The organism is Vibrio sp. 2433-A1 (assembly GCF_056726085.1).
In genome coordinates this window covers 1-57,671 of sequence record NZ_JBRESC010000020.1, presented here as the reverse complement: position 1 = coordinate 57,671, position 57,671 = coordinate 1, and the positions used below count along the sequence as shown (strand labels likewise).

Sequence of the window (57,671 nt, the reverse complement as noted above, 5' to 3'; positions counted from 1 at the left end):
TTTCTAACAGCTCAGAGATTACTGTTACAGAGGCTTCAACCAACTCACGAACATTGGTTAGGTTCTGGTTCATCTCTTCTGCAACACTGCTTTGTTGACCCGCTGCAGTGGCAATTTGGAAGTTCATGTCATTGATCTGATTAACCTGACCAACAATACCGTCCAATTCACTGCCTGCATTGGTCACAAGCTCAACGCCCTCTGCAGCCTCAACCACACTCTTTTCCATCAGATCTACCGCTGAGTTTGCGCTAGTTTGCAGCTTAGTGATCATATCTTGAATCTCAACTGTTGCCTGCTGAGTACGTTGAGCTAGGTTACGTACTTCATCAGCAACCACGGCAAAACCACGCCCCGCCTCACCAGCACGTGCAGCTTCAATCGCCGCGTTCAATGCAAGCAAGTTAGTTTGCTCAGAAATACCTTGGATAGTGCCCACCACACTACCAATTGAACCAACACTGTCTTCTACTTCATTCACCGCTTGAGCTGATGCAGAAATGTCTTTCGATAATTCACTGATTTTTTGCACGGTATCTTGAACAAAACGTTGACCTGTCGATGCTTGCGTTGATGCCTGTTCTGTTAACGTTGAGGCATTTTGCGCATGGCCAGCGACCGTTTGCACCGTAGAGGTCATTTCACTCATTGCAGTCGCAAGCTGATCAATCTCATTGAACTCTTCTTGAGCTGACTCTTTTGTCTCTGACATGCTCAAGGTCATTATCTCTGTCAGACCAGAAAGCTCTTGAGAAGCGTCAACTTGTAGTTTAATCATCTCTTGCAGTTGAACACGGGTCTTTTCAAGCTCACGTGCAACGTCACCGTACTCATCCTTACAGGCCATTTCGATCGGCACAGAGAGATCTCTTTCCGCCATGGCCTTGATTGAGTCACTCAGGTATTGAGTTTGGCGAAGCATAATGCGTGCAGCAAACATCAGTAGTGCTACAAAAGTGACAATCATTAGCCCAGTTTGCCAAGCCACTTCCACTAGATAAGCCTTATGATGTTCTTGAGCAACTTCCACGCTTTGCGTCGCAGACAATAACGCATTGTAAAACGTGTTCGCATCCCACAACTGCTTTGAGATGATCAGTAGGGTACTGAACACCATTAGCATCACCATCTTTGGAACTAAGCGAATATCCGTGATCAATCGCTCCCATGGTTTAAATGCCAGTTTGGTCATTGTTACTTCTCCACTAAGTCTTATATATTGTGTGCCTAGAACCGTATCTGGCACATAAGCCCGAATACCTTTGATAACTAAGGTATACATGATTTATTTCGAGCCTCGTATGAAAAAGAATAATACCAAAGACGACACTAAGCCGATGAGCCTGCTGTCACTAATCTTGTCTTTTATGGCGCTATTTGTGATCTCAGGCTTGTTGTTTTTTCCATTGCACCCAGAAACTCGACAAGTCCTTATCGGCTTAGACTTTATTATCTGTAGCATATTTATTCTCCAGTTAAGTATAGATTTGATCCGCGCTACAGATCGGGTGCAATTTATGAAACATCACTGGATTGATGTTCTAGCGAGCTTGCCGATGATCGAGCCGCTGCGCTACGCACGTATATTTTCGATTTTGCGAGTGATCTTAGTTATTCGTTCAAGCCGCAATGTGATTAGGCAATTATTAAAGAATAAACACGAAACTACATTGGCTTCGATCTTACTGCTGATGGTGATCCTATTAACCGCAGGTTCGAGCATGATGCTATTTCTCGAAGGTCAATCACCGAATGCCAATATTCAAGATGGCGGTGATGCGATGTGGTGGGCGCTAGTCACTATTTCGACAGTCGGCTACGGTGATCACTATCCAGTAACAGACGCAGGGCGGATCCTTGCGGCGGGGCTTATCATCTGTGGTGTAGGCTTATTCGGTATGATCTCGGGATTGGTCACTTCAATGATTACTTCTCCATCGAAAGTACAAACCAACCGCTCAGAAAACAAAGAACGTCTGCTACAAGAGCTGGTTGAAAAACAAGACGAAATATTGAAGCGCCTTGATAGATTAGAAACTCAAAAAGAGACCAATACAAAACGGGAGTTCTAAGGCTCCCGTTTTAGTTCATTGACAGTTAATCTTGCCAATAAGGTTCAGCTTCAATACAGATCACTCGTGTTTGCTCCATCGCATGGAGAATCGAACTTTCTTGACGAGCAAGCCAACGTTCAAGCTGCTCACGCTCCTCACCTTCGAGCTTATCGACTAACTTAGCCAAGGTTCTTAGCTTCAATAGATCGTCAGTACCGTGGAGTAAATCACTCCAAGGTAAGCGGAAGCTATCACGTTCATCAAAGTCATACAGACTGGCGAAACTCACTCCTGTGTACAAGTTACGCATCAAACGATATTGCTGCTCAATATAATCTTGACTAGTTAAGTTACGCTCTGGAGGGAACGCTTCCATCAACTCTGCCCAAGTTCTATCAAGTTGCTGAACAGAAAAGTGTTCAACGCTTAACGCCATATTTTCACGTGATTTATCATCCAAAAAAGGTTGCCAACCACGAGTGAGAATCCAACGACTCAAGTCCAGTAATAGCCCAGTGTAACGAGACGAATTGAGTAGTTCTAGAATTTGTTCTCGATTCGGTAACTGCTCTTCAATCTGCTTAAGCTCACTGACAAGGAACTTACGTGCATCTAACTTGCGCAGTGCATGGCCTTTATCATCCAGCAGGTCTTCTAAATACTCGTAGTCATTAAGCCATTCAAGATCTTGCTCTAACCATTTCAGCTCCTGACGCAAAATCGCACTGGCACGACGCGGAACCACGCCACCATATACGGTTAAGATTTGGCGAATAAAGCTAATGGAGTGTTTTATCTCATGCACGGCTTCAATTGAGTCGCGCTCAGAATAGATTTGCTCATGGTAATGCCAATGAGAAAGGGCATGCTCTAAGGAATTAATAAAGCAAGACTCAACACTGTCTCTTCTATGAGTATCAACTAAAGCGAGCGGTTTCACTTTATCACCGGTATAACCCATCGCCAATCGATAGCCTTTTGCCGCTTTACTTAAATTGCCAAGGCGCATTCCGCCTTGCTCACAGAACAGGCGCGCTAAGGTAAACAGAGCATCGGTTTGACCTGATTTAAGCTCCAACTCCACTTCGCAAATCGGGTCTTCTTGGCCATTTGCTTCGACTTTACCTTGATCGAAGGCGACTTCAACTTGGCTACCATCAGGCATACCAATCAGCCATTGCTCACGAGTAAAGTTAGTAGAAAACAGTGGTTGCAGCTCCGATTGAAGAGTGGCTATATCTCTACCCTTTGGCCAGATATCTTCTGGGTGCAAAGTTAGGTTAGGTTCATTGCCGTCATGCTCTGCGTTATATTCCGGTCTTTGGTGCAAACCTGCAACAACGCGGCCTGCCGTCTTGACGGTTTGTACATATACATCATCACAACGGCGAATACGCATACCAATATCGTGTTGGCGAAGCCAGTTATCTGGCGTATCAAAGTAGGTGTTACCAAGCTCTCGACAGCTATGCTGAAGTACTTTGGTTTCAGAGATTTTTTGACGTAAAATCTCTGAAAAAGCGGGAGAAACAAAAAACTTCAGTTCTATCTCGGTTTCCATAGTTATACCTTTCAAAGCAGATAGAGACAGAATATTGCCTATTTTCTTACTCGGCAAGAAAGAAATATCGCCCCAATGATGATCTAAAACAGTTTTAATGAGTGATTTAATGGGTTAACATGCGCGCCTTTATAGCCATCGTTCAACATTTCGCCATGAAATGGTGTATGTTAGTTTTTAGGTTATATTAATTGGGTTTAAAGACCATGCCAGTAAATACAATTATGGGGTTATTTGCAAAGTCCCCTATTAAACCTTTGCAGCGCCACGTTGTGTGTGTAAACGAATGTTGCTCACACCTAGTTAACTTCTTTGAAGTCAGTTCAAAGGGTGACTGGGAGAAAGCGGCAGAGATCCGTTCACAGATTTCTCATCTAGAGAAAGAAGCCGACGTTCTTAAGCGCGAAATTCGTCTTAAACTTCCTCGAGGTTTGTTTATGCCTGTGGACCGTAGTGACATGTTGGAACTACTAACTCAGCAAGACAAACTCGCAAACCTTGCAAAAGACATTGCTGGTCGTGTTTATGGCCGTCAATTGACTATCCCTGCACCTCTTCAAGAAAATTTCATTGCGTATGTTAAACGTTGTTTAGACGCAGCTGAGCAAGCGCAAAAAGTTATCAATGAGCTTGATGAGTTATTGGAAACTGGATTTAAAGGCCGTGAAGTAACACTTGTGGCTGAAATGATCCATCAACTGGATGTGATTGAGGACGACACAGACGCGATGCAGATTCAACTTCGCCAGCAGTTAATGACTATCGAAGCGGATCTAAGTCCTATTGATGTGATGTTCCTTTACAAAATTCTAGAGTGGGTAGGCGGTATTGCTGATCAGGCGCAACGTGTAGGTGCGCGTCTGGAAGTAATGTTATCTCGCTCATAAAATAAGTTAACCAAATAACGAAGAGCATCTAAACTAGTTCACACCCCTTATAGGCGATAAATACTGACGCGCTGAAGGGGTTTTGTCGTGCTTGAATTTTGCTCCGCTTGTTATCAACAACTAGGTATTACGATGGATATCCTTGCGAACTACGGCACTGTCCTGATTCTTATTGCAGCAGCTTTCGGTTTTCTGATGGCGATTGGTATTGGCGCAAATGATGTAGCCAATGCGATGGGTACATCAGTCGGCTCAAAAGCACTAACCGTAAAACAAGCAATCATCATCGCGATGATCTTTGAATTTGCTGGTGCATATTTAGCAGGTGGTGAAGTAACCGACACTATCCGTAAAGGCGTAATTGAAACGTCCCTATTCGCTCATCAACCAGACGTTCTTGTCTTTGGCATGATGTCCGCTCTACTTGCAGCGGGTACATGGCTACTGCTTGCGTCTTACATGGGCTGGCCAGTATCAACGACTCACTCAATCATCGGTGCAATCATCGGCTTTGCGTGTGTGTCTGTAGGTACTGAAGCTGTGGACTGGGGCTCAGTTCAAGGTATCGTGGGCAGTTGGATTATTACTCCCGTTATCTCAGGCTTCTTTGCATACGTTATCTTTGTCAGCGCCCAGCGTCTTATCTTCGACACAGAGAAACCGTTATTTAATGCAAAGCGCTTTGTGCCTGTATACATGTTCATCACGACTATGGTTATCGCTCTGGTAACCATTAAGAAAGGCCTTAAGCACGTTGGTCTTCACCTATCTAATGGTGAAGCGTGGATGTGGGCAGCGGCCTTTTCTACTTTAGTAATGGTAGGTGGTTACCTATACATTCAGAAGAAATTCTCTAACCGAGAAGACGACCACGGTTTCGCTGGTGTTGAAGGTATCTTCAGTGTGTTAATGGTTATCACCGCATGTGCGATGGCATTTGCTCACGGTTCAAACGACGTAGCAAACGCGATTGGTCCACTGTCTGCGGTTGTTTCAACGGTAGAGCACATGGGCGAAATCACAGGTAAGAGCACTATCGCTTGGTGGATTCTACCACTAGGTGGTTTTGGTATCGTTGTTGGTCTTGCAACTCTAGGTCATAAAGTAATGGCGACCGTTGGTACTGGTATCACTGAACTGACTCCTAGCCGAGGCTTTGCCGCTCAGCTAGCAACAGCTTGTACGGTTGTATTGGCGTCAGGTACTGGTCTTCCAATCTCGACGACACAAACATTAGTTGGTGCAGTACTCGGTGTTGGTTTTGCTCGCGGTATTGCAGCACTAAACCTTGGCGTTGTGCGTAACATCGTGGCTTCATGGATTGTAACTCTACCAGCAGGTGCACTACTGGCAGTGGTATTCTTCTACGGAATCCAAGCAATGTTTGCTTAATCAATAATGACAGTGATATGTAAGCTCACTGTCATTATTGGCTCAAAACCGCAGAAAGGGAGGCTTAGCCTCCCTTCTTTGTTGCAGTCAGATAAGAAACTACTTACTATTTGGCCTTAGAAAAATTCAAGATTTGGGGCTGTGGCTTTCCCGCCCTTATAGACTGTTAAAGGATTTACCGTGAAAAAACTGGTTTGCTTAGTTTTAGCATCAATGCTAGCTGTGCCTGCAGCATTCGCTCAAGACCGTTATATCTCAGATAAGCTATTCACTTACATGCACTCTGGCCCAAGTAATCAGTTCCGTATTATCGGCAGTGTTGATGCTGGCGATAAAGTGAGGCTGCTGACAAGTAATAAAGATACTGGCTATACCCAAGTTCAAGACATGAAAGGCCGCAAGGGCTGGGTAGAAAGTCGTTTTGTTACTAATCAAGAAAGCATGGCACTACGCCTGCCGAAGCTTGAGAAAGAGCTATCTGAAGTAAAAGCGAAGCTAGCTAATGCTCGCTCAAGTGCAGACCAGGAAAAAGCGGGGCTTGTTGACTCTCTAGAAACGCGTAACCGCCAAATCAGTGAGCTAGAGCAAGGTTACAGTGATATGAGCCAACAGCTATCAGCATCACAAGAAGAAGTTCGTAAACTGCGTGCTAAGCTAGATACACAGAAAGACGACCTTCTACTCAAGTACTTCATGTACGGTGGCGGTGTTGCTGGTATCGGTCTTCTACTTGGCTTGATTCTTCCACACATCATGCCACGCAGAAAACGTTCGCCATCAGGCTGGTCATAAGCAACACGCACTATTTAGAACCTAAAAAGGTCACCATTCAGTGACCTTTTTTATCTCTTCACCATTCCCTAGCCCTGCCAATCATACAAAGCTGGGATCTCGATTTCCTCACCTTGAAAACGCACTAAACAAGACTGCTGTTCAATCGCGACCAATTGCAGGTCATCTTTAATCCAATCACCTTGCCCATACTCCGTGCCATTTATTTTCACCCAACGTTTACCCTCCTTACTTGAGTAAACATGAGTTTGAAAATTCAATGCTGGCAACTTACCATGCCACTTCAGGGCATCTTGGGCTAAATTACTTACGTCACTTTTTGGCTCATTAGTCATGCGCGGCTGGCTCGATAAAGCCGACTCAAAACGCTGCGCCAACTCTGGTGATAGCGCTGATAGATCGAGCCCCTTGAGTAAGTCATCGCTCGGCATCTCATCACTGTTGGTACTTGTGACATTAGCGACTTCTGAACTCGTTGGCCGCTCACTGTATTGGTACTCAGAATCACTCACAACCACAGGCGCCTTATAAGTGCTTTTCAGCTCATCAAACGCTGGGGCTGCTGCAAGGGTAAACTCAGACGGTACATTGACCACCGTCGTTTGAGCAACATTGCTCGCCAACCATTGTGATTTGTAATTGTCATAGGTTTGATATGCTACTCCCCCAGCAACAAACAGTGGCGGCAGCGCTATCGCCAGCATATACGCTAGCTTGTTTGTCGAACGTAGCGGCTGAGACGAAACTTGCTGGCCATACTGTTGGTTCGAATCGAAGGCTTTATGGCGGCGTTCGGAGTGCTTTAGCGCTTGCATCACTTTAGACATTTGATTTCTCCTCTAGACGCTCTAAGGTTGGCGCATCTTGCTGGGATAGCTCCTCAAGTAAACGCAGGGTCTTCTTACCTGCTATCCCATCTACCGATAGCCCTTGCCAGCGTTGGAATAGCTCGACCTTACGTTTAACCTCTGAGTCAAAACGCGCACTTGCTGATTCGGGTTCACCTAGCACTTGCGACAAAGCTTTGTCCAACTGCGCTACCCCTTCACCGCTCATACCTTGCTTTAACGTCTCACTCCAGTAGCTTTGCCAGATATGACGATACTTTCCTTGCCAAATAGAAGTAAGCCATTGGCGGTCAAAAGTAACCAGTTGGTCTTTAACCAATAGCTCAACTTGATTACCGGATACTGAATAGAGAGTCGCAAAGCGTGGTTGTCCATCGATCTTTAGGCTTAATACCACTGGGCGATTGGCTTGAACTAATTCATCAAAGCTCGCTTGTTCAAGCTGACAACGAAACAGCCCATCATCGTTATTGAGGCATAGCTGATCGAGCACCGAAGCTCGGTAGCCCCATAACTTGTATAAATCTGCCACCGCCGCTTCTTGGTCTATCCCTCGATTGAGAATTGCCTTTAACTCGCCACTGAAAGTTAGCTTGTGCTGTTCGATATTTTCAACCTTAGGGTATTGCTGCTTGATAGATTGCTCTACCCAAGGCGTCACCAATGTGGGCGTATACCAATAAGCGCCGCCAGAGAGTAAGGCCCCAATAAGTAGTGAAACAACCAGTGGGGTGTGGCTAGAAATCTTTGTCGACGCTCTATCTGTCGTAAATGGTACCGAGCCAGTTTGAAAGCTCATCACATCATCGCAGGTCGTTTGTACCATCGCAGTAGAAGGCTGAACTTCACCCAAACTGTAGGCTTGTTTTAAGCTAGCATCACAAACTAGGTTGATCAGGCGAGGAATCCCATGGGTTTGACGCGCAATATACTTAATCGACTGAGCATTAAATAATTCCGGAGATCCACCCGCTAAAGTGAGGCGAAACTTAATATAGTCACGCGTCTCATCCTGATTGAGCGGTAATAGATGATAACGCCCAGTCATGCGTTGAGCTAACTGCCTTAACTGGGGCATTTTGAGCTTTTGTTGCAGCTCTGGCTGACCAATCAAGAGGACTTTGAGGAGTTTATGACTATCGGTTTCTAAGTTGGTCAGCAAGCGAAGTTGCTCTAATACATCCGCAGAGAGATGCTGAGCTTCATCAATCACCAATAAGGTTTGGATGCCATTGGCATGATTGTCCAAAAGAAACTGATGTATATATTGATTAAGCTGCTTTAACGATGAATTCGGCTCATAAGCTAAATCAAACTCATCACAAATCGCTTCAAGCAACTCAATGTTGGAGAAGGTCGGATTAAGAATAAGCCCAGCGCGCGTCGTCTCTGCTAAAGTTTTCAATATAGATTTAGCAATGGTGGTTTTTCCGGTGCCTACCTCGCCAGTCAACATAGCGAAACCACCGCCTTCGCCTAAACCAGCCTGGATTTGGAAGATGGCTTCTTTATGGCGGCGGCTCTGATAAAGGAAACGAGAGTTAGGCACAATCGAAAATGGCAACTCTGTTAGTGCAAAATGTTGTTGATACATACTTCTCGTCTCTGGGAATTTGCTGCTAAGAAAAGTACCATTGCTGGCACTATTAGCCAATGGCATTATCAAGAAAAGGGATCACTCGGTGCAAAGATACCTTGTCGGTGGCGCAGTCCGCGATCAACTGCTAAATATTAACGTCTACGACAGAGACTGGGTAGTGGTCGGTTCCACGCCTGAAGAACTTTTAGAAAAAGACTACACCGCTGTAGGAAAAGATTTTCCGGTCTTCCTTCACCCTAAGACAAAAGAAGAACATGCACTTGCACGAACAGAGCGAAAAGCCGGCCAAGGTTATACAGGCTTTGAATGTTACTTCGCTACTGACGTCACGTTAGAAGAAGACCTGCTGCGCCGCGATCTAACTATCAATGCTATGGCGCAAGATCCGCAAGGCAATATCATCGATCCCTTTAACGGCCAACAAGATCTATGCGATCGAGTATTGCGCCACGTATCAGATGCATTTACTGAAGATCCTCTACGTGTTCTACGTGTTGCTCGCTTTGCCGCTAAGCTCGATCATTTAGGTTTTACCGTTGCACCTGAAACCTTGAATCTGATGCGAGAAATCACCGATTCTGGCGAGTTAACTTATCTCACTCCTGAGCGTGTGTGGCAGGAATGGCATAAATCTCTATCCACCCAAAGCCCGCAAGTATTTTTAAAAGTACTGCGAGACTGTGGTGCCTTGAAGGTTGTCCTGCCAGAGCTTGATGCGCTGTTTGGTGTACCTCAACCAGAAAAGTGGCATCCTGAAATTGATACGGGAGTTCATACCCTACTGGTAGCTGAACAAGCGGCTAAGTTAAGTGATTCTCTAGCCGTGCGTTTTGCTGCTCAAGTGCATGATTTAGGTAAAGGTATTACCCCAAAGTCTGAGTGGCCAAGCCATAAGATGCACTGCCACACAGGTGTTAAGCTGATCAAAGTGCTGTGTGAACGTGTGCGTATTCCCAACGAGTTTCGCGATTTAGCTTTGATGGTGTGTGAGCAGCACTCCAATATCCACCGAGCCGCTGAGCTTCGCCCAGAGACCAAGCTCAAAGTGCTCAATAAGTTCGATGTATGGCGCAAGCCAGAACGCTTACAAGACATTCTGCTGTGCTGTATGGCCGACAGCCGCGGTCGAACAGGTCATGAAGAGATTGATTACCCACAACGAGAAATCTTTACTAACGCTTATCAGGCGGCTTTAGCGGTGAATGTGCAAGACATTATCAAAGATGGCTTTAAGGGTGCAGATATTCGCACTGAGATGGAAAAGCGTAGAGTTGAGGCTATTCGAGAGGCTTAACCGACAGCCATCATCCTCAAGAATGAGGAACGAATGAATTGGGGATCTCTTGAAGCGAGCCAAATGTTTGAGGAGATTCCCTACTCTCTCCTACGTCGCTCTATGGAATGACACAAACAAAAACGCCTCCGAAATCGGAGGCGTTTTTTAAAGCTTTAAGCTAATAATTCAAACTATGAATTACTGACCTTTAACTTCTTTAAGACCGTTGAAAGGAGCTTTAGCACCTAGAGCTTCTTCGATACGGATAAGTTGGTTGTACTTAGCAACACGGTCAGAACGGCTCATAGAACCAGTCTTGATTTGACCTGCAGCTGTACCTACCGCTAGGTCAGCGATAGTTGCATCTTCAGTTTCGCCAGAACGGTGAGAGATTACTGCTGTGTAACCTGCGTCTTTAGCCATCTTGATTGCAGCTAGAGTCTCAGTTAGAGAACCGATTTGGTTGAACTTGATAAGGATAGAGTTAGCTACGCCTTTCTCGATACCTTCAGCAAGGATCTTAGTGTTAGTAACGAATAGATCGTCACCTACTAGTTGAAGCTTGTCACCTAGTAGTTCAGTTTGGTGCTTGAAGCCATCCCAGTCAGACTCGTCTAGACCATCTTCGATAGAAACGATTGGGAACTGGTTAGCTAGCTCAGCTAGGTAGTGGTTAAACTCTTCAGAAGTGAAAGTTTTACCTTCGCCTTTCATGTTGTAGATGCCAGCTTCTTTGTCGAAGAACTCAGATGCAGCACAGTCCATAGCTAGAGTAACGTCTTTACCTAGTTCGTAACCTGCAGCAGCAACAGCTTCTGCGATAACTTCTAGAGCTTCAGCGTTAGACTTAAGGTTAGGAGCGAAACCACCTTCATCACCAACTGCAGTGCTGTAGCCTTTAGACTTAAGAACTTTAGCTAGGTTGTGGAATACTTCAGCACCGATACGTAGACCTTCTTTAAGAGTCTTAGCACCAACTGGTTGGATCATGAACTCTTGGATGTCAACGTTGTTGTCTGCGTGCTCACCACCGTTGATGATGTTCATCATTGGTAGAGGCATAGAGAACTGGCCAGCAGTACCGTTTAGTTCAGCAATGTGCTCGTATAGAGGCATGCCTTTAGCCGCTGCAGCAGCTTTAGCGTTTGCTAGAGATACAGCTAGGATTGCGTTAGCACCGAACTTAGATTTGTTTTCAGTACCATCTAGCTCGATCATTACTGCGTCGATTGCAGCTTGGTCTTTAGCGTCTTTACCAACTAGAGCTTCAGCGATTTCGCCGTTTACAGCTTCAACAGCTTTAAGAACACCTTTACCTAGGAAACGAGCTTTGTCGCCGTCACGTAGCTCAAGAGCTTCACGTGAACCAGTTGATGCGCCAGATGGAGCAGCAGCCATACCTACGAAACCGCCTTCTAGGTGTACTTCAGCTTCTACAGTTGGGTTACCACGTGAATCGATGATTTCACGACCTAGAACTTTAACGATCTTAGACATTGAATGTTTCCTTCTCGTTGAATATATAATGTCAAAATTAAGGGCAGCAGCACTACTAACGCTACTGCCCGTATCCTTTACTTCTCTAATTCGCCGCGTTGGTATTCACCAGCCGCTTTAACGAAACCTGCAAATAGTGGGTGACCATCGCGAGGTGTTGAAGTGAACTCAGGGTGGAATTGAGCCGCTACAAACCATGGGTGAGCTGGGTTCTCAATCACTTCTACCAGTTTCTTGTCTGCAGATAGACCTGAAACTTTCAGACCTGCTTTTTCAATCTGTGGACGAAGAACATTGTTCACTTCATAACGGTGACGGTGACGTTCGTGGATCGTCGCACTACCGTATAGTTCACGAGCCTTAGTGCCTTTTTCTAGGTGACATAGCTGTGAACCAAGACGCATAGTACCACCTAGGTCAGAGGTTTCAGTACGTTCTTCTACTTTACCTTCACCATCAACCCACTCAGTGATTAGACCAACAACTGGGTACTTCGTCTCTTTGTTAAATTCTGTTGAGTGTGCACCTTCCATACCCGCTACGTTACGCGCGTATTCAATCAGTGCTACTTGCATACCTAGACAGATACCTAAGTAAGGTACTTTGTTTTCACGAGCGTATTTTGCAGCAAGGATCTTACCTTCTACACCACGGTCGCCAAAACCACCAGGAACAAGGATTGCGTCAAGGTCAGCAAGTGCTTCATCACCTTTTGACTCAACGTCTTGTGAATCTACGTATTTGATTTTCACGCTTAGACGGTTCTTAAGACCTGCGTGCTTCAGTGCTTCGTTCACTGATTTGTAAGCGTCTGGTAGTTCAATGTACTTACCAACCATACCGATAGTTACTTCACCAGTTGGGTTCGCTTCTTCGTAGATTACTTGTTCCCACTCAGACAGGTTAGCTTCAGGCGCTGTAATGCCAAAGCGTGAACATACTAGGTCATCTAGACCTTGGGCTTTAATTAGCTGAGGGATCTTGTAGATTGAATCTACATCCTTCATTGAGATTACTGCTTTCTCTTGAACGTTACAGAATAGAGCAATCTTCTTACGCTCGTTCGCAGGGATCATTCGATCACTACGACAAACTAGGATGTCTGGTTGGATACCGATAGATAGCAGCTCTTTAACTGAGTGCTGAGTCGGCTTAGTTTTCACTTCACCTGCTGCTGCTAGGTAAGGAACTAGAGTGAGGTGCATGAACATTGCGCGTTCACGACCCAGTTCTACAGCAAGCTGACGAATCGCTTCCATAAATGGTAGAGATTCGATATCACCAACCGTACCACCAACTTCAACGATCGCAACATCATGGCCTTCAGCGCCAGAGATTACACGATCTTTGATTGCGTTAGTGATGTGAGGGATAACCTGAATTGTTGCACCTAGGTAATCACCACGACGCTCTTTAGCTAGAACGTCTGAGTAAACACGACCTGCAGTGAAGTTGTTGCGCTTAGACATCTTGGTGCGAATGAAACGCTCATAGTGACCAAGGTCAAGGTCAGTTTCAGCGCCATCTTCCGTGACGAACACCTCACCGTGTTGAGTTGGGCTCATAGTGCCTGGGTCAACGTTAATGTAAGGGTCAAGCTTCATCATAGTCACTTTAAGACCACGAGCTTCTAGAATAGCCGCAAGAGATGCTGCTGCAATACCTTTACCTAGAGAGGATACAACCCCGCCAGTCACAAAAATGTAATTTGTCGTCATGTTTAACCTGAAATTGGTTGAATGAGGGAAAATGGATTTCTTCTGGACGGGATATAAATATACCAGAAGCCCTTTTCCGCTACAACGTGAAATCTATCACACTGCAATTTTTTATTTTTTGCTTCAAATCAAATTCGAGTAGCGAGTTATTCGACTCTCTTCTCTAACGCTTCTTTCGCTTTCACTTCATCCCAGAAGCTATCTAACTGTTCTAGATTAAAATCCGTCAGTTGTTTGCCTTGCTCTGCCACTATCGCCTCAACCCCCTTAAAACGTCTTGCAAATTTTAAGTTGGCCTTTGCCAGTGCCACTTCTGGGTCTTTACCCAAATGTCTCGCTAAATTTACGGTAGCAAAGAGTAAATCGCCAAGTTCCAATTCGACTTTATTCTCATCGACTGAGACTTGCAGTGCCTCTTCCATCACTTCTTCGATTTCTTCTTGAACCTTATCGACCACAGGGCCTAGCGAGTCCCAATCAAAGCCAAACTTGGCACACTTTTTCTGTATTTTTGTAGCACGTGATAGCGCCGGCAATGAAGCTGGTACTGAGTCTAGAATACTTTGTTCAGATTTGCCTACTTTGGCCTTCTCTTTGGCTTTTTCCGCTTCCCAATTGGCATTTATTTGCTCGTCATTCTCAAATTTGGTATTGGAAAACACATGCGGATGGCGGCGAGTTAATTTTTCATTGACGGTCTCGACCACTTCAGAAAACTCAAACAGTCCTTGCTCTTTGGCCATCTGGCTATAAAAGATGACTTGGAAGAGTAGATCGCCCAACTCTTCTTTGAGATTCGACCAGTCGCGGTTTTGAATCGCATCCACCACCTCATAGGTTTCTTCGATGGTATATGGCACGATAGTGTCAAAGCTCTGTTTGATATCCCACGGGCAACCGCTTTCTGGGTCACGCAGCTTAGCCATGATCTGTTCTAACTGTTCGATTGGGTGACTCATTTTCTCTGTTCCTTTAAACCTTTCTATCTAAAGAAAAAGGTGAGCGGCCAAAACCACTCACCTTTAATTGTTATCTGTCATCTTTCAGCGTAAGCCTGAACGACTTAGAGATCTCGAATTACTTTAAGAGGTTCCCTATCACGTTCGTCCCTCACTGTAGGGAATGACCTTATTCGTTTTTACTAAGTAGTTGGTTCTTCTAGCAAGACAGTAAACTTATGAGACTCCTGAGCATAGCTTGCCTATGTGATGGAGCGATATAAGTGCAACTAACGCCGCTAGAAAGCCAAATACGACGAAAAAACTAGCCGAGGCGTTTTACCGACATCACATCCTTGATCTGCTCAACACGCTTAGACACTCGGGTCAAGATCTCAACGTTAGTCACTTCTAAATCAAAATCCATAATCGACAACTGTCTGCGGTAATCGAGACGGTTTTTCATACTGGTCACTTTGATCTTCTCGTTGGCGAACAAGGTAGTGATGTCTTTAAGTAGCCCGCCACGCTCCATCGCTTCAACACGTACAGTTAAGATATAAGAGCCAACAAATCCGCGGCCCCATACAGTATCTATGATTCGCTCTGGCGCATGGTGACGAAGTTCTTCAAGCTGCTCACAGTCACTACGGTGTACTGAAATACCTCGACCTTGGGTGATATAACCGGCAATGTCATCACCTGGAATTGGCTGACAGCAACGCGCTAGGTGAGTCATCAGGTTATCAACCCCTTCAACGACCACGGCATCTTTCTTCGGTCGGCTTTGAGCTGGCGCTTTATTGCCAGCCTCTTTGAGCTTCTCTAACGCTTGCTGGTCTTCTTCTTCCGCAGTTGGCTTGTTCACCAAAGCATTGATGTGGTTAATCACTTGGTTGATACGCAGGTCGCCACTACCAATTCCCACATAAAGCTCATCTGTGCTGTTGACGTTGAAACGCTTCAATGCATAGTGCTCGGCATCTTTAAGTGTCGCACCAATTTTCTGCAGTTCGACTTCTAGGATTTCACGTCCTGCCTCGATGTTTTTCTCACGACTTTGTTTACGGAACCAAGCATTGATCTTAGCGCGCGCACGCCCAGAGGTGACAAAGCCCATTGATGGGTTTAACCAGTCGCGAGATGGATTCGGCTCTTTTGAGGTAATGATTTCAACTTGGTCACCCATCGACAATTTATGGGTAAATGGTACGATACGCCCTGCCACCTTGGCGCCGATGCAGCGGTGACCCACTTCAGAGTGAATGTGATAGGCAAAATCAAGCGGCGTCGCGCCCATTGGTAGATCGACTACATCGCCACGCGGAGTAAAGGCGTAGACGCGGTCATCAAACACCTGACTGCGTAGCTCATCAAGCATTTCGCCTGAATCGGACATCTCTTCTTGCCAATCAAGCAGCTTACGTAACCAAGTAATTTTCTCATCATAGCCACTGCGACCACCGCCACCTTCTTTGTACTTCCAGTGAGCGGCGACACCGAGTTCCGAATCTTCATGCATATCTTTAGTACGAATTTGGATCTCGATGGTTTTGCCTTCTGGGCCTAAAATGACAGTGTGTATTGACTGGTAGCCATTAGGTTTTGGGTTAGCCACATAGTCATCAAACTCACTTGGTAAGTGCTTGTATTTAGTATGCACGGTACCTAGTGCAGCGTAACAATCTTGCAATTTGTCAGCAATGATACGTACCGCACGCACATCAAATAGCTCATCAAAGGCTAAGCCTTTCTTCTGCATTTTGCGCCAGATGCTGTAGATGTGCTTTGGACGACCACTCACTTCTGCATTGATAGAGGAAGCCTTCATTTCTGACGTTAAGTCATCAACAAAATCTTGGATGTACTGCTCGCGGACAATACGGCGTTCAGAAAGCTGCTTAGCAATTTGCTTGTAGGTATCTGGCTGTTGGTAACGGAAAGCGTAATCTTCCATTTCCCACTTTAATTGACCAATACCGAGGCGGTTTGCTAACGGCGCATAAATGTTGGCACACTCTTTTGCTGCCGCTTCACGCACTTCTTCTGGCGCTTTTTTCACTTCAACTAGGTTGGCAATACGTTCCGCTAGTTTAATAACCACGCAGCGGAAATCATCGACCATCGCCAGTAGCATGCGACGGACATTATCGACTTGGGCAGAGGCTGCACCGCCTTCCATTGTGACGTTCAATTGGCCAAGTGCAGCCATCTCTTCAACACCATCAATCAGCTTGATAGTCTCTTTGCCAAAGTCTTCTTCAAACTGTTCTCTGTCATAAGCACCGCTTGTTACCAATGGGAACAACAACGCCGCCACCAACGTCGCTTTATCCATTGAAAGCGTAATCAGGATTTCGATCATTTCTCGGCCACGCCAGAGTAGCAGTGGGCCTTGATCGTTGCCTTCTAAAATAGCCTCGCCACGCAAGTAGACTTCTTTGAGACGTTTAGCCACTTTAGGTTCTTGTTCTAGACTCGCAATCCACTTATCTAGCTCAAACTGTTCGTCTTGATTTAAATGTGCGCTTCTTACCGCAACCATTATTCTCGTCCTGTTATTCTTTTTATATTCGACCAGCTCCGCACTAGGGTTTCCATGTCCAAAGCAAGTTCGTTTAATCCTTTACAAATAGTGCCATTGATTCTAAATGACTGGTATGCGGAAACATATCGAGCATACCTAATTTTTGTAACTTGTAGCCTTGATTGAGCAAGTTTTGTGAGTCCCTTGCTAGGGTAGCAGGATTACATGATACATACACAACTCTGGATGCCCCCAACTGAGAAATGTGCTCGATGATGCCACTTGCTCCAGCTCGTGCTGGGTCGAGGAGAATTTTATCAAATTTTTTCTGTGCCCAACGCTGACCAGAGAAATCTTGCTCTAGGTTGGCCTGATGGAAAGCAGCATTACTGATACTATTTACTTCAGCGTTGTCTTTGGCTTTTTCGACCATTGCATCGACACCCTCGACGCCGATCACCTGCTTCACTTTCTTCGCCATTGGTAAGCTAAAGTTACCTAGGCCACAAAACAGGTCAAGCACACAGTCTTGCTCATCAAGCTCTAACCAATCCAGTGCTTGTGCCACCATTGATTGGTTGACCTTCTGATTGACCTGAATAAAGTTATTTGGTTCAAACGGAATCGTCACGCCAGCTTCGGTATAGTTCGCAGACTCACCCACGACACGGTTAAGTTGGTCACTTTCCGGCATTAAGTAGAGCGTTGCACCATGCTCTTTAGCTAAGGCCTCCAAGCACTGCTGATCACTCTCTTTTAACGCTCTCAAGTGGCGTAGAACAATCACATTGGTGTTGTCGCCTTTGACTAACTCCACATGACCTAGGCTTTCTTGATTAGAAAAACCGCTCAACAGTTGATACAGTGGAGCCAGCAAAACGTCAAGATCGCTATCCAGCACTGGACAATGCGTCACTGTCACAATGTCTTTGCTCTGTTTTTTACGAAAGCCAAACTCTAACTGGCGAGTTTTCTTATTCCACTTTAAGCTCACTCGCGCACGGCGACGATAGCCTTTAGCCTCACCAATGACTGGCGCTTCTAATTCTATACGCTGGCCTGCAAATTTACTCATTAGCTGACCCAACGTTTGTTGTTTGTATTCTTGTTGAGGCTCTATGGCTAAATGCTGCATATTACAGCCACCACACTCTTGGTAATGTGGACAAAATGGTTCTATACGTTGCTGACTTGGCTTTTGAATCTTGATGAGATTCGCTCGGCCAAATTTACTTTTGCTTTCCGTCAATTGAGCTAGTACTTGCTCACCAGGCAACGCGCCTTCAATGAAGATCGGCTTGTTATTTTGGTAAGCGATACCTGCACCATGGTGATCCAACTTATCAATCGTCAAAGATTGATGCTTAGTATTGAGTTGAGTTTTCTTCTTTGGTTGGAAAAAACGCGCCATGCTATGTGCCTATTTTAATTGCTCGAATTACCGTTCAGGTTCCACCTTTTGAACCTGAATCATTGTCTGAGCCGACTGAGTTGATTATGCTTAGTATTTCGACGGCTTCTTTTATTTTGGAAGTTATTTTCCCATATCCACACCACGATGTTTAGACAATAATGACAAGATATGGCTTACGTGCCCGCGTTATTACACTTACCTTAGCGCCAACACTAATTATCGGACTGCTCCTGAGTGCTTTTTTCTCTTTCAATCGCTATCACGATCTTGAAAAGCAGGTAATCAATTCAGGACTCAGTATCATTGAGCCGTTGGCCATTGCCAGCGAAGAAGGCCTTAAAAATAATAGCCGAGAATCGGTTCGCCGTATCATCAGTTATGCACATCGTAAGAACTCCAAGTTTGTTCGAAGTATTGCCGTCTTCGACTATAACCACGAGTTGTTCGTCACCTCGAACTTCCACCCGAACTTTGAGCTGTTAACTTTACCAAGAGATGAGCCGATTCCGCTGTTGGTAAGCTCAGTGCTGAAAGAAAACACACTGATCTTACGCGCACCAGTCATCGCCGAGTCAGGGTTCGTGGCCACCATCAAAGGCCAAAGCAACAATCCAGCCTTAGGTTATGTTGCTGTCGAGCTCGACCTGTCGTCATTGCGACTGCAGCAATACCAAGAGATATTCTCCGCCTTCCTTGTACTTTTGATCGGTCTAGGACTGTCAGCCGTATTTGCCCATCGCCTAATGCATGATGTAACACGGCCAATTTCTCACATGAAGAACATGGTTGACCGAATTCGCCGCGGCCATCTGGATGTGCGTATCGAAGGTAAGATGCATGGTGAACTCGACTCGTTGAAAAATGGTATCAACTCAATGGCAGTCTCTTTGTCGGAGTACCACGTTGAGATGCAACACAGTATCGACCAAGCCACTTCTGATTTGCGTGAAACCCTTGAACAGCTAGAGATTCAAAACGTTGAGTTAGACATCGCTAAAAAACGCGCTCAAGAAGCGGCGCGTGTTAAATCTGAGTTCTTAGCTAACATGTCCCATGAGCTACGTACGCCACTCAATGGTGTGATTGGCTTTACCCGTCAGATGCTTAAGACCACACTGACCAACAACCAAACTGATTACCTGCAAACGATTGAAAACTCGGCGAATAATTTACTCAATATCATCAATGATATTCTCGACTTCTCCAAGCTAGAGGCCGGTAAGCTAGCACTAGAAAACATTCCGTTTGATTTCCAAGCCTCTCTTGATGAGGTTGTCAATCTACAAGCCACCAGCGCCCATGAGAAAGGCCTTGAACTAACGCTTAAGATAGATCCGAAGATCCCAGCGGGATTAGTAGGTGACCCATTGCGCATTCAGCAAGTTTTAACCAACCTTGTCGGTAACTCAATTAAATTTACTGAGCGCGGAAATATCGATATCAGTGTTGAACTGCGTTCGCAAAAAGAAGATTCGGTCGAGCTCCAATTCATGGTGAGAGACACGGGTATCGGCATTTCCGAGCGCCAGCAATCTCAGCTATTCCAAGCCTTCAGTCAGGCGGATGCGAGTATCTCACGTCGCTACGGCGGTACCGGCCTTGGTCTGGTTATCACTCAGAAACTTGTCAGCCAAATGGGCGGCGAAATCAGTCTAACCAGTCGCCTCCACCAAGGTTCGACCTTCTGGTTTACCCTGCGCTTATCTTCTACCGATATGCCAGTTAGCGACTTAATCGAGACCCAAGTATTGCAGCAACGTTCTCTACTTCTGGTAGAGCCAAACATGCAAGCAGCATCGGTTATTCAGCAAACCTTGGTACAAGAAGGCTTGATCGTTACCTATCGCTCATCTCTGCCTGATGAATCTGAAAGTTACGATTATGTTCTTCTCAACCTATCACCAAATATAGAAAACGACGTTGAAACCGTTCAGTTGTGGGTTGAACAGGCGATGAGATGTGCTTCTCACGTGGTCGTCGGCACGCCAAGTACGGTGTTAGCGCTTTCTGATCACTTGATTCAGAAATATCATATTCACTGCATTACGAAACCACTGTCGCGCAGAAAACTGCTGCAAACCCTTGCTGCAAATCAAGAGAGTGTTCCGCTGCTAGAGAGTCCTTCGCAAAATAACGAAACTCTACCGTTGACGGTTATGGCCGTAGATGACAACCCTGCGAACTTAAAATTGATTAGCGCCCTGCTGCACGAAAGGGTGGATTGCGTTGTTACGAGTACCAATGGCCTTGATGCAGTCAAACAAGCTGAAGTGCGGCATTTCGATATCATATTGATGGATATTCAGATGCCGCATATGGATGGTGTTACCGCTTGTAGCCAGATTAAACAGACGGAGTTAAACAGCGATACCCCTGTTATTGCCGTGACCGCCCATGCGATGAGTGGAGAACGTGACCGCCTATTGTCAGCCGGGATGGACGATTACCTCACTAAGCCAATTGAGGAACATGTGCTGCAACAAGTATTGATGCACTGGAATCCGCATACAACTGCGCAAGATTTAGAAAAGCTGGATCTATCAGTGAGCTCTGCTGTGATTGAGCACCGTGAAGAGACGGCTGCTCAAGAGAACCACAGCAATATGATCATTGACTGGCAAGCGGCACTGAAACAATCAGCCAATAAGGAAGATCTCGCTCAAGATATGCTGCAAATGTTGGTTGACTATATTCCAGACGTCAGCGCTATTGTAGAAGGAGCGCTAGAAGATGATCATTTTGATACCGAGCAACTGATTCACCATGTGCATAAACTGCACGGTAGTAGCTCTTACTGTGGAGTCCCAAGACTTAAAAACGTCTGCGCCACGATTGAAAAAGAGTTACGCTCTGGATCAAGCATCGAAGATATCGAACCTGAGCTGTTCGAGTTACAAGATGAAATGGAAAAAGTGGTGGCGAGTGCAAGACCCTACTTAGAAAAATAGACGTTATCGGAGCGTATCAGGCTGGTAAAAACGAACTAGTGAGGGAATATGCAGACAATAAAAAAGCGACCTGAAGTCGCTTTAATTTAGTTGATTAGTTTTCGAATATGACCGTCGCCATTGCGTAATGGCGCTCATCGGAAATAGAAAGATGAATATTGGTCACCCCTCTCTGCTCGGCCAGCTCAAGTGCTTTGTTAGACAAGCTCAACTTAGGTGCACCAAGCTCATCATTTACAATGGTAAAATCGTGGAAGGTAACACCAAGTGCAATGCCTGTGCCTAAAGCCTTAGAAGCCGCCTCTTTCGCAGCGAAGCGTTTAGCTAGGAAACGACCTTGCTGCTTCAAACCGGAAAAGATGTCAAATTCGACCTCTGTCAAAATACGCTTTGCAAATGCTTCACCAGATCGAGCGAGTGCCTTTTCGACTCGCTCAATCTCGGCAATATCTGTCCCTAAACCAACAATCGCCATACCGCTTACTTACGTGCTTCAACCATAATAGCTTTCATATCAGCCACTGCTTTATGCAAGCCGTCAAACACCGCGCGTCCCATGATCGAGTGGCCAATGTTTAACTCAAAAATTTCTGGAATTGCCGCGATAGGAGCAACGTTGTGGTAAGTCAGGCCGTGACCCGCATTAACTGTAATACCAAGGTCCGCAGCGTAACTTGCGCCAGCGGCGATCTTTTTCAGTTCATCTTGCTGATCTTCTTCAGTTTCAGCGTCGGCATAGTGACCAGTGTGAAGCTCAATAAATGGCGCACCACAAGCTTTTGCAGCATCAATTTGCTCGCGGTCAGCATCAATGAATAGCGATACTTTAATGCCCGCTTCTGACAGAGTTTGAGTCGCCGCTTTAACTTTTTCTAGGTGACCAGCAACATCAAGGCCGCCTTCTGTGGTCAGTTCTTCACGTTTTTCAGGCACCAGACATACGTACTCTGGTTTAGTCTTCAGTGCAATCTCAACCATTTCATCGGTAACAGCCATTTCTAGGTTCATACGCGTTTGTAGCGTCTCACGTAGAATGCGAACATCACGATCAACAATATGACGACGATCTTCACGCAGGTGAATTGTAATACCATCAGCCCCCGCTCGCTCAGCAATTTCTGCTGCATGTACAGGATCAGGATACTTAGTACCACGCGCGTTACGTAGCGTTGCAATGTGGTCGATATTTACACCTAGGTAGATTGAGCTCATTTTCCAATACTCCGTGCTCGGGGAATCATCGACATAAACAATTCCCTGCTTTTTAATGGTTTGCCGCCAAGATACGGCTTTAAGGCTATACGTGTAAAGCGTTTTGCCGCTTTGAGTTGTTCTTTTGTGGCAAATCGACGTTCGCTGATAGCGATCAGCTCGTCACCTCTAAAGGTCAGGTTGTCATGACGTACTGAAGCGATAAAACCTTTCTGCTCTCGGTAACGGTAAGTCATTCCGGGATCAATAGGTTCGCCACTACCGGCACAATGAAGAAAATCGACCCCATAACCCATTGCCGATAGCAATGCTAACTCAAAACGCCTCAGCGCAGGTTCCGGATTATCGGCCTGAGCAAGCTCTGTGAGTGCGTGCAAATAGTCATGAAACAGAGCAGGCATCGCCACCTCCGCCATCAACACTCGGCCAATTAACTCATTAACGTACATACCTGAGTAGAGGTTAATGCCCGTTAACGGTAAACCTAAGCTAATGGGTTCAGCTTGGCGCAAGGTCTTCATCGAACCATTTCCCGACCACTTAAGTAGCAATGGGGTAAAAGGCTGAAGTGCACCTTTAAGATTCGAACGTTTACTGCGAGCACCTTTCGACATTAAGGTGACACGGCCATACTCCTCACTAAACACATCGAGAATTAAGCTCGATTCGCTATAAGGGCGGCGGTGTAACACAAAGCAGCGCTGTAAACCTTCAGAGGACATAGAATTTGCCAGACAAATATGAAACCAATATTAACGAGAGATGACTTACTCGCATCCTAAATAATTACTAAATAATCAGCATGATACAAATAAGGAGCCGAGCGGCTCCTTATTTCGTATAACTTGGAGCGAAGCCTCTAGCCTCGCAAACCTTATAGATCGTCGATATAGCCAAGAGAGCGCAGTGCACGCTCATCATCTGCCCAGCCCGACTTCACTTTAACCCAAGTTTCTAAGTAAACCTTACGGCCAAACAGCTCTTCCATGTCTAGGCGCGCTTCACGACCAATCGTCTTGATCTTGTCACCGCCTTTACCAATCACCATTTTCTTTTGACCATTACGTTCAACAAGAATCAGGGCATTGATGTGGAAACCATCTGTGTCTGGGTTGTAGTCGAAGCGCTCGATCTCAACCGTTACTGAGTAAGGTAGCTCTTCGCCGGTGAAACGCATTAGCTTTTCACGCACGATCTCTGACGCCATAAAGCGTTGAGAACGGTCTGTCACATACTCTTCTGGGAAGTGGTGCGTCGCTTTAGGTAAGTGTTCGCGTACATGCTTACGCAGCACATCGATGTTTTTGCCGTGTTTCGCTGAGATTGGCACAACATCAACAAAGTCCATTTTGCTCGACATCTCTTGCATGTGCATCATAACGTCGTTGCGGTCTTGGACAACATCAACCTTGTTCACACAAAGTACAACTGGGAAGTTCGACTTTTGAAGCTTAGTCAGAACCATTTCATCATCAGCCGTCCAGTGCGTACCATCCACCAAGAAGAACACAAGGTTCACATCACTCAGTGATGAGTTTGCTGCACGGTTCATCAGGCGGTTAATCGCACGCTTCTCTTCGATGTGAAGACCAGGAGTATCGACAAAAATCGCTTGGTAATCGCCTTCAGTATCAACACCCATAATGCGGTGACGAGTCGTCTGAGGCTTACGTGAGGTGATCGAAATCTTCTGACCCAAAATACGGTTTAGAAGGGTCGATTTACCTACGTTAGGGCGACCAACGATCGCGACAAAACCACAATGCTGATTTTCTGGTGAGGTAGCTTGCTCGCCGCCTGATGAGAAAAACGCATCAATATCAAATTCGTTGTTATCCGTTGAATCAGTCATTGGTTAATTGCTCTAGTGCTAATTCAGCAGCCGCTTGTTCTGCCTTGCGGCGGCTGGTGCCTTTACCAATAACAGGCTGTCCAATACCTGCCACTTCGCACGAAACCGTAAATTCTTGGTTGTGTGCTTCACCTTTAATATTAGTCACTGTGTAAGCAGGTAGCGGCTTTCTTCGACCTTGAAGGAACTCTTGTAGGCGAGTCTTCGGATCTTTTTGTGATACACCCGGCTTGATTGCATCAAGGCGCGTCTTGTACCAGCTAAGAATAATGCCACGAACCACTTCAATGTCGCTGTCTAGATAGATAGCGCCAATGATGGCTTCCACAGCGTCGGCAAGAATTGAATCACGGCGGAAACCGCCACTTTTTAATTCACCTGGACCTAATTTTAAGTGATCTCCTAGTTCGAATTCACGACCTAGTTCAGCAAGCGTATTACCACGAACAAGTGTCGCGCGCATACGGCTCATGTCCCCTTCGTTAACCTTAGGGAAACGGTGATAAAGATCATCAGCAATGACAAAACTTAAAATTGAATCGCCCAGAAACTCAAGACGCTCGTTATGTTTTCCATTAGCGCTGCGGTGTGTCAGCGCTAAACTGATTAGCTCAGCATCATTAAACTGATAGCCGAGCTTCTTCTCTAGTTTTGGTGTAGGAGAATTCATGCTCTCTCAATAATTTGTGTTCATTCTCAAAATAGTTGAAGTTGTAGTTAGGCGACAAGTAAATTCAGCCCTATGAGCATAGGTATTCTATGTGATTAGGGCGGCCGGCGAACCGGTGAATTTACGCAGTCAACAACGCTACAGCTTCAAATATGAAAAGAATTTAGTTAATACCACCGATGCGGTTAAAACGCACACCAGTTGGAATCCATGAAGGTAATACGCTATCTTCGCTGCGCTCAAACTCGAAGCTAATCCAGATAGCCACAGCCTTACCTACAAGGTTTGCCTCTGGAACAAAGCCCCAGTAGCGACTGTCAGCGCTGTTGTCACGGTTATCACCCATCATAAAGTACTGACCCTCTGGGACAACCCACTCATTCACGCCATTACGCGGTTGATACAATTCAACGCGATCACGACGTAGCGGGTTCACCAAGATTTGATGTCCAGTTTCATTTAATTGCTCATCCAACTGAATCAACGGGATACCATTTTGGATAAACTGGCTTTCTTCTACATTCGATAGTTTTACTGGCTGACAAACGCTTTCACCAGGAGACTGAATGCAGATTTCTTTTTTACTGTTGTAGCGAATCGTATCACCTGGCAGACCAACTACACGTTTGATGTAATCAATACTAGGCTGAGGAGGGTATTTAAATACCACGATATCACCACGTTCAGGTTTACCTGTTTCAACTAGCTGTGTACGCCACACTGGGTCTTTCAGACCATAAGCGTACTTCTCTACCAAGATAAAATCACCCACCAGCAGTGTTGGCATCATAGAGCCAGATGGAATTTGAAACGGTTCGTAGATAAAAGAGCGCAATACGAGTACAGCCGCGATTACTGGGAAAATAGACACACTATTTTCAATCCACCACGGTTGAGTCTTCACTTTTTCAAGAACAGCGGCATCTAAACCATTGGTTTGCGCTTCGATTTCCGCCACTTTCGCTTGACGTTTCTTTGCAAAGACCAGCTTTTCAAGCACCCAGACAATACCCGTTACCAAAGTAACAATCACAAGAATGAGTGAAAATGTGTTCGCCATTGACTTCCCTTATCTCAAAAATACGAAAGTGAAAGAGCCGAAACCCTTCCACTTAATCATTGAATTTAATTCTAATAATCCCATAAATAGTTGGCGTACAGCTAGGCGACTAGCAAACTCAGCCCTATGAGCATAGAAGCTCTATGTTATTAGGGTGAGTTTGCGCTGGCAACAACGCTGTAGCGTCAAATATGACTGGGATTAGTCTTTGCCTACGTGAAGAATTGCTAAGAACGCTTCTTGAGGCAGCTCTACGTTACCGATCTGCTTCATACGTTTCTTACCTTCTTTCTGCTTCTTCAGTAGCTTCTTCTTACGACTCACGTCACCACCGTAACACTTGGCGATTACGTTCTTGCGCAGCTGTTTCACTGTTGAACGCGCGATGATGTGGTTACCGATTGCTGCCTGAATTGCAATATCAAACATCTGACGTGGGATGAACTCTTTCATCTTCTCTACTAGCTGACGACCACGAGTTTGCGACTGATCTTTGTGAGTGATCATCGCTAGGGCATCAACCGTGTCACCGTTAAGAAGTACATCAACACGAACCATGCTCGACGCTTCAAAACGTTGGAAGTTGTAATCAAGCGATGCATAACCACGCGACGTTGACTTCAAACGGTCAAAGAAGTCGAGTACGACTTCTGCCATAGGAATATCGTAAGTCACTGCTACTTGGTTACCGTGGTAAACCATATCAACCTGAGTACCACGTTTCTCAACACATAGTGTGATTACGTTACCTAGGTAATCAGATGGTACTAGGATGTTACAGCGAGCAATTGGCTCACGGATTTCTTCAATATCATTCACCGCTGGTAACTTCGCCGGACTATCGACGTATAGAGTGTTACCGTTAGTTTCTTCAACTTCGTAAACTACCGTTGGCGCTGTAGTGATCAGGTCTAAATCGTACTCACGCTCTAGACGCTCTTGGATGATCTCCATGTGTAGCATACCAAGGAAGCCACAGCGGAAACCAAAACCAAGCGCTGCTGAGTTTTCTGGCTCATAAAATAGCGATGCGTCATTCAGGCTTAGTTTACCTAGTGCATCACGGAAGCTTTCGTAATCGTCAGAAGATACAGGGAATAGACCCGCATATACCTGAGGTTTTACTTTCTTAAAGCCTGGTAGCGCTTTATCACTGCCGTTTTTAGCCAGTGTTAGCGTATCACCTACTGGCGCGCCTAGGATGTCTTTAATACCACAAACAACCCAACCTACTTCACCAGTACGTAGCACATCAGTATCGACTTGCTTAGGCGTGAAGATACCAAGACGGTCTACGCCCCAAACCTGACCCGTGCTCATTACTTTGATCTTGTCATTCTTCTTAAGAGCGCCGTTCTTAATTCGAACCAGAGAAACAACACCTAAGTAGTTATCGAACCATGAGTCAATGATTAATGCTTGTAGCGGCGCTTCTGGATCACCTTCTGGTGCTGGAATTGCAGAAACAATGTTTTCTAGAACGTCATCAACACCGATACCTGTTTTCGCACTACAACGAGTGGCTTCCATCGCATCGATACCAACGATTTCTTCAATTTCTTCTGATACACGCTCAGGATCGGCAGCAGGAAGGTCAATCTTGTTTAGGATTGGCACAACCTCTAGGTCCATTTCAATCGCTGTGTAACAGTTAGCAAGAGTTTGAGCCTCTACACCTTGACCAGCATCAACTACCAGCAGAGCACCTTCACACGCCGCTAGAGAACGAGAAACTTCATAGGCGAAGTCAACGTGCCCTGGGGTATCGATGAAGTTAAGTTGGTATGTTTCACCATCTTTTGCTGTGTAGTTAAGAGTCACACTCTGTGATTTGATTGTGATACCACGTTCACGCTCTAGATCCATGGAGTCTAAAACCTGTGCGGCCATTTCACGGTCGCTCAATCCACCACATACTTGGATTAAACGGTCTGATAGGGTCGACTTACCATGGTCGATGTGGGCGATAATCGAAAAGTTACGAATGTGCTTCATGATTTGGTGTGACTAAACTCTTTTAAATAGGGACAAGAAAGCCGTTAGTTCGCTCTGATTTCTTACATTGAGCGACGGCATTTCAATCAAGTTGGCAGATTCTACCCAATTTCTAGCCGCTTCGCACTAGCTAATTGGTTCGCCTAATATCCTTAATAATATGACTTGCTGAGAAGATTGCTGCTCTAATCGCGCAGATAATCTTTTGGCGAGATAAATCCCCGCAACCGTAGCAAGGGCAGAAGATAGAATCACGATGCCTTCTCCTGCAGCTAAAAGTGGAGCAATCCACCATTGTGCAATGAAAGCACCAAGGATCATGGCAAAGAGCGGGACAAGATACACAATCGCCGCAGATTGCAATATGCTCTTCTCTGGCAGGCCGATTTCGACCATCTGACCCGGCTTAACTAACTTGTCAGTGGTTAAATGCCAACTGAGAGATTTATTCCCTACCGCTTTGGAGACAATGCCAGTTCCGCAACTTTTTTGCGAAGAACAACTGCTGCAACTGGTTTGTTGTTCGCACGCTAACTCTACGTCAAACCCCTTTGAAAGAGGTTTAACGTGAGCAACCGTTGCCAGTGCGGTCATCATTGTGAATCACTCACAGGATTGGCAAATTTGACTGATTGAGCAATACGTTTTGCTGTCGCAGGAGGAACATCACCAATCACTGAGATTTCATGCTCGCCACGGACAAAGCTGTGCAGCGTACGACGACCTTGACGAACCAGTTGGCCTTTCAGCGACAAGTTATCACTCTGAGAAATGTAGACCGAGAAGCTAAACAAGCCGTCACTGTACATCTGGCTTTCGACCATACGATCAGTGTCATTCATGCGGTAGCGATTCAGCTCTTTCGGTTCAAAGCCATTTGGCACCCAAGCAACTGTCCAGTGTGCATTTTCAACTTGCCCTTTTGGCAGTGACAACACTTCTGGCAACTTCACTTGGTTTAAACCACTGAGCGCTTGTTCAATTTTCTCATTTACGTTGTAAGAAATGGTTCGATATTGCTCTAACACCTCACCATCGCGATCAACCAGATCGGCACGCAAAGGTAATTTGCTACCTTCATCGACCCATAAAACGTACGAATAGCGTTGGCCATCTTTGGGCACCACTCTTAGCACCTGACATGCCACGCCAGCTTCACGAGCACGTCCGACTTGAACGAAGTCGTAAAAGTTTTTTAACTGGCTAACATCTGAATTTAACAATGGCATCGTTGGTGCAACCATGTTACCCGACTCAATGGTGAAAGGGTCAACGCCAGGCTCAAGATAGCTCACCTCATCTCCGCGACGAATCACTTCACGAACAGGACCGCTCAAATAGATAAGATGTGCGAGTTGCTTATCTTCAGATACCGCGTGTCGATACAGCAATGGCTCAATGCTGTTTTTCTTTATCAGTATGTAAGACAGTTCATAGTTAAGATGCTGACTTGCCTCGTTCATTTGATACAACAAAGCCTCTGCAGCGTTATCTTCTGCAAAGGCTAATGGTGTGTTCAAACTGAACAGTGTCAGCGCACTGATCAGAAATTTCTTCATTCAACTACCGTTTTAGGATTATCACTACTTTCAATAGTATTTTCACTATTTAAGCGTAGTTGTAATTCGTAGTCTCGTAGCATCGCATTTATGCGACGACGTTGTTCTTGTACGTTCACTTCGCTAGAACTTTGCTGTTTAACCGAAGAACGTGTCAGGCTAACAGGCTCTGCGCTACCAGAAAATGGGATAGTCTGAAGAACAGGTAATGTCTCTGCCCCAGGCGTACTTGGATCGCTGCCACCATATTGCTGCACACCTAAGATCACCGCCAATGAGACACACGCCGCCATCGCAACTTGGCCAAATTGGTTCAACCAAGCAGGTAATTGCTTACGCGCTTGTGCAGGTGTCGGCTGTGCTTCAACACGACGATGTTGTTCTAACTGAGTTATTGTGGAGTACGTAGGCTCATCATCGAGCGCTAACGCCACGCTTTCAGCAATATTCCACTCCGGTTTCTCCGGAGCCTCACCACGCATTACATCACCAATTAAATGGTAGTTTTGCCATGATTGTAGGCTTTCTTGGTCTTGCTCTAATTCAGTAATCAGAGCCTTATCAACCAACTCTCCATCCATGAGTGCTGAAAGTTTCTCTTTGTCAGCCATTATTTTCACCATTAATGTTACTGGTCTAGCGTTGCAAAAGGGGTTGAATCTTTTTTTCAACCGATTCACGAGCACGGAAGATACGCGAACGCACCGTTCCTACAGGGCAATCCATAACCGCTGCTATTTCCTCGTAGCTTAAGCCGTCAAGCTCACGCAACGTCATTGCGGTTTTTAAATCATCAGGCAGTGCTTCAATCGCACTGAAAACGACACGTTTCAATTCGTTGGACAACGTTAAGTTCTCAGGGTTCGATATTTCTTTTAATGCACTACCCGTTTCGTAATATTCAGCATCTTCAGTATCTACATCTTGAGCGGGCGGCCTGCGCCCTTGAGCTACAAGGTGGTTTTTTGCAGTATTAACGGCAATCCGATATAACCAAGTATAGAAGGCACTTTCACCACGAAAGCTTGGTATCGCACGGTACGCCTTAATAAATGCTTCTTGCGCTACATCGGGAACATCACCAGGATTATTCACATAGCGAGAAATAAGGTTGCAGACTTTGTTTTGGTACTTTGTCACCAACAAGTTGAATGCTTGCTTATCCCCATTCTGAACTCGCTCAATTAATACTTGATCGGTCAGCTGCTCGTTCATTCGAGCGGGTACTCCTATTGTTATTAGCCCCGGCCTTATCAGACATGAGCATTAATTATGCAAAATGTAGTATTGACACCACTGCTTACTTGAGCACTATTGTGACCTAGTAAATAAATATAAGTTCAAAAATTCTTCAAACTAATTTTACACAGTGATGCATTGTGCTACCTCTGCTCCCGATTGTGGGGATCAGAACCAAGAAATGCAATGCTCTTTACAGAAGAATTGCACTCAATGCAAAGCTATTCGCGCAGTGTTACTATAGCGAATTGACTCTCGCATTTTCAGAGTCGCATTGGCAAATCTATGACAGGTTTATGAGCGGGAACGCTCTGTGACCACGGCGCTAGTTTTTAAGCGAAAGGCGTCAGTGGTACAAATTAACTCGGGAATTTAAAAGTTTTATGAACGCAAACCGTGAACATCAATGTGATGTGTTAGTGGTAGGTAGTGGCGCAGCAGGTCTATCGTTAGCGTTACGTGTCGCAGAACATGGTAAAGTCATCGTACTCAGCAAGGGACCACGTAGTGAAGGAGCGACCTACTACGCGCAAGGTGGTATTGCTGCGGTATTTGATGAGTCAGACAGTATCGAATCTCACGTTGAAGATACACTGATTGCCGGTGCGGGTCTGTGTGAACAAGATACGGTCGAATTTATCGCTAAGAATGCCAAGGAGTGTGTCCAGTGGCTAATCGATGGCGGCGTCCCTTTTGATCGTGAAGAGAACGATAGTGATGAAGCGCCTCGCTACCACCTTACGCGTGAAGGTGGTCATAGCCACCGCCGTATTCTTCACGCTGCAGATGCCACTGGTATGGCGATGCAAACCTCTTTGCAAGATAATGTTCACAACCACCCAAATATCACGGTCTTGGAACGACATAACGCCCTCGACCTGATTACCGAAGATAAAGTCGGCGGTGACAGCAATAAGATCATCGGCGCCTATATTTGGAACCGTAACCAAGAACACGTTGAAACAGTCCGTACCAAATTTGTCGTGTTGGCCACTGGCGGCGCTTCTAAAGTGTATCAATACACTTCTAACCCAGATGTTTCTTCTGGTGATGGTATTGCCATGGCATGGCGCGCTGGCTGTCGTGTTGCCAACTTAGAGTTCAACCAATTCCACCCTACTTGCCTCTACCACCCTGAGGCACGAAACTTCCTTCTGACAGAAGCTCTGCGTGGTGAAGGCGCTTATTTACGCCGTCCTGATGGTACGCGCTTTATGCCCGATTTTGACGAGCGTGAAGAGCTCGCGCCTCGTGATGTCGTTGCTCGCGCTATCGACTTCGAGATGAAGCGCCTCGGTGCAGATTGCATGTACTTAGATATCAGCCATAAACCCGCTGATTTTATCGAAAAGCATTTCCCAACCATCAATACTCGTCTACTCGATCTTGGTATTGATATGACTAAAGAGCCGATTCCTGTCGTCCCTGCAGCGCACTACACCTGTGGCGGCGTGATGGTAGATAAAACAGGTCAAACCGATTTATCACAACTGTATGCAATCGGTGAAGTGAGCTATACCGGCTTACACGGCGCTAACCGTATGGCGTCCAACTCGCTACTTGAATGTGTGGTTTACGCGTGGGCAGCGGCCAATGACATCATTGCCAACCTTGAAAACGCCTCGTTACCACCAACTCTTCCCGCTTGGGATGAGAGCCAAGTAAGCTGCTCAGATGAGGAAGTCGTTATTCAACACAACTGGCATGAACTACGCCTGTTTATGTGGGATTACATGGGCATTGTCCGTACCGATAAGCGATTAGAACGCGCGCTGCGTCGTATTCAGTTATTGCAGCAAGAAACACACGAGTACTACAGTAACTTCAAGGTATCAAACAACCTGCTAGAGCTGCGCAACCTACTTCAAGTTGCTGAGCTGATGGTTCGCTGTGCTATGGAAAGAAAAGAGAGTCGTGGCCTGCACTATACTCTCGACTATCCAGAGCTTGCAAAAGAGAGTCGCCCGACAATTCTTGTTCCAGACAACCGAGGCTAACACTCAAGTAATATAACCAAAAGGGAGCCTAGTGCTCCCTTTTTAGCATGACGATCAAGTCTCGGTACTGTTTTTCGCTCAAGCTATCTCGCCACAACAAGGCGCGGCTGTTGTCATCATGAACAATCAATAAAGCTATCGGAGAAAGTGCAAGAACGACGCGCTTGATAGGGATCTGCACGCGATCTAATTGGTACTCTTGCGCCGACAAAAAGGTCACATCACCACGCAAGGCTGAAGCAAAGAAGCCAGATTTGACCGTCACGGTCATAAGTAGGTAAAGACTGGGGAATACAGCCACAAGCGGCAAGTTAGACAGGATGACGAATGAACTGGCCAATACCAGAATAAAGTAATTGGCCAGTAGAGAAAGGTAAGAGCGCGTTAGGCGAAACCTAGCGCACTTTACTGAGGTTATGAGCGACAATCTTATCGACCATAGCTGCATGACCTAAGTTTTCACTGCGGCCATGACCCATTATCCAAGTGAACAAATCTGGATCATCGCACTCTAGCAGTGACACAAAGTCTTGTTGCTCATTTTCTTTAAGGCTTTCAAAACACTCTTCAAAAAACGGCATGATAACCACATCGAGTTCTAGCATTCCACGACGACACGCCCATTTGATACGCGCTTTTTGTTCTGCGGTATACATTGTAATTCCTCACCTAATCGGTTGATTTGCGCCGAGTGTAACAAGCAAATAGCTTTGCAACTAGTACGTCAGTCACACTCCCGAGCAAGGTCAACATTTTCCCTCATTTTGGAGGATTTAATGCCACACTACGCTAAAGGTTGTTTATCAATAGGATTAGGCGATAACATACGTCTATTCAGATTCTATTAGGTAACGATCATGGATTGGCAAAAAGACTTTGCTCCTTTACAGCTAGCATCAACGGATTCAATGCCAGAGCTAGCAATTGCACCTCTAACGACTTGGGGAGCGATCACCCTCATTGGCGACGATAAGAAATCATATCTCCAAGGGCAAGTGACTTGTGATGTTGTGACTCTTGATGAACAATCATCAACGTTTGGCGCTCATTGTGATGCGAAGGGTAAGGTTTGGAGTGTATTCCGCTTATTCCACCATAATGGTGGCTACGCAATGTTCCAGCCAAAGTCATTGATCGACAAAGAGCTGGCTGAACTTAAGAAATACGCCATTTTCTCTAAAGTTGAGTTTACCCATAGTGATGAAGTCGCACTTGGCGTCATGGGTGCTAACGCCTCCGCTTTAATTAACTCACTGTCAGAAGAGACAGGCGATGTTCGTCGCGTAGAGGGTGGCAGCGCGGTTAAGATTGATGACCAACGCTGGTTACTACTCGTCACAGAAGCATCCGCACAGCAGATTGTCGCGCAAAGTAACGCAAGCAAAGTATCCGAAGACTTGTGGACACTACACGATATTCAATCTGGCACTCCATTACTTAACGCAGAGCAGCAAAATGAGCACATTCCGCAAGCGATTAATGTTCAAGCTGTAGACGGAATTAGCTTCAAAAAGGGCTGTTACACTGGCCAGGAAACTGTTGCTCGTGCCAAGTATCGCGGTATGAACAAGCGTGCTCTATTTGTTGTCCAAGGTAGCGCTGACAGCAATATTGATGACAATGCTGAGTTAGAACGTGCCGTAGGTGAAAACTGGCGTAGTGCGGGTAAACTACTTGCGAGCTACCGTTTTACGGATAACACTGCACTCGCATTAGTGGTATTGCCTAATAACCTCGACGATAACGTCCAATTACGCTTAAAAGATCAACCAGAAAGCTCATGGACGATTGCTCAGCTACCATACTCGTTACAAGACGATGAGTAATTCATTTTCCACCCATATCACTCAATACTTAGAGGCACAGCAGGTGGCATTTCGCCTGCTTCCGCATCAAACACCAGCAACAACTATTGAAGATGCTGCCGCACAGCGCGGCATTCGTCCTGAGCAAATGGTCAAATGTATTGTGCTTAGAGATATGAGTAATCGCTATGCCATTGCTTGCGCGCCCGGCAATCAATCGGTTGATCCCAAAAAGGTGCGAGCATTGCTTAACTGGCGACGAATGACCTGTGTCTCCATCGAGCAAGTAGCCAGTTTGACCGGCTATCAAATAGGCACTGTGGTTCCGTTGCTGCTTCGCACTCCAATGGAGATCATTTTTGATCAGCAAATCTTAAATGAACCAGAAGTCACCATCAGTAGTGGCTCTAATATGGCAGGGGTTGCCTTGAACTGTGCTGACTTAATTAACTTATGCCAACCTAAGATCTCAGCAATCTGTCGCGATTAAACTATCAGGCTAGCCTATTTATGTTAGCCTCATTAGTAAAATTACAGAATATTACATAAAACATTGATCATTTTCGCATCATATAAGATATTTAATTAAATTATTATTCATCTTGAAAGCATACATAGTCAAAAGGTGTTTTTTGCAGTATTCTAATCTCGTTGGTTAAAGTTCAAGCAAAATTAGTTCATTCTGTTTGGCACTCGCTTGAAAGTAGGTATGTAACTCTTAAGCGACGTGTAACCTTCTCCAACAAAAAAGTGAATCCACTGATTGTTTCAGGACATCCACTTTTTGTGTAATGCATCTGTGACTATTCGCCCGCGTAGCTATGCGGGCTTTTTTTTAAATAAATTTACCGAAAAACCACATCTAATAAAAAAGTTAAACTATTCTTTAAAGTAAATGTCACAAAGATAAGGCTTAATAGTGCTCGTTCTCCCCAATGAGTTCAATAAGTAGAATATAAATGGGGTAACTATCACAATAAAATGGATATTTATCCGTAGATTTGTCTACAGCAACACAAATATCCAAAAACTCAGTTTCTACTGCATATTCCACCACCATAATCACATAAATCCAGGTGGATAATTCGTATAATTTGCAGTGCTTGCTAAACATAAGGACAAATGTATGAGACTGTTTAAGCGCTATACACCAGGTATGATTGCTAAACACATTAGTCGGCTATTCAAGGGAAGAATTTACATCTATGGCGTAGGTAAATTTGAGTTCGATAACGGCAAACTAATCTTGCCAGAAAGAGCTGAAACACGTCACTTCAAAGCGGTTAAGGAAATCAACAAAGAAGTCATGAGACTCCGCTGCGCTTACGCATAAAGAATTAGAAAGGGTTGGCATTTGCCAACCCTTTTAGTATCTGTGAATCAAGTTGCTACAACTTAATCACCGTTCGCTGAGCAAGCTTGGGTAAGTTCCCCGAAAGCCCAAGCGCACGTTTCATTATTTCATCTTTTGCACCTGGCAATTGACCCACCAGCTTCATGCCAATCCCACGAATCAGTTTCTTAGCCGGATTGCTCCCTTCAAACAAATCTTTAAAGCCTTGCATTGCTGCGATCATTTTCGCAGCCTCAGCTTTACGCCAACGTTCATAGCCTCTGAGATTACGCTTGCTGCCGAAGTCTTCACCCTTTTGCCAAAGTTCGATCACTTCTTGTGCCAAGCTTGCTGCATCCAACAAGCCTAAGTTAACGCCCTGCCCTGCAAGTGGGTGAATGGTATGAGCTGCATCGCCAACCAAAGCGACACGTTCAGCCACAAAGTCACGGGCGTAACGCATTTTAAGTGGGAAGGCAAAGCGGTCCCCCTCAACTTCACACAGACCTAGACGATTATCAAATTCCGTCGTGAGCATTTTATTAAACTCACGGTTTGACATCTCAACCAAGCGCTCAGCTCGGTTTGGTTCTGTTGACCACACAATCGAGCTTAAGTTGCCTTCACCTAAGGGTAAGAAGGCTAATGGACCCTGTGGTGTAAAGATTTGACGAGCGATACGCTCATGCGCCTCTTTGGTGCGAACATTAGCCACTATCGCACTATGGCCATAATCCCAATGAGTTAACGGGATATCTTGCTGTTTTCTCACCCAAGAATTTGCGCCATCAGCACCAACAACTAATTTCGCTGTTAATGACTGGCCGTTATCAAGCGTCAACCAAGCTTCGCTTTCGCCCATTGCCATAGAGGCACATCGCGCAGGCATAAATAGCGACACATTGGCTTGCTGTTTCACTTGATCAAGCAGTGCCAATTGAATCACGCGGTTTTCAACAATATGACCGAGATCTGGCTGAGCAAGCTTCTGAGCTTCAAACTCTATGCGTGCGAAGCTATCTTGCTCCCACACTTCCATAGCGCGATAAGGGGCCGCTCTACGCTGCATAATCCCTTGCCATGCACCTAAATTGCGTAACACGGATTCACTTGAACGACTCAATGCAGAAACACGAACGTCTGGCAACGCGCTTAGCTCGCTGTCAGGCTCGTGACTTTCAATCACGGCAATACGTAAATCAGTATCTTTAAAGGCAGCCGCTAAGGCTAAACCGACCATTCCACCGCCAACAATCGCGATATCTACACTTTGCATCATATGTTTGTTGTCCTTGTTGCTGGCTTATCGAGCCACCAAGCCTAAAGTTCTTCTTAGTAGTGGGGCTTTTAACGGGGCAAAGTTATCCATAGCGAATAGCCCCAAGTTACGACCGACACGCATCGTCAAATAGTCATTAGAAAAGATATGCACGAGAGATGATGTCATTGAAATAGTCGCGTTGCGATCTTGTGCTCGCGCCTGCTTAAATTGTTTTAGAACGTTATATTCACCTGGGTCTTGTGGCTGTTGGGCAATAGACTCCGCTAACGTCGCCACATCACGAATCCCCAAGTTAAACCCTTGCCCTGCAATTGGGTGAAGAGTCTGTGCTGCGTTGCCAACAATAGCAAAACGGTGTGAGACATTTTGCTCACGGTAACGCAGTAATAATGGGTAATTGGCTCGCTGTCCGGTTTTGTCTAATCGACCCAGACGCCAACCAAAGCTCTCTTGCAACTTAGCCAAGAAAGCTTCATCACTATAGTTCATCACTTTGGCTGCTTCATCTGGTCTCAGACACCATACCAAAGACATACGGCCTTCAGACATTGGCAGCAGTGCTATGGGGCCAGACTCGGTAAAGCGCTCAAAGGCACGGCCCTGATGCTGTTGTTGAGTGGTGATATTCGCAATCACGGCGACTTGATCAAAATCGTGTTCAGATAGCGTCAATCCAACCTGCTGACAACAAGTAGAAACCGCGCCATCTGCCGCCACCAAAAGCTTACCTTCAACCTTTTGATGACCACTTAACGTCAGCTGTACTTTTTCTTGCTGTCGAACAACTTGCTCTACCGAGGCATGAATAAGCTCAATGTGTTCATCTTGCTCAATTTGATGATGATAAATCCGTCCTACATCGGCAAGCTCAACCACATAACCAAGCGCATCAACAGCCAACTCTTCACAGATTATATCTGTCATACCTGCATGAGTACGGTCAGAGACATGAATGTGCGTTATCGGTGTTGCGACGCTCTCAATCTGTTGCCATAAGCCAACCTGCTTAAGAATATTGACCGTGCCATAAGAGAGCGCAATCGAGCGAGAATCAAACCCAGGGTGCGCTTGATGATCAACCGGAAATGGCTCAATCACCGCAATAGAAAGCGGCTGTGATGAGAGCTTATTTATCGCCAGTGCTAATGTCATTCCAGCCATTGCACCACCAGCAATGACCACATCAAACTGCTTCATTAACCTACCTACTTAGTGAATAGTTGGGGCAGCTCGCTGAGTTGGTCGTTGACCAAATTCCGAGTGAATCGTCAGTACGCATGCTTTAACATGCTCAATTACCTGCTCAAGAAGTTGTGCCTGCTCTTCGAGATCGTCATCTTCATCAATGCCTAACTTAGAAATTTCTTCAAGATCAGCCAGTGCTTCTTTGACATCCTTAGAGGCTTTTTTAAGTTCAGCATTCACCAGACCTAAACCGGAAATAAAGTGGTTTACCCACTCTGCCAAACCATCAGCAACATCAAACAGCGACGCGCTCGCTTCTTCATCAGGAAGCAAGATCTCAAGATCCATACCTGAGCCCGTAAGATCACTGATAGTGGCATCTAACGCCGTTTGTGCTAGCTGTAAGGATTTTGTTGGCCATCCCATACCTTCACTGACATAGTCATAAACCATTGGCTGCCAGCTTTTATCCGTCAAACTAAGACCGCCGCTGAGCATCCCAGTCAATAGACCGTGTAATTCAGCTGGATTGACCGCTAAACCGGCTGACTGTAAATCGCTGGCAAATGTCAGATAATCTGGTAGTTGTTTGTCGCTCATTAGAATGACCCAATTGAAATAAATAAGCTCAATCGTACCACTTACCAAAGCAGCCGAAAACGAACGATTACTCAATTGTGGGCACCTTTTACTCAATTTGCCCAATTACTGTGTTATTGTGCGCTGAATTGCACCTAGGGTTCTGGAAAAGCTTGAATCTTAATGGGCGTTTTTCTATAGTTTCCTCCTCGGTGATTGTTTGCTTTATCACCTTAGGCAACAGATATTAGAGTCGATATGAGTAATCAAGCGGTAGAAGTTGAAATCTTAGGTAAGTTAATGCGGGTAAATTGCCCTGCTGGACAAGAAGAGTCTTTGATTAACGCAGCCCAACGTCTAGAAAGCCGCCTGACTGAAATGGCAGAAAAGACTAAAATTAGTAATGAAGTCCAATTACTGACCTTTGTTGCCTTAAACTGTTGTCATGAGCTTGAAACTCGTGATAGCGATTCAAAGCAAGAACAAAATGCACTGTTTGAGCGCATGGAACAGCTCTCAGCCTCTTTAGATAGTGCTATGAGTAAAGTGAAGCCAGGACAGCAATAGCCTTTACAGTACCAATAAGAATTTACCCTAGAGTGTGCGTTAGGGGATTACGTCCCTGAGCCGATAAGCAATACTAAAGGGTTAGTACTTGGTTGCTATTGAGCAAGCTCGGCATGCACCGAGAAGCCTACGGTAACCATTGCTGATCCGCCCTGAACCAGCTGGTTCATGGGTCAAACATCTCCGACGGCACTCTGGGGTATCCTCCTTTGAATACCCACAAACATGGGTAGTATCATGACACTCTCTCGACAAGACTTTCGCCAATCCATTCGTCATCAACGTAATCAGTTAAGCGATAGCTTCCAGCAGCAAGCGGGCCTAGACCTTTGCCAGCAATTTTTCTCGCTTGCTGAAATCAAACCTGCGCAAAATATTGCTTTATACTTATCGGCAGACGGTGAAGTCGACACCATGCCACTGATAAAAAAACTGTGGCAAAGTGGCAAACGGGTTTACCTACCAGTAATCCATCCTTTCTCGAAGGGGCATTTACTGTTTCTTCACTACACGCCGGACTCTCCAATGATGCTCAACAAATACCACATTGCAGAGCCAAAACTCGACCAAACCCAGATCATTCCAGCCCAATCGCTCGATATAATCTGTACGCCTTTAGTTGGTTTTGATTCAACGGGTCATCGCTTAGGCATGGGCGGTGGCTATTACGATCGCACCTTAGCCCCTTGGTTTAACACTGGTCATGGGCCTAAACCAATCGGTCTTGCTCACGATTGCCAGCATGTTGATGCTCTGCCGATCGAATCATGGGATGTGCCACTACCCAAAATTGTGACTCCAACCAAGGTTTGGCAATGGTAACTTTCTTCGCTCACTCATCGCTTCAAGTATGCCACGGTTAAGGCTATAATCGCCGCGCAAACGTTAATACAACCTCTTTTAGGAGATGAGCATGACTCAAGATGAAATGAAGAAAGAAGCTGGCTGGGCTGCACTTAAGTATGTCGAAAAAGGCAGTATTGTTGGTGTAGGCACAGGTTCTACAGTGAATCACTTCATCGATGCATTAGGCACTATGAAAGAGGAAATCAAAGGTGCGGTATCAAGTTCAGTGGCTTCAACCGAGCGACTAAAAGAACTAGAAATTGAAGTATTTGATTGTAATGAAGTTGCGGGGTTGGATATCTACGTTGATGGAGCTGATGAAATCAATGCTGACCGTGAGATGATTAAAGGTGGCGGCGCAGCACTAACACGTGAAAAGATTGTTGCAGCAATCTCTGACAAGTTCATCTGTATCGTTGACAACACCAAAGCGGTTGACGTACTTGGTGAGTTCCCACTACCTGTTGAAGTCATTCCAATGGCGCGTTCATATGTGGCACGCGAGCTAGTCAAGCTAGGCGGTGATCCGGCTTACCGTGAAGGTGTAGTGACAGATAACGGTAACGTAATCCTAGACGTTTACGGCCTAAAAATTACTAACCCTAAAGATCTAGAAGACAAAATTAACGCACTACCAGGTGTCGTAACGGTTGGTCTTTTTGCCCACCGCGGTGCAGACGTCGTGATCACTGGTACGCCAGAAGGCGCAAAAGTCGAAGAGTAATAATAACTCACTCAATAAATTCGCGAATCTTGTTATTTCATTACAGACGGCACCTATTGGTGCCGTTTTTCTGTTTATTCCTTTATTAATTATTCCTTATTCCGTAATTTTCTTACCCAAACTATATTTTTTTTGTTAACTTAGTGAACAGAAGACGCACAAGGAAAACGTTTGCGTCACCTTGTGAGGTAACGAAACGTTTGCTTTTATTACATTACATACTTTGTGCGCCAGTTAAGCCCCAATTTCCCCATTTTAAGGACGAAGATAATGGCCAAAGTTTCACTGGAAAAAGACAAAATTAAGATCCTCCTGCTAGAAGGTCTTCACCCATCTTCTGTAGAAGTACTTCAAGCGGCTGGTTACACCAACATTGAATATCACAAAGGCTCACTACCAGAAGAAGAGCTACTAGAGGCGGTGAAGGATGTTCACTTCATTGGTATTCGATCACGTACAAACCTTTCCAAGGAAGTGATCAGCGCGGCTGAAAAACTGGTTGCGATTGGCTGTTTCTGTATTGGTACTAACCAAGTCGATCTTAATGCTGCAGCTGCACGCGGTATTCCAGTGTTTAACGCACCATTCTCAAATACTCGTAGTGTTGCAGAATTAGTCCTTGGTCAACTTCTTCTACTTCTACGTGGTATTCCAGAAAAGAATGCTCTGGCACACCGCGGTATTTGGAAAAAGAGCGCCGATAGCTCTTACGAAGCTCGAGGTAAACGCTTAGGTATTATAGGTTATGGCCATATCGGTACCCAGCTAGGTATTATTGCTGAAAACCTTGGTATGCGTGTTTATTTCTACGATATTGAGAATAAACTGTCACTGGGCAATGCAACGCAAATTCACACCATGAGCGAACTGCTGAATAAGTGTGATGTGATTACGCTGCACGTACCAGAAACACCAGAAACGAAAAACATGATGGGCGCTGAAGAGTTCGCTCGTATGAAACCAGGTTCTATCTTTATCAACGCAGCTCGCGGTACTGTGGTTGATATTGAAGCGCTTTGTCACAGCCTTGAAGCGGGCCACATTGCTGGCGCAGCTATCGACGTATTCCCAACAGAGCCTAAGACCAACGCAGACCCATTTGAGTCTCCGCTACAGAAGTTTGATAATGTTATCTTGACGCCGCACGTAGGTGGCTCAACGCAAGAAGCTCAAGAAAACATTGGTGTAGAAGTTGCTGGTAAACTGGCTAAATACTCAGACAATGGCTCGACACTATCAAGTGTTAACTTCCCAGAAGTATCGCTGCCTGAGCACCGTGACTGTTCGCGCCTGCTACACATTCACCAAAACCGCCCTGGTATCCTGACGCAAATCAACACCATCTTCGCTGAAGAAGGGATCAACATTGCCGGTCAGTACCTGCAAACAGCAGCCGACTTTGGTTACGTTGTGATTGATGTTGAGACTGGACGTTCAGAAGAAGCACTTGCTAAACTCAAGAGCATAGAAGGTACAATTCGCGCGCGAATCTTGCACTAATCACTGATTGCAAAGCCAAAAAAAACCACCGACTTATCGGTGGTTTTTTTGTTTATGATTCACTAAGGCTTAAGTGAACGCTCACCACGAGCAATGCCAACAACACCACTTCGTGCAACTTCTAAAACTTCAGTGACTTCAGATAGCGCTTGAATAAAGGCATCAAGCTTTTCACTGGTTCCCGCCATCTGTACTGTGTACTGAGAAGCAGTGACATCAACAATCTGACCGCGAAAAATATCCGCTGTTCGCTTCACTTCTGCGCGAGAGAAACCACTCGCTTTGACCTTAACCATCATCAGCTCACGCTCAATGTGATCGAGCTCTGAGACTTCTTGCACCTTCAACACATCAATCAACTTATTAAGTTGCTTTTGGATTTGTTCCAGTTCCATATCATCTGAAATCGTTGTGATATTCAGACGCGATAAAGTTTCATCGTCTGTCGGAGATACAGTCAATGACTCAATGTTATAAGCACGCTGAGAAAAGAGACCAACAACACGCGACAAAGCACCCGGTTGGTTTTCCATTAGTAGTGAAATAATGTGTCTCATATTAAGTTCTCTCCGTCTTGCTTAGCCACATATTGTCCATACCTTCGCCTTTAATTTGCATAGGGTATACGTGTTCGGTTTCGTCTACATTGATGTCGACAAACACCAGACGATCTTTCATGTCCAGCGCTTGCTTCAAACCAGCTTCAAGCTGATCTGGTGACTCAATACGAATACCAACATGCCCGTACGCTTCAGCGATAGCAGCAAAATCCGGAACGGAACTCATGTATGAGTTAGAGTGACGGCCTTGATAAATAATGTCTTGCCACTGCTTTACCATGCCTAAGAAACGGTTATTCAAGTTGATGATTTTTACAGGGATATCATATTGCATTGCCGTAGATAGCTCCTGAATATTCATCTGGATACTACCGTCACCTGTCACAACCACCACTTCTTCATCTGGCTTAGCAAACTTAACACCCATACCAGCGGGAAGACCAAAGCCCATCGTGCCTAGACCACCAGAGTTAATCCAGCGACGTGGCTTGTTGAATGGGTAATATAGAGCGGCAAACATTTGGTGCTGACCAACGTCTGATGCAACGTAGGCGTCTCCACCTGTCAGTTTATGCAGCGTTTCAATTACTTGTTGCGGTTTAATACGCTCTGGAGAAGTTTCGTAGGATAAGCACTTACGGTCACGCCATACTTGGATCTCATCCCACCATCGGTTCATCGCTTGTTGATCATTGGTGCTGCCTTGCTCTTCAAGCAAGTTCACCATCGCCTCTAGCACTTTTTCAGCAGAGCCTACAATCGGCACATCCGCTTTAACGTTTTTTGAGATCGACGACGGATCGATATCAATATGCATCACTTTCGCATTTGGACAGTACTTCTCAAGATTGTTTGTGGTTCGGTCATCAAATCGAACCCCAACACCGAAAATCAGATCAGCATTATGCATCGCCATATTGGCTTCATACACACCGTGCATGCCAAGCATACCTAACGCATTTTTGTGCGTACCAGGGAAAGCCCCAAGCCCCATTAAGGTGCTAACAACAGGTAGGTTTAGCGCTTCAGCTAGCTCCGTTAAGTGTTTTTCAGCTTCAGAGATAACAGCACCACCACCGACATAAAGCACGGGTTTCTTGGCTTCTAAAAGTGTTTTCAAACCTTTTTTGATTTGCCCTTTATGGCCAGTCGTCGTTGGCTTATAAGAACGCATCGAGATAGATTCTGGGTACTCATACGGTAGCTTGATTTGCGGGTTCATGACATCTTTTGGCAAATCGATAAGCACAGGTCCAGGTCGGCCTGTTGTTGCAATATAGAAGGCTTTTTTAACCGTTTCGGCGATATCTTCCGCTTTCTTCACGAGGAAGCTGTGCTTCACTACTGGGCGCGATACCCCCACAATGTCACACTCTTGGAAGGCATCATTACCAATCATATTGTTTGGTACGTTACCTGAAATAACGATCATTGGAATTGAGTCCATATACGCTGTTGCAATACCAGTGATGGTATTGGTCGCGCCAGGACCAGAACAAACCAGTACTACCCCCGGATTACCGGTTGCTCGCGCATAGCCATCAGCCATATGCGTTGCTGCCTGTTCGTGACGAACAAGAACGTGTTTAATTTGGTCTGTTTTTGCATGAAGTGCATCATAGATATCGAGAACAGAGCCACCTGGGTAACCAAAGATCTGTTCAACGCCTTCTTCGATCAGAGATTGAACGACCATCTCCGCACCGGACAACATTGCTGCCATACTTTTCTCCTTAACCAATTATCCAAAGTGTAAGGTCAACACTCAGAGCTGGTTTTACATAGTCTAGGTCTTATTCGTAGCCTAAATCGAAATACTTCCACTTTTTCGGCTATGTCTTGTCTGCAGTTAAAATCAAACAAGTTCACGCAACAAATGTAACGTTTAATTAGCAACGGGTCTAATGAGACTCTTCTCTCACTTTAAACGATATGCTATTTTTCAACACTAAATCACATAAACAACCTACCAAGAGTAATCTAACCAGAACTTTAATCTGACATTTAATCAAAATACGTTGAATAATATCCATAAAAAGTAACACCTGATGATATTCGACAACCATTTACTTAAATCTAAAGTGGTAAAAAAAATCCCCCAAAGCACTTTAAGTGCCTTGGAGGATTATTGAGCAAGAGAAAAATTAACTTCGTTAAAAACTACTTCTTCTCCGCTTTATCGTTATACATTTCTTCGATTTCATCCTGATATTTGTCATTAATGACTTTGCGACGAAGTTTCTGTGTTGGTGTTAGCTCACCATCATCCATAGAGAAAGCTTTGGGTAGCAGCTTGAACTTTTTCACCTGCTCAAACTTGGCCAACTCTTTCTGCAGGTCATTGACGCGCTTCTCTAGCATCTCAACAATTTGGTGATGCTTAACCAGCTCAACGCGATCATGGTACTTAATATTGAGCTCTTTGGCGTACTCTTCTAGGGAGTCGTAACAAGGGACAATCAATGCAGAAACAAACTTGCGTGTATCAGCAATCACAGCAATTTGTTCGATAAAATGATCTTTACCAATCGTACCTTCAACCATTTGTGGCGCGATATACTTACCGTTAGAGGTCTTCATCAGCTCTTTGATGCGGTCGGTAATGAATACATTACCATTTTCATCAATGTGACCTGCATCACCTGTCTTTAAGAAGCCCTGTTCATCGAAGGTTTTTGCCGTCTCTCCTGGCATCTTATAGTAGCCACGCATAACCATTGGACCACGTACTAAGATCTCGTTGTTTTCACCGATCTTAACTTGAGCGCCAGGCATCGACATACCAATCGAGTCTGGGTTAAAGCACTTATCATCCCAACAAGAAACCGTTGCGGTAGTTTCTGTCATACCATAGCCCAACTTAACGTTGATACCTATCGCATGAAAGAAGCGACCAATAGTCTCATCCAACTTGGCACCACCACATGGCATAAAGTTGATTTGGCCACCAAGCAGCGCACGCAGCTTCGATAGCACCAACTTGTCAGCAAGAGCATGTGACTTCTTCAACATCACTGATGGCTTACGGCCCTCTTGGTGACAAACTGCCATTTTCGCACCCATATTCACTGCCCAAGTAAATAGAACCTTACGAATGAATGGTGCTTTGGCGACCTTTTCGTGGATAGCAGAGAAGATTTTTTCGTAGAAACGCGGAACCGCACACATCACCGTAGGGCGAACTTCACTTAAAGCGTCACGCACTTGCATGGTGTCTTGTAGATAGCAGTTAGTCGCTCCTTTGTAGAGCACATAAAACGTCCATGCGCGCTCAAAAACGTGTGAGAGCGGTAAGAAACACAATGACACATCAGACTCAGATAGGCTTAAACGTTGGTCGTGGCCTTCAAGTTGAGCAGCGATGTTTGCGTAATCTAGCATAACCCCTTTCGGCTGACCCGTTGTGCCTGAGGTATAGATAAGTGTCAGTAGATCATCGAAGTTAGCTTGAGCTAGGCGCTCATTTAGCTCAGCTTGCTGCTCTGCTTGAGTTTTAACAATAAATTGCTGCCAACCAATCGCATGTTCAAAACCACCAAGATCAATATCATCCGACATCGCGACAACCAGCTCTAGCTGTCCACATTGGTCAAATATTGAGACAGCGGCATCAAATTGTGGCTGCTCACCAACAAACAGAATGCGTACATCCGCATCTTGTAAGATATAGGCCGACTGCGCTGCAGTGTTTGTTGGGTAAATAGGCACGGTTACAGCACGTAGCTGAAGCGCAGCAAAATCAGCCACTGTCCATTGTGGCATGTTGTTGGAGAAGATACCGATCTTATCCTGAACTCTAACTCCATGAGCCAATAGAGCAAGTGAAAGTGAGTCAACTTGCTGACCAAACTGCTTCCAGCTAATGCCGTTCCACATATTGCCGACTTTGTGCTTAAGTGCAATGCGGTCACCGCCATTGGCAATTTGGTCTCTAATTCGTTTTACGATATGAAAATCTAGGTTGGCCATTCTTTGTCTACCTTTAGCTTACACATGTAAGCTTTAATCAGCGCACAAGTGTACATTTAGGACTAGAAAAGGCAACTGATGAGCGTCAAAGTTATCAATATAAATAATAAAAAACCTCGGACAGTATTCACCATCCGAGGTTTTATAATTTCGATGATTGAGTCGATTAATCTAATGCAACCACTTCACCACAAATTACCATAAGCTGGTCACGTAGCCAGATATGACCTTTGTCTTTTTCGCTCGATTCGTGCCAGCTAAGGAAACCACTGATCTTACCGTTTTCAAATGGGAAATCGCTCACTTGCAGCTGGTCTTTGTTCGCGGCGTTTTCTACCATCCAACGCGGAGCAATCGTTACTAGTTCAGATTGGCCAACAACGTACAGTACGTTGCTCAAGCTAGTGCCTTCATAGTACGCCTGCACGTCTAGATCGCGATATGCTTGCTCAGAGAAGCTACGCTGGCCATGTACTTTAGATAGTTTTGCGTGACGTTCACGAAGCAATGAGTCTGCCGTTACCGAACCTTGAATACGAGGGTGACCTTTCGACGCGACAACTACTAGTTCATCTTGGAAGATTTCAGTACTAGAAAAGCCTTGCTCATCAAAACGTGCGTAATCAATCACAAAGTCGATCTCTTGGTAACGCATGCGCTCTGCAAGCTGACGATCAAACTCCGCATCAAGATGAAGCTGCACATTTGGTGCTAAGTCATGAATCGTTGACATAATTTTCGGTGCGAAGCGCATGTCACATGGGCTGCAAATCGCTAGTTTAAACAGGCGAGTTGAGGTTTCAGGTGAAAAAACTGAACTTGGTAATTCGTTACGAACTAACTGTAGAGCCTGACGCACAGGACCAAATAACTGGCGAGCACGCTGGGTTGGTTGAATACCACGACCTTGGCGCATAAACAGCTCGTCATTAAACATCACTTTTAGACGAGCAACAGCGTTACTTACCGCCGGTTGGGACATACCTAAATTGTGCGCTGCACGAGTAATGTTTTGCTCTTGCATAACAGCGTCAAAAACAGTTAATAGGTTTAGATCTACTCCACGTAAAGTACTTTCCATACGGTAGCTAGCAATAGCACTCATAGACTCTTTCTTGTCAAACATTGGGCAAGCCTCTTAATTCTTCAGCATAAATGGTTCTTGATTCAAATTGAGTTGGAATAGAAAACCCAAGTCTCGTCTCATCCGTTATATTTATTTGTTAGATGTTTTCTGACGAATTTCTACTATCGGCGAATCATTCCGCGTTTAGCAATAAGATTGACAATTAATCATCATTTTTTACTTACCAACTTAAAAAACTCTTTATTTACAATAAATTAAACCATTTATAAAAAAAGGTAAATATTTATAGACGCCCTTGATATATAAATATTTGATATTAATCCTATGTGTTACAGCGGAGTGTCAGGCATCTGTATGGGTTATTAATGGCAGGTTGATACAAAGTAGCACCAATGGATAATACTATTTTGTATCAGTATTTATTCTAAACTCGTCTCACATAACTGGGAAAATCAACTTTTTCCCACAAGGATTGACTAAGCTCGGTCGTATCTCCCCACTCACCTTGCTTAATCCAACACGCTAATGCAGTGGCTACATCAGGATAAGTAACACTTTCTACACTCGGCTCATCTAGCCAATGGCGTACCACTGAAGGATCCAAAATTTCCATCCGCGTAGCAAGCCCCAGCTCTTCTAAGGTAGCCACGTTGCTCACTTGTTCAAACTGACCTTTCAGTGGTTTAAGCAACAGTTTCTTACCTAAGCTAAGCGCCTCGGATGGCAGTTCAAATCCGCCATTAGTAATCACCCCTTTACAACGACCTAAGCTGGATTGGAATGCACCAAAGCTCAATGGAAAGAACTCAATATTTTCGATCAACTTATGTTCGATAATTTCAGGATGGAAACAGACGAAGGATTGACAGGTAAAGCGCAGCAGTAGCTCAGTGATATCATTGATACTTTCAAACGGTAAATAAACCAACACAAATGCTTCTTCTCGGCAGGCTAAATTCGTTGTATGGATAATGGGAGGCAAAATGGGCTGTTCAAAATGGTGCCAGTGCAGGCCGATATAATGATCTGCCGGTGCAAAGTACTCTATCACTTGTCTATCTAACCAATTCGCTCCCTGCAAAGGGACCGCATAACGAAACGCATTTTGATGACTCACACTGATCGACGGAACGCCACGCTTTTTGGCTGCCCACGCTGATACTGGCTCAAAGTCATTTAGCACTAAGTCATAGCGAGACAAACTCAAACTACTCACGTCACTCCACAGCTGCCATATATTATTAGACATCAATGTTTTCGCGTAATGAATACCGCCTCGCTCAGTAGCAAAAGAGAGGCCGCGACGCGTGTGATAATCGCCAAATTCTTCCATAGAAAAGTACTTGGCTTTTTCTCGCCCAGTGAACAAATAATCCACCTCAATCCCCTGCTTGGTCAGACAGCGCGACATTGCCCTAGCGCGAGCTATATGACCATTTCCGGTTCCCTGTATGCCGTAAAGTATTTTCATTTATCCCCCTCCCAACAGCAACATGGCTAACTTGGCGCAACCAACTCCTAAGGCCGCCCCAAGAATGACATCGGTAAGAAAATGAACACCAAGTAAAATACGCGCACTGGCAATCAAGCTAGCCCAAACGAACGCAAATATTGTCAGGTCGACATACCAATATGAAATGAGCGTCGCCATCAAAAATGCTGCAGCCGTATGTCCTGACGGTAAGCTGTAACGGTCACTTGGGGTAATAAATGAAGTAACAAGGTCCGAACAGTCATTGGGACGTCGACGCTTAAATAGATTTTTCACTCCCCAATAAATTGGCAGCTCAATGACAAAGGCCATAAGACCGACCAGAAGGAATTGCTGGCCGCTATCCCCTCCAAAGCCACTCGCAGCTAACCCCAAAAGCGCATAAAGGTGACCATCTCCTGTATGCGAAATAGCCCTACTTACTCTAGACAGAGGATACGAAAATTTGTGCTGTAGACAGAAAAGCGAAAACGCCAGATCTAACTTGGCAATTGGCTCAATAGAACGCATTACCGACTCCTTTTGTACGGTGTTACGCTCAAGCTAAATAGAGTTGATGACAAGTGGGTGACGCTTTCACTGAGTTTCAATGACAGTGTAAAGCGAAAGCTAACATCTGCTGTAGATGTTCAAACAATTGCGAAGTGAGTAAAAGCAAACGGTTACATTCATAAATTTAATGAAAACAGCCATTAAAATTGTCTATTTTATCGGATTCTTGATTGAACTGATCTGACTTGCATAAAAAAGTCACTTTAGGGTTGACGTTACGCCTCTAGTGCGGTACTAATTTGTTAACTTAAACATGTGGATTATTTAACGCCCATAAAGGAATCGTTAACAATGATGAACCGTTTTTCTATCCTGCTGAGCCTCCTCCTTATCGTGAAAGCATCGCGCGGGTAGGCTGTGGAAGAAAAATAACCACAAAGATTTTCAAAAAGCCCGCACTCAGATGCGGGTTTTTTTATACCTAGCTTTTTATAGCTAAGTAATCGAAGTAAACGATTAACAGATGCGGTAAGCATCGAATCACTAAGGAAGCACTCATGAACGATCAAGTCATTATCTTCGACACCACTCTACGTGATGGCGAACAAGCGTTGTCAGCAAGCTTGACGGTTAAAGAAAAACTGCAAATTGCCTACGCACTTGAAAGGCTGGGTGTGGATGTTATTGAAGCGGGTTTCCCTGTTTCATCACCAGGTGACTTCGAGTCAGTACAGACCATTGCACGCAATATTAAAAACAGCCGTATCTGTGGCCTTTCGCGTGCCGTCGCAAAAGACATTGATGCAGCGGCTGAAGCGTTAAAAGTTGCTGACCAATTCCGTATTCATACCTTTATTTCCACTTCTACCGTTCACGTTCAAGACAAATTACGCCGAAGCTATGATGATGTAGTTGAAATGGGTGTTAAAGCCGTAAAACACGCACGTAAATACACGGATGACGTAGAGTTTTCTTGTGAAGATGCCGGCCGCACTCCAATTGATAACCTATGTCGTATGGTCGAAGCTGCGATTGATGCTGGCGCGAACACCATCAACATCCCGGATACCGTTGGCTATACAGTACCAAGTGAATTTGGCGGCATTATTCAAACGCTATTTAACCGTGTGCCTAATATCGATAAAGCGATTATCTCTGTGCACTGTCACGATGACCTAGGTATGTCTGTTGCGAACTCAATTGCCGCTGTGCAAGCCGGTGCTCGTCAGATTGAAGGGACTATCAATGGTATCGGTGAGCGTGCGGGTAACTGTTCGCTAGAAGAAATTGCGATGATCATCAAGACTCGACAAGAGCTATTAGGCGTTCACACTGATCTAAAACATGATGAGATTCACCGTACTAGTAAGTTGGTTAGCCAGCTTTGTAATATGCCGATTCAAGACAACAAGGCTATCGTAGGCGCTAATGCATTCAGCCACTCTTCAGGTATTCACCAAGATGGCATGCTTAAGAATAAAAATACCTACGAGATCATGACGCCGGAATCGATAGGCCTTAAGAACCAAGCGCTAAACCTAACCAGCCGCAGTGGTCGCGCAGCCGTGAAGAGCCATATGGACACCATGGGCTACAAAGAAGACGAGTACAATCTAGATGCACTATACGAAGACTTCTTGAAATTAGCGGACCGTAAAGGGCAAGTATTTGATTACGACCTAGAAGCTCTAATGCACTTCTCTAACTTGCGCGAAGAAGATGACTTCTACAAATTGAACTACCTAAGCGTGCAATCGGGTAGCGTAATGGCAACCACCAGTATCAAACTGCAATGTGGCGATGAAGAGCAATCTGAAGCTGCGGTTGGTAATGGTCCTGTTGATGCGTTATACCAGTGTATCTATCGTGTAACGGGTTATGATATTGTTCTAGACAAGTTCGATTTAACCGCAAAAGGCGAAGGTGAAGATGGGCTAGGTCAAGCGGATATTATTGCTAACTACAAAGGTCGCAAATATCACGGTACCGGTGTTTCAACCGATATCGTAGAAGCTTCTGGCCAGGCGCTATTACACGTTATCAACAGCATCCATCGTGCTGACAAGATCGCTGAGATCAAACAGAAAAAAATCGAAACAGTATAAGTAAGACTCCAAGGGTGCGACCCGTCCTTGGAAGAAATAAAAATTAAAGGAATAACATGACAGACAAATCATACAACATTGCCGTTTTACCAGGAGATGGCATTGGCCCAGAAGTGATGGCTCAAGCGCACAAAGTTCTAGACGCGATTGAGAAAAAACACAGCATCAAATTTGCGCGTGAAGAGCATGATGTTGGCGGTATTGCCATCGATAACCACGGTTGTCCACTGCCTGAAAGCACAGTAAAAGCTTGTGAAGATTCAGATGCAGTGCTATTTGGCTCAGTTGGCGGCCCTAAATGGGAACACCTACCACCAAACGATCAACCAGAGCGTGGCGCACTACTTCCACTACGTAAGCATTTCCAATTGTTCTGTAACTTACGTCCTGCGCAAATTCATAAAGGCCTTGAAGGCTTCTCACCGCTGCGTGCTGATATTTCTGGTAACGGTTTTGATATCGTTGTGGTACGTGAACTGACTGGTGGCATCTACTTCGGTCAGCCTAAAGGTCGCGAAGGCGAAGGTCCAAACGAGAAAGCATTCGACACTGAGGTTTACCACCGTTTCGAGATTGAACGTATCGCTAAGATTGCCTTTGAATCTGCTCGTCTACGTGACAAAAAAGTGTGTTCTATCGATAAAGCGAACGTACTTCAGAGCTCTATCTTATGGCGTGAAGTGGTCGAAGAAATTGCAAAAGATTACCCAGATGTTGAGCTTTCGCACATGTACATCGATAACGCGACAATGCAGCTAATCAAAGATCCTGCCCAATTCGACGTCATGCTGTGTTCAAATATCTTCGGCGACATAATCTCAGATGAGTGCGCGATGATCACAGGCTCTATGGGTATGCTACCTTCAGCATCACTAAATGAAAGTAAGTTTGGCCTGTACGAACCTGCCGGCGGTAGTGCGCCTGACATCGCAGGTAAAAATATCGCAAACCCTGTGGCACAAATTCTATCAGCAGCATTAATGCTACGTTACAGCCTAGGTGAAGAAGCTGCAGCGCAAGATATTGAAGCTGCAGTATCTAAAGCCCTATCAGCAGGCGAGCTAACCGGCGACCTTTCTGGTGATAAGCCTGCCCTATCGACTTCTGAGATGGGCGATAAGATCGCAGAGTACATCTTGAACTCATAATTACCGAATACACAAACACAACAGATTAAAGTCGTCATTAATAATATCAACCCAATGACAGAGGTATTTCCTCTAAGTCATTGGTGCTACAGCAAGGCAGTGAGAGCAATCAGGCCTAGGAGTTTAGGTCCGCTAAATGACTAGACTGATTGTTCGAAGCTAACGCCACTGTAGTGACAGGACGACGAGGAAGAGCAATGGGCAAAACATTATACGAAAAAGTCTACGACGCACATGTCGCTGTAGCCGCCGAGGGTGAAAACCCAATTTTATACATCGATCGCCACTTAGTTCATGAAGTAACGTCACCTCAGGCGTTCGATGGCCTACGTGAAAAAGGCCGTAAAGTGCGTCAGGTAAACAAGACATTTGCTACCATGGACCACAACGTTTCTACGCAAACAAAAGATATTAACGCTTCGGGTGAGATGGCACGTATCCAAATGGAAACGCTATCTAAAAACTGTGAAGAGTTTGGTGTAACCCTTTACGACATCAACCACAAGTACCAAGGTATTGTACATGTGATGGGCCCAGAGCTAGGCATTACCCTGCCAGGTATGACGATTGTTTGTGGTGACTCACACACGGCAACGCACGGCGCATTTGGCTCGCTAGCATTTGGTATCGGCACCTCAGAAGTTGAGCACGTACTAGCGACTCAAACGCTAAAACAAGCGCGCGCGAAAACGATGAAGATTGAAGTGAAAGGTAAGGTAGCTCCTGGCATCACGGCAAAAGACATCGTGCTAGCCATCATCGGTGAGACGACTGCAGCTGGCGGTACTGGCTACGTAGTTGAGTTCTGCGGCGAAGCGATTACTGATCTTACGATGGAGGGTCGTATGACAGTATGTAACATGGCTATCGAGCTAGGTGCCAAAGCGGGGCTAATCGCACCAGATAAAACTACATTCGAATACATTAAAGGCCGTAAGTTCTCACCACAAGGTGAAGACCTAGACGCTGCTATCGAGTATTGGAAATCACTAAAAACTGACGATGATGCTGAGTTTGATGCAGTCGTAACGCTAAACGCAGCAGACATTAAACCACAAGTCACTTGGGGTACTAACCCTGGTCAGGTAATCGCCGTTGATCAACCCATCCCTGCTCCAGAAAGTTTTTCTGACCCAGTAGAAAAAGCTTCTGCTGAAAAAGCATTGGCTTACATGGGTCTAGAAGCCGGCAAAGCGCTATCAGACTACAAAGTCGATAAAGTGTTCGTTGGCTCTTGTACTAACTCACGTATTGAAGACATGCGAGCTGCAGCTGAAATTGCTAAAGGTCGTAAGGTTGCAGCGAATGTCCAAGCGCTTATCGTTCCGGGCTCTGAGCAAGTTAAGGCTCAAGCGGAAGCGGAAGGCTTAGACGTGATTTTTAAAGATGCAGGCTTTGAGTGGCGTCTTCCAGGTTGTTCTATGTGTCTAGCAATGAATAACGACCGCTTAGGTCCAGGAGAGCGCTGTGCGTCAACTTCAAATCGTAATTTTGAAGGTCGCCAAGGCCGTGATGGTCGTACACACCTAGTGAGTCCAGCAATGGCAGCGGCAGCAGCTATTGCTGGTCACTTTGTTGATATTCGTGAATTATAAGGAGACTAGTCATGTCAGGTTTTAAACAACACACAGGCTTGGTTGTTCCTCTAGATGCAGCGAACGTTGATACCGATGCAATTATACCAAAGCAGTTCCTACAAAAAGTATCTCGCTTAGGCTTTGGTAAGCACTTATTCCATGATTGGCGCTTCCTAGATGACGCTGGCGAGCAGCCAAATCCAGAGTTTGTCATGAACGCTCCTCGCTACCAAGGCTCCTCTATCCTGATTGCTCGTGAAAACTTTGGTTGTGGTTCATCGCGTGAACACGCACCATGGGCACTAGCTGATTACGGCATCAAAGCGATGATCGCTCCAAGCTTTGCTGATATTTTTTACGGCAACTCAATCAACAACCAAATGGTTCCCGTTCGTCTAACCGAACAAGAAGTGGATGAAATCTTCAAATTCGTTGAAGCGAATGAAGGTGCTGAGGTTGAAGTCGATCTAGAGGCGAACCTAGTTCGTGCAAATGGTAAAGAGTATTCATTTGAGATTGATGAATTCCGCCGTCACTGCCTACTAAATGGTTTAGACAATATCGGTCTAACTCTCCAACATGAAGACAAAATTGCTGAATTCGAAGCAAATATTCCTAATTTCTTGAAATAGTCTTCATTCAGAGATGAACTAAAAAGGTTGGCGAACGCCAGCCTTTTTTATTTTATAGCGAAACAAACTAACCAAAAGTTGGGTCTAGTAGTTAACGCTGAAAAATTAAGGGGCCTAACCCATGATACGTATTGTTACTCTGCTACTAACCCTATTTTCATTACACGCCTTAGCGGCACCAAAGTCAGATCTTTGGCCTTATTGGCAGCAATCTAATCAAAGTAATACTGCTATTATTTCTCATCAAAAATGGCAATATTTTCTTGATAGATATTTAGTAATAGAAGGTGATAACACGCTAGTAAAATATGACTCAGTATCAGCCCAAGACAAGCAGAAACTAAATCGCTATATCGATTCACTCTCTGCCATCGACCCTAGAGAATACGCTTTGAATGAACAGTATGCGTATTGGATTAACCTCTATAACGCGATTACTGTCGACTTGATCTTAGATGACTATCCAGTGAAATCTATTACTAAACTTGGCGGCCTGTTCAGTTTTGGCCCCTGGGAAGATAACGTGGTAAATGTCGCAGGTAAAGATCTCACCCTCAATGATATTGAGCATAGAATCCTTCGCCCTATTTGGAATGACCCACGAACTCACTACGCAGTTAACTGCGCAAGTTTAGGCTGCCCCAGTTTGCAACCTCAAGCATTTACCTCGCATAACACTGAACAACTATTAGAGAAGGCCGCAAAAGAATTCATTAATAGTGATAAAGGCGTTTTGCTCTCTGGTGACAATGTCCAACTTTCATCTATTTATGACTGGTTCGCTGAAGACTTTGGTAACAAACAAGAATTGGTGCAGCACCTAACCAAGTATCGCCCTGAATTGAGTACTCTCAGTGGTAAGTTTAACTATGAGTATGACTGGGATTTAAACGATAAAAAGTAGTGAAATAGAAAATTCCAAGAGGGCTGAGAATTAGTGCCATCTTTTTTTATTACAGTAGTTAGCGAAAGCAAGAAACGAAAGAGTTGGATAGCTGTTTTATATCGAGCCTAAAACCAAAAGAGATTCCCTACTCACTCCTTCGTCGTTCTATGGAATGACAGTAAATACATCTTTGATCCAAGAAACAAGTCTCGCACCGCTAGCAAAGCATTAGTTCCTTCCTCCCTTAAACGCAAAAAGCCCGTTGCGTCAGCAACGGGCTTCTAAAACGACAAAACCCAGTCCGAAGACTGGGTTTCTAAATAAGTGGCGGAGCGGACGGGACTCGAACCCGCGACCCCCGGCGTGACAGGCCGGTATTCTAACCAACTGAACTACCGCTCCGCACTGGTTAGACTCTTAAGTCTAAATAAGAACCTGGCGATGTCCTACTCTCACATGGGGAAGCCCCACACTACCATCGGCGCTAATTCGTTTCACTTCTGAGTTCGGCATGGAATCAGGTGGGTCCAAATCGCTATGGTCGCCAAGTAAAATTCTTTACATTTTGCTTTAGGCTCTTAGAAAAAGCATAAAACAAACAGTAACTGGTGCTGATACCCAGACTCGAACTGGGGACCTCATCCTTACCAAGGATGCGCTCTACCACCTGAGCTATATCAGCATCAAGATGTCCTTTAGGACTAAAAAAGCCCGTTCTTTCAAACGGGCTCTTTTATAAATTTAAAGCCTGGCGATGTCCTACTCTCACATGGGGAAGCCCCACACTACCATCGGCGCTAATTCGTTTCACTTCTGAGTTCGGCATGGAATCAGGTGGGTCCAAATCGCTATGGTCGCCAAGCAAA

Annotated in this window: 50 protein-coding genes, 2 tRNA genes, 2 rRNA genes and 1 other RNA gene (1 of these 55 running past the window's edge); 20 read left to right on the top strand and 35 right to left on the bottom strand. The window is 45.1% G+C overall.

The genetic code is table 11. The features are described from left to right. Positions 1 to 1,192 carry the 5' portion of a methyl-accepting chemotaxis protein gene (locus ACU01J_RS17675; RefSeq protein ID WP_481086892.1) on the bottom strand. It extends 65 nt beyond the left edge of the window, so 1,192 of the gene's 1,257 nt are visible here — the first part of the coding sequence; the start codon lies at positions 1,190 to 1,192; its stop codon lies beyond the left edge, outside the window. Positions 1,193 to 1,301: 109 nt separating this feature from the next. Here ACU01J_RS17675 and ACU01J_RS17670 point away from each other — a divergent pair, with 109 nt between their 5' ends. Next, positions 1,302 to 2,072, top strand: coding sequence for a potassium channel family protein (locus ACU01J_RS17670; RefSeq protein WP_481086891.1), 771 nt, complete (start codon positions 1,302 to 1,304; stop codon positions 2,070 to 2,072). 25 nt (positions 2,073 to 2,097) lie between these two features. Here ACU01J_RS17670 and ACU01J_RS17665 read toward each other — a convergent pair whose 3' ends face one another. Then, positions 2,098 to 3,615 (bottom strand): CYTH and CHAD domain-containing protein, encoded by a 1,518-nt coding sequence (locus tag ACU01J_RS17665; protein WP_481086890.1) that lies wholly within the window; start codon positions 3,613 to 3,615, stop codon positions 2,098 to 2,100. A gap of 206 nt (positions 3,616 to 3,821) precedes the next feature. On the opposite strand from ACU01J_RS17665, the gene ACU01J_RS17660 reads away from it, so the two are divergent. The 3 genes from ACU01J_RS17660 to ACU01J_RS17650 all read left to right on the top strand — a co-directional run bounded on the left by ACU01J_RS17660 (position 3,822) and on the right by ACU01J_RS17650 (position 6,686). Continuing rightward, positions 3,822 to 4,502, top strand: a complete 681-nt coding sequence (locus ACU01J_RS17660; protein WP_481086889.1) for a TIGR00153 family protein — start codon at positions 3,822 to 3,824, stop codon at positions 4,500 to 4,502. A gap of 132 nt (positions 4,503 to 4,634) precedes the next feature. Further along, positions 4,635 to 5,894, top strand: a complete 1,260-nt coding sequence (locus tag ACU01J_RS17655; protein WP_481086901.1) for an inorganic phosphate transporter — start codon at positions 4,635 to 4,637, stop codon at positions 5,892 to 5,894. A 180-nt stretch (positions 5,895 to 6,074) separates the two neighbouring features. After that, positions 6,075 to 6,686 carry a TIGR04211 family SH3 domain-containing protein gene (locus tag ACU01J_RS17650; protein ID WP_481086888.1) on the top strand — a complete coding sequence of 204 codons (612 nt, stop codon included), beginning with the start codon at positions 6,075 to 6,077 and terminating at the stop codon, positions 6,684 to 6,686. 68 nt (positions 6,687 to 6,754) lie between these two features. On the opposite strand, the gene ACU01J_RS17645 is transcribed toward ACU01J_RS17650, so the two are convergent. Continuing rightward, positions 6,755 to 7,513 carry a general secretion pathway protein GspB gene (locus tag ACU01J_RS17645; protein WP_481086887.1) on the bottom strand — a complete coding sequence of 253 codons (759 nt, stop codon included), beginning with the start codon at positions 7,511 to 7,513 and terminating at the stop codon, positions 6,755 to 6,757. Next, positions 7,506 to 9,128 (bottom strand): ExeA family protein, encoded by a 1,623-nt coding sequence (locus ACU01J_RS17640; protein WP_481086886.1) that lies wholly within the window; start codon positions 9,126 to 9,128, stop codon positions 7,506 to 7,508. The genes ACU01J_RS17645 and ACU01J_RS17640 overlap by 8 nt, the downstream gene beginning before the upstream one ends. A gap of 88 nt (positions 9,129 to 9,216) precedes the next feature. On the opposite strand from ACU01J_RS17640, the gene ACU01J_RS17635 reads away from it, so the two are divergent. Beyond that, positions 9,217 to 10,428, top strand: coding sequence for a multifunctional CCA addition/repair protein (locus ACU01J_RS17635; protein WP_481086885.1), 1,212 nt, complete (start codon positions 9,217 to 9,219; stop codon positions 10,426 to 10,428). A 180-nt stretch (positions 10,429 to 10,608) separates the two neighbouring features. On the opposite strand, the gene eno is transcribed toward ACU01J_RS17635, so the two are convergent. From eno to rlmD, 5 genes are all read right to left on the bottom strand, one after another. Next, the gene (eno, locus tag ACU01J_RS17630) at positions 10,609 to 11,907 is read right to left on the bottom strand and encodes a phosphopyruvate hydratase (RefSeq protein WP_481086884.1); all 1,299 of its coding nucleotides are present in this window, start codon (positions 11,905 to 11,907) and stop codon (positions 10,609 to 10,611) included. Positions 11,908 to 11,984: 77 nt separating this feature from the next. Next, the gene (locus tag ACU01J_RS17625; protein WP_053440204.1) at positions 11,985 to 13,625 is read right to left on the bottom strand and encodes a CTP synthase; all 1,641 of its coding nucleotides are present in this window, start codon (positions 13,623 to 13,625) and stop codon (positions 11,985 to 11,987) included. A 146-nt stretch (positions 13,626 to 13,771) separates the two neighbouring features. Beyond that, a complete protein-coding gene (gene mazG, locus ACU01J_RS17620) occupies positions 13,772 to 14,584 on the bottom strand; it encodes a nucleoside triphosphate pyrophosphohydrolase (RefSeq protein ID WP_481086883.1) in 813 nt (270 codons plus the stop codon). Between the two features lie 304 nt (positions 14,585 to 14,888). Beyond that, a complete protein-coding gene (gene relA, locus ACU01J_RS17615; RefSeq protein WP_481086882.1) occupies positions 14,889 to 17,108 on the bottom strand; it encodes a GTP diphosphokinase in 2,220 nt (739 codons plus the stop codon). A 73-nt stretch (positions 17,109 to 17,181) separates the two neighbouring features. Continuing rightward, positions 17,182 to 18,501 carry a 23S rRNA (uracil(1939)-C(5))-methyltransferase RlmD gene (gene rlmD, locus ACU01J_RS17610; RefSeq protein ID WP_481086881.1) on the bottom strand — a complete coding sequence of 440 codons (1,320 nt, stop codon included), beginning with the start codon at positions 18,499 to 18,501 and terminating at the stop codon, positions 17,182 to 17,184. Between the two features lie 161 nt (positions 18,502 to 18,662). Between rlmD and barA the strand changes: the two genes are divergently transcribed. After that, complete coding sequence (gene barA, locus ACU01J_RS17605; protein WP_481086880.1) at positions 18,663 to 21,452, top strand: two-component sensor histidine kinase BarA; 2,790 nt, start codon at positions 18,663 to 18,665, stop codon at positions 21,450 to 21,452. A 94-nt stretch (positions 21,453 to 21,546) separates the two neighbouring features. On the opposite strand, the gene acpS is transcribed toward barA, so the two are convergent. The 11 genes from acpS to rpoE form a co-directional block, all read right to left on the bottom strand. After that, positions 21,547 to 21,927: a holo-ACP synthase gene (gene acpS, locus ACU01J_RS17600; protein WP_481086879.1), complete on the bottom strand. Its 381-nt coding sequence runs from the start codon at positions 21,925 to 21,927 to the stop codon at positions 21,547 to 21,549. Positions 21,928 to 21,932: 5 nt separating this feature from the next. Then, positions 21,933 to 22,664: a pyridoxine 5'-phosphate synthase gene (gene pdxJ, locus ACU01J_RS17595; RefSeq protein WP_481086878.1), complete on the bottom strand. Its 732-nt coding sequence runs from the start codon at positions 22,662 to 22,664 to the stop codon at positions 21,933 to 21,935. After that, positions 22,661 to 23,386, bottom strand: coding sequence for a DNA repair protein RecO (gene recO / locus ACU01J_RS17590; protein WP_481086877.1), 726 nt, complete (start codon positions 23,384 to 23,386; stop codon positions 22,661 to 22,663). Before recO ends, pdxJ begins: the two co-directional genes overlap by 4 nt. 152 nt (positions 23,387 to 23,538) lie before the next feature. Then, the gene (gene era / locus ACU01J_RS17585; protein WP_481086876.1) at positions 23,539 to 24,516 is read right to left on the bottom strand and encodes a GTPase Era; all 978 of its coding nucleotides are present in this window, start codon (positions 24,514 to 24,516) and stop codon (positions 23,539 to 23,541) included. Beyond that, positions 24,509 to 25,186 carry a ribonuclease III gene (rnc, locus tag ACU01J_RS17580; protein WP_004415613.1) on the bottom strand — a complete coding sequence of 226 codons (678 nt, stop codon included), beginning with the start codon at positions 25,184 to 25,186 and terminating at the stop codon, positions 24,509 to 24,511. The genes era and rnc overlap by 8 nt, the downstream gene beginning before the upstream one ends. Before the next feature lie 163 nt (positions 25,187 to 25,349). Continuing rightward, positions 25,350 to 26,246, bottom strand: coding sequence for a signal peptidase I (gene lepB, locus ACU01J_RS17575; RefSeq protein WP_481086875.1), 897 nt, complete (start codon positions 26,244 to 26,246; stop codon positions 25,350 to 25,352). A gap of 201 nt (positions 26,247 to 26,447) precedes the next feature. Beyond that, entirely contained in the window at positions 26,448 to 28,241 is a 1,794-nt protein-coding gene (lepA, locus tag ACU01J_RS17570; protein ID WP_481086874.1) for a translation elongation factor 4, read from the bottom strand. A gap of 126 nt (positions 28,242 to 28,367) precedes the next feature. Further along, a complete protein-coding gene (locus ACU01J_RS17565; RefSeq protein ID WP_481086873.1) occupies positions 28,368 to 28,838 on the bottom strand; it encodes a SoxR reducing system RseC family protein in 471 nt (156 codons plus the stop codon). Then, positions 28,835 to 29,800, bottom strand: a complete 966-nt coding sequence (gene rseB / locus ACU01J_RS17560; protein ID WP_481086872.1) for a sigma-E factor regulatory protein RseB — start codon at positions 29,798 to 29,800, stop codon at positions 28,835 to 28,837. Before rseB ends, ACU01J_RS17565 begins: the two co-directional genes overlap by 4 nt. Further along, on the bottom strand, positions 29,797 to 30,411 hold the full coding sequence (locus ACU01J_RS17555) for an RseA family anti-sigma factor (protein ID WP_481086871.1): 615 nt from the start codon (positions 30,409 to 30,411) through the stop codon (positions 29,797 to 29,799). The genes rseB and ACU01J_RS17555 overlap by 4 nt, the downstream gene beginning before the upstream one ends. Before the next feature lie 25 nt (positions 30,412 to 30,436). Then, a complete protein-coding gene (gene rpoE / locus ACU01J_RS17550) occupies positions 30,437 to 31,015 on the bottom strand; it encodes an RNA polymerase sigma factor RpoE (protein ID WP_481086870.1) in 579 nt (192 codons plus the stop codon). A 407-nt stretch (positions 31,016 to 31,422) separates the two neighbouring features. On the opposite strand from rpoE, the gene nadB reads away from it, so the two are divergent. Next, positions 31,423 to 33,036 carry an L-aspartate oxidase gene (gene nadB / locus ACU01J_RS17545; RefSeq protein WP_481086869.1) on the top strand — a complete coding sequence of 538 codons (1,614 nt, stop codon included), beginning with the start codon at positions 31,423 to 31,425 and terminating at the stop codon, positions 33,034 to 33,036. Between the two features lie 28 nt (positions 33,037 to 33,064). Here the strand turns inward: nadB and ACU01J_RS17540 are convergent, their stop codons facing one another. After that, positions 33,065 to 33,463 (bottom strand): protein YgfX, encoded by a 399-nt coding sequence (locus ACU01J_RS17540; RefSeq protein WP_481086868.1) that lies wholly within the window; start codon positions 33,461 to 33,463, stop codon positions 33,065 to 33,067. After that, positions 33,432 to 33,692 (bottom strand): FAD assembly factor SdhE, encoded by a 261-nt coding sequence (locus ACU01J_RS17535; protein WP_481086867.1) that lies wholly within the window; start codon positions 33,690 to 33,692, stop codon positions 33,432 to 33,434. The genes ACU01J_RS17540 and ACU01J_RS17535 overlap by 32 nt, the downstream gene beginning before the upstream one ends. A gap of 201 nt (positions 33,693 to 33,893) precedes the next feature. Here ACU01J_RS17535 and ygfZ point away from each other — a divergent pair, with 201 nt between their 5' ends. The 3 genes from ygfZ to ACU01J_RS17520 all read left to right on the top strand — a co-directional run bounded on the left by ygfZ (position 33,894) and on the right by ACU01J_RS17520 (position 36,174). Next, positions 33,894 to 34,862 (top strand): tRNA-modifying protein YgfZ, encoded by a 969-nt coding sequence (gene ygfZ, locus ACU01J_RS17530; protein WP_481086866.1) that lies wholly within the window; start codon positions 33,894 to 33,896, stop codon positions 34,860 to 34,862. Continuing rightward, a complete protein-coding gene (locus tag ACU01J_RS17525; RefSeq protein WP_481086865.1) occupies positions 34,855 to 35,331 on the top strand; it encodes an aminoacyl-tRNA deacylase in 477 nt (158 codons plus the stop codon). The genes ygfZ and ACU01J_RS17525 overlap by 8 nt, the downstream gene beginning before the upstream one ends. 636 nt (positions 35,332 to 35,967) lie before the next feature. After that, positions 35,968 to 36,174, top strand: a complete 207-nt coding sequence (locus tag ACU01J_RS17520) for a DUF1107 domain-containing protein (RefSeq protein ID WP_481086864.1) — start codon at positions 35,968 to 35,970, stop codon at positions 36,172 to 36,174. A gap of 55 nt (positions 36,175 to 36,229) precedes the next feature. Here the strand turns inward: ACU01J_RS17520 and ACU01J_RS17515 are convergent, their stop codons facing one another. From ACU01J_RS17515 to ACU01J_RS17505, 3 genes are read right to left on the bottom strand one after another with little or no spacing between them, the layout of a single operon-like run. Next, positions 36,230 to 37,453 carry an FAD-dependent 2-octaprenylphenol hydroxylase gene (locus tag ACU01J_RS17515; RefSeq protein ID WP_481086863.1) on the bottom strand — a complete coding sequence of 408 codons (1,224 nt, stop codon included), beginning with the start codon at positions 37,451 to 37,453 and terminating at the stop codon, positions 36,230 to 36,232. Positions 37,454 to 37,477: 24 nt separating this feature from the next. After that, positions 37,478 to 38,653 (bottom strand): 2-octaprenyl-6-methoxyphenyl hydroxylase, encoded by a 1,176-nt coding sequence (ubiH, locus tag ACU01J_RS17510; protein WP_481086862.1) that lies wholly within the window; start codon positions 38,651 to 38,653, stop codon positions 37,478 to 37,480. Between the two features lie 12 nt (positions 38,654 to 38,665). Then, positions 38,666 to 39,241 (bottom strand): YecA/YgfB family protein, encoded by a 576-nt coding sequence (locus ACU01J_RS17505; RefSeq protein WP_481086861.1) that lies wholly within the window; start codon positions 39,239 to 39,241, stop codon positions 38,666 to 38,668. A gap of 237 nt (positions 39,242 to 39,478) precedes the next feature. Here ACU01J_RS17505 and ACU01J_RS17500 point away from each other — a divergent pair, with 237 nt between their 5' ends. The 5 genes from ACU01J_RS17500 (at position 39,479) to serA (ending at position 42,857) form a co-directional block, all read left to right on the top strand. After that, a complete protein-coding gene (locus ACU01J_RS17500) occupies positions 39,479 to 39,787 on the top strand; it encodes a cell division protein ZapA (RefSeq protein ID WP_481086860.1) in 309 nt (102 codons plus the stop codon). Between the two features lie 21 nt (positions 39,788 to 39,808). Further along, a non-coding RNA gene (gene ssrS / locus ACU01J_RS17495) (6S RNA) lies at positions 39,809 to 39,992 on the top strand. A 32-nt stretch (positions 39,993 to 40,024) separates the two neighbouring features. Then, positions 40,025 to 40,609 (top strand): 5-formyltetrahydrofolate cyclo-ligase, encoded by a 585-nt coding sequence (locus tag ACU01J_RS17490; protein WP_481086859.1) that lies wholly within the window; start codon positions 40,025 to 40,027, stop codon positions 40,607 to 40,609. Positions 40,610 to 40,700: 91 nt separating this feature from the next. Then, entirely contained in the window at positions 40,701 to 41,357 is a 657-nt protein-coding gene (gene rpiA / locus ACU01J_RS17485) for a ribose-5-phosphate isomerase RpiA (protein WP_481086858.1), read from the top strand. A 270-nt stretch (positions 41,358 to 41,627) separates the two neighbouring features. Further along, the gene (gene serA, locus ACU01J_RS17480) at positions 41,628 to 42,857 is read left to right on the top strand and encodes a phosphoglycerate dehydrogenase (protein WP_481086857.1); all 1,230 of its coding nucleotides are present in this window, start codon (positions 41,628 to 41,630) and stop codon (positions 42,855 to 42,857) included. Positions 42,858 to 42,919: 62 nt separating this feature from the next. Here the strand turns inward: serA and ilvN are convergent, their stop codons facing one another. The 6 genes from ilvN to ACU01J_RS17450 form a co-directional block, all read right to left on the bottom strand. Continuing rightward, positions 42,920 to 43,414 carry an acetolactate synthase small subunit gene (gene ilvN / locus ACU01J_RS17475; RefSeq protein ID WP_053440230.1) on the bottom strand — a complete coding sequence of 165 codons (495 nt, stop codon included), beginning with the start codon at positions 43,412 to 43,414 and terminating at the stop codon, positions 42,920 to 42,922. A gap of 1 nt (position 43,415) precedes the next feature. Beyond that, positions 43,416 to 45,140, bottom strand: a complete 1,725-nt coding sequence (locus tag ACU01J_RS17470) for an acetolactate synthase 3 large subunit (protein ID WP_481086856.1) — start codon at positions 45,138 to 45,140, stop codon at positions 43,416 to 43,418. 437 nt (positions 45,141 to 45,577) lie between these two features. Further along, entirely contained in the window at positions 45,578 to 47,386 is a 1,809-nt protein-coding gene (locus ACU01J_RS17465) for an AMP-dependent synthetase/ligase (RefSeq protein WP_481086855.1), read from the bottom strand. A 166-nt stretch (positions 47,387 to 47,552) separates the two neighbouring features. Continuing rightward, a complete protein-coding gene (gene leuO, locus ACU01J_RS17460; RefSeq protein WP_481086854.1) occupies positions 47,553 to 48,512 on the bottom strand; it encodes a transcriptional regulator LeuO in 960 nt (319 codons plus the stop codon). Positions 48,513 to 48,897: 385 nt separating this feature from the next. Further along, positions 48,898 to 49,944 (bottom strand): MJ1255/VC2487 family glycosyltransferase, encoded by a 1,047-nt coding sequence (locus tag ACU01J_RS17455; protein WP_481086853.1) that lies wholly within the window; start codon positions 49,942 to 49,944, stop codon positions 48,898 to 48,900. Beyond that, positions 49,945 to 50,475, bottom strand: a complete 531-nt coding sequence (locus ACU01J_RS17450) for a phosphatase PAP2 family protein (protein ID WP_481086852.1) — start codon at positions 50,473 to 50,475, stop codon at positions 49,945 to 49,947. Between the two features lie 539 nt (positions 50,476 to 51,014). Here ACU01J_RS17450 and leuA point away from each other — a divergent pair. The 5 genes from leuA (at position 51,015) to ACU01J_RS17425 (ending at position 56,823) form a co-directional block, all read left to right on the top strand. After that, the gene (gene leuA / locus ACU01J_RS17445) at positions 51,015 to 52,562 is read left to right on the top strand and encodes a 2-isopropylmalate synthase (RefSeq protein WP_481086851.1); all 1,548 of its coding nucleotides are present in this window, start codon (positions 51,015 to 51,017) and stop codon (positions 52,560 to 52,562) included. A gap of 56 nt (positions 52,563 to 52,618) precedes the next feature. Then, the gene (gene leuB, locus ACU01J_RS17440; protein ID WP_481086850.1) at positions 52,619 to 53,710 is read left to right on the top strand and encodes a 3-isopropylmalate dehydrogenase; all 1,092 of its coding nucleotides are present in this window, start codon (positions 52,619 to 52,621) and stop codon (positions 53,708 to 53,710) included. Between the two features lie 197 nt (positions 53,711 to 53,907). Next, entirely contained in the window at positions 53,908 to 55,305 is a 1,398-nt protein-coding gene (gene leuC, locus ACU01J_RS17435; protein ID WP_481086849.1) for a 3-isopropylmalate dehydratase large subunit, read from the top strand. A gap of 11 nt (positions 55,306 to 55,316) precedes the next feature. Further along, positions 55,317 to 55,919, top strand: coding sequence for a 3-isopropylmalate dehydratase small subunit (leuD, locus tag ACU01J_RS17430; RefSeq protein WP_481086848.1), 603 nt, complete (start codon positions 55,317 to 55,319; stop codon positions 55,917 to 55,919). 121 nt (positions 55,920 to 56,040) lie between these two features. Next, positions 56,041 to 56,823 carry a DUF547 domain-containing protein gene (locus ACU01J_RS17425; protein WP_481086847.1) on the top strand — a complete coding sequence of 261 codons (783 nt, stop codon included), beginning with the start codon at positions 56,041 to 56,043 and terminating at the stop codon, positions 56,821 to 56,823. A gap of 307 nt (positions 56,824 to 57,130) precedes the next feature. Here the strand turns inward: ACU01J_RS17425 and ACU01J_RS17420 are convergent. From ACU01J_RS17420 to rrf (ACU01J_RS17405), 4 genes are all read right to left on the bottom strand, one after another. Beyond that, positions 57,131 to 57,207 (bottom strand) — tRNA-Asp (locus ACU01J_RS17420). Between the two features lie 31 nt (positions 57,208 to 57,238). Next, positions 57,239 to 57,354: ribosomal RNA gene (gene rrf / locus ACU01J_RS17415) — 5S ribosomal RNA — on the bottom strand. Positions 57,355 to 57,411: 57 nt separating this feature from the next. Beyond that, a tRNA-Thr gene (locus ACU01J_RS17410) sits at positions 57,412 to 57,487 on the bottom strand. 64 nt (positions 57,488 to 57,551) lie between these two features. Then, positions 57,552 to 57,667: ribosomal RNA gene (rrf, locus tag ACU01J_RS17405) — 5S ribosomal RNA — on the bottom strand. Positions 57,668 to 57,671: the final 4 nt, after the last annotated feature.

Bases quoted from the DNA above. Each gene is read 5' to 3' on its own strand.
- leuA (WP_481086851.1), top strand. From the start codon at position 51,015: ATGAACGATCAAGTCATTATCTTCGACACCACTCTACGTGATGGCGAA.
- ACU01J_RS17665 (WP_481086890.1), bottom strand. From the start codon at position 3,615: ATGGAAACCGAGATAGAACTGAAGTTTTTTGTTTCTCCCGCTTTTTCA.
- rpoE (WP_481086870.1), bottom strand. From the start codon at position 31,015: ATGAACGAGCAGCTGACCGATCAAGTATTAATTGAGCGAGTTCAGAAT.
- ubiH (WP_481086862.1), bottom strand. From the start codon at position 38,653: ATGAAGCAGTTTGATGTGGTCATTGCTGGTGGTGCAATGGCTGGAATG.
- ilvN (WP_053440230.1), bottom strand. From the start codon at position 43,414: ATGAGACACATTATTTCACTACTAATGGAAAACCAACCGGGTGCTTTG.
- ACU01J_RS17555 (WP_481086871.1), bottom strand. From the start codon at position 30,411: ATGGCTGACAAAGAGAAACTTTCAGCACTCATGGATGGAGAGTTGGTT.
- ACU01J_RS17670 (WP_481086891.1), top strand. From the start codon at position 1,302: ATGAAAAAGAATAATACCAAAGACGACACTAAGCCGATGAGCCTGCTG.
- ACU01J_RS17655 (WP_481086901.1), top strand. From the start codon at position 4,635: ATGGATATCCTTGCGAACTACGGCACTGTCCTGATTCTTATTGCAGCA.
- ACU01J_RS17535 (WP_481086867.1), bottom strand. From the start codon at position 33,692: ATGTATACCGCAGAACAAAAAGCGCGTATCAAATGGGCGTGTCGTCGT.
- mazG (WP_481086883.1), bottom strand. From the start codon at position 14,584: ATGAGTCACCCAATCGAACAGTTAGAACAGATCATGGCTAAGCTGCGT.
- ACU01J_RS17465 (WP_481086855.1), bottom strand. From the start codon at position 47,386: ATGGCCAACCTAGATTTTCATATCGTAAAACGAATTAGAGACCAAATT.
- era (WP_481086876.1), bottom strand. From the start codon at position 24,516: ATGACTGATTCAACGGATAACAACGAATTTGATATTGATGCGTTTTTC.
- ACU01J_RS17645 (WP_481086887.1), bottom strand. From the start codon at position 7,513: ATGTCTAAAGTGATGCAAGCGCTAAAGCACTCCGAACGCCGCCATAAA.
- recO (WP_481086877.1), bottom strand. From the start codon at position 23,386: ATGTCCTCTGAAGGTTTACAGCGCTGCTTTGTGTTACACCGCCGCCCT.
- lepB (WP_481086875.1), bottom strand. From the start codon at position 26,246: ATGGCGAACACATTTTCACTCATTCTTGTGATTGTTACTTTGGTAACG.
- acpS (WP_481086879.1), bottom strand. From the start codon at position 21,927: ATGGCGATTGTTGGTTTAGGGACAGATATTGCCGAGATTGAGCGAGTC.
- ACU01J_RS17565 (WP_481086873.1), bottom strand. From the start codon at position 28,838: ATGATGACCGCACTGGCAACGGTTGCTCACGTTAAACCTCTTTCAAAG.
- ACU01J_RS17525 (WP_481086865.1), top strand. From the start codon at position 34,855: ATGAGTAATTCATTTTCCACCCATATCACTCAATACTTAGAGGCACAG.
- rseB (WP_481086872.1), bottom strand. From the start codon at position 29,800: ATGAAGAAATTTCTGATCAGTGCGCTGACACTGTTCAGTTTGAACACA.
- nadB (WP_481086869.1), top strand. From the start codon at position 31,423: ATGAACGCAAACCGTGAACATCAATGTGATGTGTTAGTGGTAGGTAGT.
- rnc (WP_004415613.1), bottom strand. From the start codon at position 25,186: ATGAATTCTCCTACACCAAAACTAGAGAAGAAGCTCGGCTATCAGTTT.
- ACU01J_RS17425 (WP_481086847.1), top strand. From the start codon at position 56,041: ATGATACGTATTGTTACTCTGCTACTAACCCTATTTTCATTACACGCC.
- serA (WP_481086857.1), top strand. From the start codon at position 41,628: ATGGCCAAAGTTTCACTGGAAAAAGACAAAATTAAGATCCTCCTGCTA.
- ACU01J_RS17515 (WP_481086863.1), bottom strand. From the start codon at position 37,453: ATGATGCAAAGTGTAGATATCGCGATTGTTGGCGGTGGAATGGTCGGT.
- lepA (WP_481086874.1), bottom strand. From the start codon at position 28,241: ATGAAGCACATTCGTAACTTTTCGATTATCGCCCACATCGACCATGGT.
- leuB (WP_481086850.1), top strand. From the start codon at position 52,619: ATGACAGACAAATCATACAACATTGCCGTTTTACCAGGAGATGGCATT.
- ygfZ (WP_481086866.1), top strand. From the start codon at position 33,894: ATGGATTGGCAAAAAGACTTTGCTCCTTTACAGCTAGCATCAACGGAT.
- ACU01J_RS17625 (WP_053440204.1), bottom strand. From the start codon at position 13,625: ATGACGACAAATTACATTTTTGTGACTGGCGGGGTTGTATCCTCTCTA.
- ACU01J_RS17505 (WP_481086861.1), bottom strand. From the start codon at position 39,241: ATGAGCGACAAACAACTACCAGATTATCTGACATTTGCCAGCGATTTA.
- ACU01J_RS17450 (WP_481086852.1), bottom strand. From the start codon at position 50,475: ATGCGTTCTATTGAGCCAATTGCCAAGTTAGATCTGGCGTTTTCGCTT.
- leuO (WP_481086854.1), bottom strand. From the start codon at position 48,512: ATGTTTGACAAGAAAGAGTCTATGAGTGCTATTGCTAGCTACCGTATG.
- rpiA (WP_481086858.1), top strand. From the start codon at position 40,701: ATGACTCAAGATGAAATGAAGAAAGAAGCTGGCTGGGCTGCACTTAAG.
- ACU01J_RS17455 (WP_481086853.1), bottom strand. From the start codon at position 49,944: ATGAAAATACTTTACGGCATACAGGGAACCGGAAATGGTCATATAGCT.
- barA (WP_481086880.1), top strand. From the start codon at position 18,663: ATGACAAGATATGGCTTACGTGCCCGCGTTATTACACTTACCTTAGCG.
- ACU01J_RS17640 (WP_481086886.1), bottom strand. From the start codon at position 9,128: ATGTATCAACAACATTTTGCACTAACAGAGTTGCCATTTTCGATTGTG.
- ACU01J_RS17660 (WP_481086889.1), top strand. From the start codon at position 3,822: ATGCCAGTAAATACAATTATGGGGTTATTTGCAAAGTCCCCTATTAAA.
- eno (WP_481086884.1), bottom strand. From the start codon at position 11,907: ATGTCTAAGATCGTTAAAGTTCTAGGTCGTGAAATCATCGATTCACGT.
- leuC (WP_481086849.1), top strand. From the start codon at position 53,908: ATGGGCAAAACATTATACGAAAAAGTCTACGACGCACATGTCGCTGTA.
- ACU01J_RS17520 (WP_481086864.1), top strand. From the start codon at position 35,968: ATGAGACTGTTTAAGCGCTATACACCAGGTATGATTGCTAAACACATT.
- leuD (WP_481086848.1), top strand. From the start codon at position 55,317: ATGTCAGGTTTTAAACAACACACAGGCTTGGTTGTTCCTCTAGATGCA.
- ACU01J_RS17500 (WP_481086860.1), top strand. From the start codon at position 39,479: ATGAGTAATCAAGCGGTAGAAGTTGAAATCTTAGGTAAGTTAATGCGG.
- ACU01J_RS17490 (WP_481086859.1), top strand. From the start codon at position 40,025: ATGACACTCTCTCGACAAGACTTTCGCCAATCCATTCGTCATCAACGT.
- rlmD (WP_481086881.1), bottom strand. From the start codon at position 18,501: ATGGCGCGTTTTTTCCAACCAAAGAAGAAAACTCAACTCAATACTAAG.
- relA (WP_481086882.1), bottom strand. From the start codon at position 17,108: ATGGTTGCGGTAAGAAGCGCACATTTAAATCAAGACGAACAGTTTGAG.
- pdxJ (WP_481086878.1), bottom strand. From the start codon at position 22,664: ATGAGCTCAATCTACCTAGGTGTAAATATCGACCACATTGCAACGCTA.
- ACU01J_RS17470 (WP_481086856.1), bottom strand. From the start codon at position 45,140: ATGGCAGCAATGTTGTCCGGTGCGGAGATGGTCGTTCAATCTCTGATC.